Here is a 43,432-nt window from a genome sequence, read left to right as displayed (position 1 = left end):
TCCCCGCAGCGAAATAAAGGAGGAGCGAAGCGGGGGACATTCGCGGAGGGGAGTACCCGGTGTCATTCGCACAAGCCAAGAATGACCCCGCTCCCGAACCCGACCAAAAACCGCACAGCAGCGACCGCAAGCGCCGTTAACAGCTAGCAGCCCCAGAGACAAAAGAAAGCCAGAGAACATGACCGCCAACATCCGCAAGCTCGTTATCCAGGTCGATGAAACCCGCAAGGAAATGGGCCAGGACGTCACGCCCCCCACGCGTCGTGCCGTTGCCATTGCCGTCATCGAGAACCCCTACGCCGGCCGCTACAGCGAGAACCTCGACGAGCTCATCGCCATCGGCGAAGAGCTCGGCGCACTGCTCGGCCAGAAGGCCGTCAAGGCCCTCGGCATCGAGCCCGGCCAGGCCCAGAGCTACGGCAAGGCCGCCATCGTCGGCGAACGCGGCGAGCTCGAACATGCCGCCGCCATCCTGCATCCCAAGCTTGGCGCACCGCTGCGCGTCGCTGTCGAAAAGGGCGCCGCACTCGTGCCCTCCGCCAAGAAGCAGGGCACCCTCGGCACCGCCATCGACGTCCCGCTCGGCCACAAGGATGCCGCCTTCGTCCGCAGCCACTTCGACGCCATCGAGGCCCGCGTGAGCGATGCGCCCCGCGCCAACGAAATCGTCGTGGCCGTGGCCGTCACCGACAGCGGCCGTCCGCTGCCGCGCATCGGCGGCCTGCAAGCCAGCGAGATCAAGGGCGAAGACGGCCTTCGCTGAAGAAGAACCGCCTTCGCATCCCATTCCAGTACAGCATCGTGTTTTCTGTTCGAACCCAAGGAGCTTCCCGATGATTCCATTGCGCCATGTTTTCTGCGCCGCTTCCGTCGTCACGCTGGCCACAGCGGCCCTTGTCCCCGCGCATGCGCAGGGCGTGATCAAGATCGGTGAAATCAACAGCTACAAGGCGCAACCCGCCTTCCTCGAGCCCTACAAGAAGGGCATGGAACTCGCGGTCGACGAGATCAACGCCAAGGGCGGCGTCAACGGCAAGAAGATCGAGCTCATCAGCCGCGACGACAACGCCAACCCCGGCGATGCCGTGCGCGTGGCCGAAGAACTCATCTCGCGCGAAAAGATCGACGTGCTGGCCGGCGCCTTCCTGTCGAACACCGGCCTGGCGCTGACCGACTTCGCCAAGCAAAAGAAATTCTTCTACCTGGCCGCCGAGCCGCTCACCGACAAGATCGTCTGGAGCAACGGCAACAAGTACACCTACCGCCTGCGCCCCTCCACCTACATGCAGGTCGCGATGCTGGTGCCCGAGGCGGCCAAGCTCAAGAAGAAGCGCTGGGCCATCGTGTACCCCAACTACGAATACGGCCAGTCGTCGGCCGCCACCTTCAAGACGCTGCTGAAGGCCGCGCAGCCCGACGTCGAGTTCGTCGCCGAGCAGGCGCCGCCGCTGGGCAAGGTCGATACCGGCAGCGTGGTGCAGGCCTTGGCCGATGCCAAGCCCGACGCGATCTTCAACGTGCTGTTCGGCGCCGACCTCTCCAAGTTCGTGCGCGAAGGCAACACGCGCGGCCTCTTCAAGGACCGTGAAGTCGTGAGCGTGCTGACCGGCGAGCCCGAATACCTCGATCCGCTGAAGGACGAAGCACCCAACGGCTGGATCGTCACGGGCTATCCGTGGAACGGCGTCAAGACGCCCGAGCACAAGGCCTTCCTCGATGCCTACCAGGCCAAGTTCAAGGACTACCCGCGCCTGGGCTCGGTGGTCGGCTACAGCGCCATCCACTCCATCGCGGCCGGCATCAAGAAGGCCGGCGGCACCGACACCGAGAAGCTCGTCGCGGCCTTCAAGGGCCTGCAGGTCGACACGCCGTTCGGCAAGATCAGCTACCGCGCGCAGGACAACCAGTCCACCATGGGCGCGTACGTCGGCAAGACAAAGAACGACGGCGGCAAGGGCGTGATGGTCGACTACGTCTACCTCGACGGCGCCAAGTTCCAGCCGTCCGACGAAGAAGTGAAAAAGATGCGCCCTGCGGACTGACCGCACGGCTCCTGCAACGCACCGGCCACCGCTGACAACACACAGCGGTGACTGGTGCGGATGTCTCCAGTTTCCTCAGGGTCCCTCATGAGCTTTTCAGGCTTCGTTGTTCAGTTGCTCAACGGGTTGGCCGGCGCGTCCTCGCTCTTCTTCGTGGCGGCCGGCCTCTCGTTGATCTTCGGCGTGACGCGCATCGTCAACTTCGCCCATGGTTCGTTCTTCATGGTCGGCATCTACCTAGCGTACACGCTCGTCGACAAGCTGGGTTCGAGCCTGGGCTTCTGGCCCGCGCTGCTGATCGCGGCGGTGGCGGTCGGGGTGCTCGGCGCGCTGATCGAAGTGCTGCTGCTGCGCCGCATCTACAAGGCGCCCGAGCTGTTCCAGCTGCTCGCCACCTTCGCCCTGGTGCTGGTCATCAAGGACGCGGTGCTGTGGCTCTGGGGGCCCGACGAGCTGCTCGGTCCGCGTGCGCCGGGCCTCAAGGGCTCGGTCGAAATCCTTGGCCGCCAGTTTCCTTCGTACGACCTGTTCCTGATCGTCGTCGGCCCGCTGGTGCTGGGCCTCGTGTGGCTGCTGCTCACGCGCACGCGCTTCGGCACGCTGGTGCGCGCCGCCACGCAAGACCGTGAAATGGTCAGCGCGCTGGGCGTCAACCAGGCCTGGCTGTTCACCGCCGTGTTCGCGCTCGGCGCCTTGCTCGCGGGCCTGGGTGGCGCGCTGCAACTGCCGCGCGAACCCGCCACGCTCGAGATGGACCTGAACACCATCGGCGCCGCCTTCGTGGTCGTCGTGGTGGGCGGCATGGGCTCGCTGCCTGGCGCGTACGTGGCCGCGCTGCTCATCGCCGAAATCAAGGCGGTGTGCATCTGGCTCGGGGTGGTGCAGATCTTCGGCATCGACGTGTCTTTCTCGAAGCTCACGCTGATGGTCGACTTCCTGGTGATGGCGATCGTGCTGGTGTGGCGTCCCTGGGGCCTGTTCGGCCGGCCGCAGGCGCCGAGCCGCTACGTGGGCATGCAGGAAGAACCGCTGCGCCGACCGAGCAATGCGTACCTTGTCGCCGCCGCCGTGCTGGCGCTCATGCTCGCCGTGCTGCCGCTGCTGACGGTCAACTCGCCCTACACGCTGGTGCTGATGATCGACCTGCTGGTCGCCGCGCTGTTCGCCACCAGCCTGCACTTCATCATGGGTCCGGCCGGCATGCACTCGTTCGGCCATGCCGCGTACTTCGGCCTTGGCGCCTACGGTGCGGCCCTGCTGGTGCGCGCATTGCATCTGCCGATGGAAGTCGCGCTGGTCGTCGCGCCCATGGTGGCCGCGCTCGGCGCGCTGGTCTATGGCTGGTTCGCGGTGCGGCTCTCGGGCGTGTACCTCGCAATGCTCACACTGGCCTTCGCGCAGATCACCTGGGCCATCACCTACCAGTGGGACAGCTTCACCGGCGGCAGCAACGGCCTGACGGGCGTGTGGCCTTCGGAATGGCTGTCGAACAAGCAGGCCTACTACTGGCTCACGCTGGTGCTGGTCGGTGCCGGCGTGTGGTGGTTGCGGCGCGTGCTGTTCTCGCCCTTCGGCTATGCGCTGCGCGCGGGCCGCGACTCGGTACTGCGCGCCGATGCCATCGGCATCGACGTCAAGCGCATGCAGTGGGCCGCGTTCGTCATCGCGGGCACGGTGGCTGGCCTGGCTGGCGCGCTGTATGCCTTCTCCAAGGGCAGCATCTCGCCGGAAAGCCTGTCGGTCGGCAAGTCGGTCGACGGCCTCGTGATGGTGCTGCTCGGCGGCATCCAGACGCTGGCGGGGCCGGTGGTCGGCGCCATTACGTTCACCTGGCTGCACGACACCGTGGCGCGCAACACCGACTACTGGCGCGCGATGCTCGGCGCCATCATCCTGATCCTGGTGCTGCTGTTCCCGCAAGGCATCGCGGGTTCGATCAAGCAACTGGCCGACCGCTGGCGCGCGCCGAAGAACGATGAAGATGCGCAAGCCAAGGCAGCGGCCTCGGCGGACGCCAAGCTCAAGGAGGTGAAGGCATGAGCCTCCTCAAAGTAACGAACCTCGGCAAATCGTTCGGCGGCGTCAAGGCCGTGGACGGCATCAGCTTCGAGCTGCCGCCCGGCGAACTGCTCGCGCTCATCGGCCCCAACGGCGCCGGCAAGTCCACCACCTTCAACATGGTCAACGGCCAGCTCAAGGCCGACCAGGGCTCGATCACGCTCGACGGCCAGGAACTCGTGGGCCGCAAGCCGCGCGAGATCTGGCGCAAGGGCGTGGGCCGCACCTTCCAGATCGCCGAGACCTTTGCCTCGCTCACCGTGGTCGAGAACGTGCAGATGGCCTTGCTCTCGCACGACCGAAAGCTGTTCTCGATGTGGCGCCGCGCGGCCGACCACAAGCGCGACGAAGCGCTCGCCCTGCTCGACCAGGTCGGCATGAAGTCGCAGGCCGACCGGCCCTGCAGCGTGCTCGCCTATGGCGACGTGAAGCGTGTGGAGCTGGCCATCGCCATGGCCAACAGCCCCAAGCTGCTGCTCATGGACGAGCCCACCGCCGGCATGGCGCCGCAGGAGCGCAACTCGCTCATGGCACTGACCAAGGACCTGGTGATCCAGCGCGGCATGGCCGTGCTGTTCACCGAGCACAGCATGGACGTGGTGTTCGCGTATGCCGACCGCATGATCGTGCTGGCGCGCGGCCGCCTCATCGCGCAGGGCAAGCCGCTCGAGATTCGCGACCACCCCAAGGTGCAGGAGGTGTACTTCGGCACCGGCAAGACCTTCGAGAAAAAGACCGCCGAGAAAGCGGCAGCCATTGGAGAAGCGGCATGAGCACGCATGAACCCCTGCTGGAAGCCAAGGCGCTGTGCGCTTGGTACGGCGCCGCGCAGATTCTTTACGACGTCGATCTCGATGTGCGTCGCGGCGAAGTGGTCGCGCTCATGGGCCGCAACGGCGCCGGCAAGTCCACCACGCTGAAGGCGCTGATCGGCATGCTCGCGAAGCGCCGCGGCGCGGTGCGCTTTCTGGGCCACGACATTTCGAAGAGCGAGCCGCACCACGCGGCGCGGCTGGGCCTGGGCTTCGTGCCCGAAGACCGGCGCGTTTTCACCGACCTCACGGTGATGGAGAACCTAGAGGTCGGCAAGCAGCCCGCGCGCCAGTGGGCCGACGGCACCGCCGCGCCGCTGTGGACGCCCGAGCGCCTGTTCAAGCTGTTCCCCAACCTCGGCGAAATGCCCAACCGCCCCGGCGGCCGCATGAGCGGCGGCGAGCAGCAGATGCTCACCGTGGCCCGCACGCTGATGGGCAACCCGTACCTGGTGCTGCTCGACGAACCCTCCGAAGGCGTGGCCCCGGTCATCGTCGAACAGATGGCCCAGATGATCCTGGAGCTCAAGGCGCAGGGCGTGAGCATCCTGCTGTCGGAGCAGAACATGCACTTTGCCGAGCTGGTGTCCGACCGCGCCTATGTGCTGGAAAAGGGGCAGATCCGCTATCACGCCACGATGGCCGAACTGGCGGCGAACGAAGAAGTGCGCCGCGCCTACCTGAGCGTCTGATCTTTCCGCGTCCGAGTTTCTTGTTGTTCATCAACCCACCGGAGTCCACGCCATGCATCGCAGAACCCTCGTGAAATCCGCTGCCGCCCTCGGGCTGGCGGGCGGCCTCGGCAGTCTCGGCTTCAACGCTTTCGCGGCCGGCAAGATCAAGCCCGGCAGCAAGGCGGCGCTGATCGTGGTCGACGTGCAGAACTGCTTTCTCGACGGCGGCACGCTGGCGGTGAAGGGCGGCAACGAAGTCATTCCGGTCATCAACGCACTGGCGCCGGCCTTCCAGAACATCGTGGTCACGCAAGACTGGCACACGGCGGGCCACGCTTCGTTCGCGAGCACCTACTCGGGCAAGAAGCCGTTCGAAACCACCAAGCTCAACTACGGCACGCAGGTGCTGTGGCCCGACCACTGCGTGCAGGGCACCGAAGACGCGGCGCTCGGCAAGGACCTGAAGGTGCCGACCGCGCAGCTCATCATCCGCAAGGGCTTCCACAAGGAGATGGACAGCTACTCGGCCTTCGAGGAAGCCGACCACAAGACGGCCACCGGCCTGGCCGGTTACCTGAAGGCGCGCGGCATCAAGACCGTGTTCGTCACCGGCCTGGCCACCGACTTCTGCGTGGCCTGGACCGCGATGGACGCACGCAAGGCCGGCTTCGACGCCTATGTGATCGAAGACGCTACGCGCGGCATCGACCTGAACGGCTCGCTGGCCGCGGCGTGGAAGCAGATGACGGCCAAGGGCGTGAAACGCATCCAGTCCGGCGACATACAGGCCGGCTGACGAAGCCAGCGACGCCCGCGACGCACACGACAGGCGCCGCGGCAACGACAGCAACGACAACGACAACGAAGAGACAGACGACGCATGAAGCTTTCGATTTCAAGGCGCGCGATGGTGGCGGGCGGCGCGGCCCTGGTGTTCGGCCCCGGCCTCCTGCGGCCGGCGCGCGCCGACAACGGCGTGACCGACACCACCATCCGCATCGGCCAGTCGGCCGTGTTCAGCGGCCCCGCGAAAGACTTCGGCGTCGATTACCGTGCGGGCATCAAGCTGTACTTCGACCGCGTCAACAAGTCGGGCGGCGTCAACGGCCGCAAGATCGAGCTGGTCACCTACGACGATGCCTACGACCCCGCGAAGACGGCCATCAACACCGCGAAGCTGATCGACGAAGACAAGGTCTTCGCGCTCACCGGCTACGTCGCCACCGGCAACCTCGCGGCGGCCATGCCGCTGGCCGAGAAGGCCGGCGTGCCGATGTTCGCGCCGCTGGTGGGCACCACCTCGTTTCGCACCAAGACCAACCGCTACCTGTTCCACGTGCGCGCGGGCTACGACCTGGAGCTGCGCAAGATCATCAGCCACCTCTCGACGCTCGGCATCCAGTCGATCGCGGTGGTGTACCAGGACAGCGCCTTCGGCAAGTCGAACCTCGCCACCTGCGAAGAGCTGGCGGCCGACTACAAGGTCAAGGTGCTGAAGACCTTGCCGCTGGCCATCACCGCCGAAGACGCGAAGAGCGTCGTCGCCAGCCTGGCCGAGGCCAAGCCCGGCGCGGTCGTGATGATCATGGCCGGCCGCATGGTCGAGGTGTTCATTCGCGACTACCGCGCCAGTGCCGTGGCCGCGCCGCTGTACACGCTGTCGGTGGGCATCACCGATGCGGCCGGCTCCGCCAAGCGGCTCGACGGCAAGCTCGCCGGGCTGGTCACGGCCAGCATCGTGCCGCCGCCGCAGGCGCAGCGCGTGCCCATCGTGGCCGACTACCAGCGTGACCGCGCCGAGTTCGGCGAGAAGATCGACAGCTACACCGCGCTCGAGGGCTACATCGTCGCGCGCGTGATGGCCGAGGGCCTGCGCCGCGCGGGCAAGGGGCTCACGCGCGACAGCTTCATCGCCGGGCTCGAGAGCATCGGCAGCACGCGCTTCGGCGACTTCCCCATCGACTACAGCGCGAAGAACCACAACGGCTCGACCTTCGTGGACCTGGAGATGTACACCCGTGACGGCCAGTTGCGGCGCTGAGCCGCCGCACCTGCGGGTCAACGGCCAGCCGCACGCGCTCGACGGCGTGCCGCGCGCGGCGACGCTGCTGCACTTCCTGCGCAACGACCTGGGGCTGAACGGCCCCAAGTACGGCTGCGGGCTGGGGCAGTGCGGTGCCTGCACGGTGCATGTCGATGGCGTGGCGGCGCGCGCCTGCGTGATTCCGGCGCATGGCGTGGCGGGCCGCTCCGTCACCACGCTCGAAGGGCTGGGCGAGCGGGGCAACTGGCATCCCGTGCAGGCCGCATTCGAAGACGCGCAGGCCGCGCAGTGCGGCTACTGCCTGAACGGCATGGTCATGCAGGCCGCGGCGCTGCTGGCGCGCGATCCGCAGGCGAGCGAGGCGCGCATCCGCAGCGAGCTGTCGGGCAACCTGTGCCGTTGCGGCACGCACATAGAAATTCTCGACGCGGTGCAGCGCGCTGCGGTGCGCATGCGCGCGGAGACAAGCCCATGAGCCGCCCGCGTTGTCCCCTCTCGGTGTCTTGTCCCCTCTCCCTCTGGGAGAGGGCTAGGGTGAGGGCATCGGCCTTCGAACAAGCACAGCCTTTGCCATCGCCGCCGACCCTCACCCCAACCCTCTCCCCAAGGGGAGAGGGAGTAATTCCCGCGTCTCGCCCTCTCTCCCTTCGAGAGAAAAGCCGATGACGCGCCGCGCCGATCTTCCGCAAACGCGCGCCGAATTCCTGTCGGCCGACGGCGTGCTGCTCGTCGTGCGCGAGGCCCCGCCCGCGCCCCCTCCCGCCAAAGGCCAGCCCGCGCTCATCGCCGGCAACCCCATCGAAGGCGACGAGGTCCTGCTCGCCGTGTGGGACGACGGCAGCGCCTCCGCGCTCAATGGCCACGTCGACCTGGGCACCGGCATCCAGACCGCGCTCGCGCAGATCGTGGCCGAAGAGCTCGATCTCGGCATGCCCTGCGTGCGCATGATGCTCGGCGATACGGCGCGCGTGCCCAACCAGGGCGCGACGATCGCGAGCGCGTCCATCCAGATCCATTCGCAGCCGCTGCGCCTTGCCGCGGCGCAGGCGCGTGCGTGGCTGCTGGCGCGCGCGGCCGAGCGCCTTGGCGTGCCGGTCGATGCATTGCAGGTGCGCAATGGCGTGGTGCGCGTCACCGAAGCGCCCGACACGCATGTCAGCTATGCGGACCTCGTTGCCGGACAGCGCACCGTGCTGCGGCTCGATCCGCAGGCACAGCCCAAGGATCCGGCCGACTACCGCGTCGTCGGCACGCGGCAGGCGCGCGTCGACATTCCGGCCAAGCTCGCGGGCGAACTGGTGTTCGTGCACGACATGCGCGTGCCCGGCATGCTGCATGGCCGCGTGGTGCGCCCGCCGTATGCCGGAGCGGACCACGGCGAGTTCATCGGCAACACGCTCGAATCGGTCGATGAAGCGTCCATTGCGCACATCCCCGGCATCCGCGCCGTGGTCGTCATCCGCGATTTCGTCGGCATCGTGGCTGAGCGCGAAGAACACGCCGAACAGGCGTTGCGTGAACTTCGCGTCGCGTGGAAGCCCTGGCCCGGCATGCCCGACCTGTCCGACGTGGCACAGGCCCTGCGCGACAACCCCTCGACGCAGCGCCTGCTGGTCGATGAAGGCGATGTCGATACAGCCATCGCGGCGGCCGCGCAGCCGATGCAGCGCACCTACGTGTGGCCCTACCAGATGCATGCGTCCATCGGCCCGTCGTGCGCGCTGGCCGACTGGCAGCCGGCCGATGGCAGCGGCATGCAGCTGCGTTGCTGGGCCGGCTCGCAGAACCCGCACGTGCTGCGCGCCGACCTGGCGAAGCTCATGGGCGTGGAAGACGTGCAGGTCGACGTGGTCCGCATGGAGGCCGCGGGCTGCTACGGCCGCAACGGCGCCGACGACGTGGCCGCCGATGCCGCGCTGCTCGCGCGCGCCGTCGGCATGCCGGTGCGCGTGCAGCTCACGCGCGAGCAGGAACATGCGTGGGAGCCCAAGGGCGCCGCGCAGCTCATGGAGATCGACGGCGGGCTGATGGCCGACGGCAGCATTGCCGCCTACGACTTCGAGACCTCGTATCCGTCGAACGGCGCACCCACGCTCGCGCTGCTGCTCACGCGCACCATCGAGCCGGTGGCGCAGGCCTACGAGATGGGCGACCGCACGGCGCGGCCGCCCTACAGCTACGACAACCTGCGCGTGAAGGTCAACGACATGGCGCCGATCGTGCGCGCCTCGTGGCTGCGCGGCGTGTCGGCGTTGCCGAGTTCGTTCGCGCACGAGTCGTACATCGACGAGCTGGCGACGGCGGCGGGTGTCGACCCGGTGCAGTTCCGGCTGCGCCATCTCGAAGACCCGCGCGCGGTCGAGCTGGTGCAGGCCACCGCGCAGAAGGCCGGCTGGCGCATGCGCACCGGGCCGCAGGAGAACACCGACGGCGGGCTGGGCGAGGGCGGCGACATTCTGTTCGGTCAAGGCTTTGCCTATGCGCGCTACATCCACAGCAAGTGGCCCGGCTTCGGTGCCGCGTGGGCCGCGTGGGTGGCCGATGTCGAGGTGAACCGCAAGACCGGCGAGGTGCATGTGCGCCGCGTGGTCGTGGGGCACGACGCGGGGCTGATGATCAACCCCGCGGGTGTCGAGCACCAGGTGCACGGCAACGTGATCCAGACCACCAGCCGTGCGCTGATGGAAGAGGTGAAGTTCGCGCCGCGGCAAGGCGCCGCCGATGCCGGTGTGGGTGCCGGTGCAGGTGCGCAGTTGCCCGGCGTGCGGCCGGCCGGCGTGGTGGCGAGCCGCGAGTGGGGCAGCTACCCGATCATCAATTTCCGCGAAGTGCCGGTGATCGAGGTGATGCACATGCCGCGGCCTGGCGAGCCTTCGCTCGGCGCGGGAGAGTCGTCGTCGGTGCCGGGAACGGCGGCGATCGCGAATGCGATCTTCGATGCGACGGGGGTGCGGTTTCGGGCACCGCCGTTCACGCCGGAGACGGTGCTGGCTGGACTGAATCCGCTGACTGCGGACTTGCCCCCTCTCCCTCCGGGAGAGGGTTGGGGTGAGGGTCGACGGCCTGCGAGTGGTGACGCCGTCGCACCCTCATCCCAGCCTTCTCCCAAAGGGAGAAGGAGCAATACCGAAGCCGCCTGGCCCAAGAGGAAGGGCCTGTGGGCCACGGGCGCCGCGCTCTTCATCGGCGGCATCGGCGTCATCGCGGGCCTGCTCGGCTGGCGCTCCACCATTGCGCCGGTGTCCCTCACCGCGCCGGTCTACAGCCAGTCCACCATCGAACGTGGCCGTGTGCTTGCTTCCCTCGGAGATTGCGCCGTGTGCCACACCGCACCTGGCGGCGCACCCAACACCGGAGGCCGCGCAATGGACACGCCCTTCGGCACGCTCTACACCACCAACCTCACGCCCGATGCCGACACCGGCCTGGGCCGCTGGTCTTTCAGCGCATTCCAGCGCGCGATGCGCGAAGGCGTTTCACGCGACGGCCATCACCTGTACCCGGCCTTCCCATACACGGCATTCGCCAAGACCAGCGACGACGACCTGCAGGCGCTCTATGCGTACTTCATGTCGATGCCCGCGGTGCGCGCCGAAACGCCGAAGTCCGAGCTCAAGTTCCCGTTCAGCATGCGGCCGCTGATGGCCGGCTGGAACGCGCTCTTTCATGACCCCGCGCCATTGCAGCCCGTGGCCACGCAAAGCGCCGAGTGGAACCGTGGCGCCTACCTCGTCAACGGCCTGGGCCATTGCGGCGCCTGCCACACGCCGCGCAATGCGATGGGCGCGGAGCAGGGCGGCAGTGCCTTTCTTTCGGGCGCGATGGTCGACGGCTGGGAAGCGCCCGCGCTCACGCAGCTGTCGAAGTCGGCCGTGCCGTGGGACGCCGATGCGCTCTACCGCTACCTGCGCAACGGCCACTCGCCCCGCCATGGCATTGCGGGCGGTCCGATGGCCGAAGTGGTTCGCGAACTCGCGCAGGTGCCCGACGCCGACGTGCGCGCCATGGCCACGTACCTCGCTTCGTTCAACCCGGCGCCGGCCGCCGAGCCGCAGGCCCTTGCACAACAGGCCATCGCCGCCGCGGCAAGCACGCAAGGCCAGCTGCTCGGTCCCGCGCAGCGCATGTTCGACAGCGCCTGTGCTTCGTGCCACCACGACGGCAACGGCCCCACGCTGCTGGGCGTGAACACGCCGCTGGCACTGAACAGCAACCTCACCAGCGCGCGGCCCGACAACCTGCTGCGCACCATCCTCGATGGCGTGCGCGAACCCGCGAGCCGCGACATCGGCTTCATGCCCGCCTTCCGCGAAGCGCTCGACGACCGGCAGATCGCCGAGCTTGCCGGCTACATGCGCGCACGCTTCGCGCCACAGGAGCCGGCCTGGAAAGACCTGCCGGGCGACGTCGCGCGCGTGCGCGCCGCACCGGCACACGGCGCGGGGCACTGAAGAAGGAAGAACGGCAGGGCGACACCGGCAGTGCTCTCTCTGTGATGCGCCGCTACGATGCCACGTAGCGACACATCACACGGAGACACCACGCCATGCCATTGAACCTCTCGACTTCTTCCTGCCTGCCCCGCGACGCCGAGCGCGCTACGTTGGTCGGACGCCTCTGGCAACCGGGCGTGGGCCCGGTGCTGGTGGCCGTGCACGAAGGCGGCCTGCACGACCTGTCGACACTCGCGCCCACCATGAGCGACCTGCTCGAAGGCCAGGCACCGCCTGCCGAAGCCGTGCGCCACGCGCTGAAGAACAATGCACCGCGCATTGCAGCGCTCGACGCCGTGCTCGCCAACAGCGACGAAACCGCGCGCGACGAAAGCAAGCCCTGGCTGCTCGCGCCCTGCGACCTGCAGGCCATCAAGGCCAGCGGCGTGACCTTCGTCGCGAGCCTGCTGGAGCGCGTCATCGAGGAACAGGCGCGCGGCGATGCATCGCGGGCCGAAGCCACGCGCGCCGCCATCGGCGACGTGCTGGGCGACAACCTCGCCGGCATCGTGCCCGGCTCGCCGGAAGCGGCGAAGGTCAAGGAAGTGCTGATCGCGCAGGGCGTGTGGTCGCAGTACCTCGAGGTCGGCATCGGCCCCGACGCCGAGATCTTCACCAAGGCCCCGGTGCTTGCGGCAGTGGGCACGGGCGCCGATGTCGGCATTCATTCGGGCTCTGTGTGGAACAACCCCGAGCCCGAAGTCGTGCTCGCGGTCAACAGCCGCGGCGAGACGCTGGGCGCCGCGCTCGGCAACGACGTCAACCTGCGCGACTTCGAAGGCCGCAGCGCGTTGTTGCTGGGCAAGGCAAAAGACAACAACGCCTCGTGCGCCATCGGGCCCTTCATACGTTTGTTCGATGCGCACTTCGGCATTGCCGACGTGCGCCGCATCACGGTCGCGCTCGAGGTCACGGGTCCCGAGGGCTTCACGCTCGAAGGATCGAGCTCGCTGTCGAAGATCAGCCGCGACCCGCTCGACCTCGTGTCGCAGACCGTGGGCAAGCATCACGCCTACCCCGACGGTTTCATGTTGTTTCTGGGAACGATGTTTGCGCCGACACAAGACCGTCACGGTCCTGGTCAAGGATTCACCCATGTCGTGGGCGACCATGTGCGCATCGCCGCGCCCGAATTGGGAGCACTGCTCAATCGCGTGGTACACGCCGATCAGGCGCCGCGATGGACTTTTGGCATCGGCGCGTTGATGCGCAATCTGGGGGCGCGTGGACTGTTGTAGTTGCGCTGTAGACGTTCTGACTGCGTTTAAAAGAAGTTGTACTTCTTTGTGATTCATAGCCAGCGCGTTGCACTCTGTTGCTGTTGACCGCGACCTGAGTTACCCCTCAAGATAACTGTTGTTGAGAAACGGTAACAAAGGGAGAAGAGGTTGTCGCCGACCGAGATCGATCTATTGCAGCAGCCTGTTGAAGGCCCGTTCCCGTGCGGTGAAGATCTGGAGTACGACCCCGATTTCATGGCGTTGCAACAGGCAACCACGGGCAAGCGCGAGCAGCAGTTCGGCTCCACCATCATCCCCGCCGAGCCTCCCGATTGGGCGCGCGTGGAGCGCATCGCAAAGCAGCTGTGCACGCGCACTCGCGACCTTCGCGTGCTGGTGCCGCTCACGCTGGCCTGGACCGAGAACCGCGGCCTGCCCGGCTATGTCGATGGCCTGCAGGTGGTCGATGGCGTGCTGCAGAAATTCTGGACCGACGTGCATCCGCGCGTCGTGGTCGATGGCGATTTCGAAGACCCGCTGCCGCGCATGAATGCGCTGGCCGCACTGGCCGAATCCGAAGGGCTCGGACGCAGCGTGCGCGATGCGCGCCTGCTCGACGACGGTGGCTCGGCCATGAGCCTGCGGCAGGTCGAGGCGCTGCTCGATTCGAGCAAGACCGACCAGGTCGACTACCCCGGGGGCATCGGCCGGCTGCGCGAAGCGGCCCGCCGGGCGCATGAAAAAGATGCACCGCCCGTGGTGGCCCTGCGTGCGGCGCTCGACCTGTTGCAGCGCATTCGCGCAACCTCCGAGCGTGCGCTGGGCCAGAGCTGGGCACCCGATTTTTCCCGCCTCGAAAGGTCGCTTCGCACCGTGGTCCAGCTGCTGCCCGAACAGGTGCAGCCGGAGCCCGCCGAAGCTGCCGAAGCCCACTCCCAGGTGGCATCGGAAGGGTCTTTACTTCCTGATTCGGTAGTACCAAATGCCGCAGGGAATACCTCCTCAAATGTCGGTACAGGCCTACGCGTGGCCCGCATTAAAGATATTGAAATATCGAGTCGTGATGATGTGCAAGTGTTGTTGGAAAAAGCTTGCCTTTACATGGAGCGCGCGGAGCCCAGTCATCCGGCGCCCATGCTGATACGAAGAGCACAGAGACTGCTCGAGCTCAATTTCTTCCAGATCATCGAAGAGCTCGTGCCCGAGGGATTGCAAAAGATAGAGAGCCTCGCGGGGCGCCCGTCGAACGGCGCAAGCCCCGCGGAGTAACAACAGCCGTCACCCAGGCGCCGCGGGCCCCGGCGGCGGAAGGTCGATCAGGGGCGGACCCCCACGCATTTCAGATTCAAGAGGAAGCTTATGGCAGACAACCGTGTCAGAAACAGTGGTCAGAAGTTCATTGCGCGCAACCGCGCGCCGCGCGTGCAGATCGAGTACGACGTGGAGATCTACGGCAGCGAACGCAAGATCCAGCTGCCCTTCGTGATGGGCGTCATTGCCGATCTCGCGGGCAAGCAGATCGATCCGATGCCCGACCTTGCCGAGCGCGAGTTCATGGCCGTGGACATCGACAACTTCGACGACCGCATGAAGTCGATCAAGCCGCGCGTGGCCTTCCAGGTGCCCAACACGCTCACCGGCGACGGCCAGATGAATGTCGACATCACCTTCGACAGCATGGACGACTTCTCGCCCGCGCGCATCGCACGCCAGGTCGATGCGCTGCAGCAGCTGCTCGAAGCGCGCACCGAACTGTCGAACCTGCTGTCCTACATGGACGGCAAGAACGGCGCGGAGCAACTGATTGCGCAGGCGCTGCAGAACCCGGCCTTGCTCAAGTCGCTGGCGTCCGCGCCCAACCCCGCGGTTGCCAAGGCGGTGGAAGCCGCGAACGAAAAGGCAGGCGCGGCACCCGGCGCCACTTCCGAGTAAGCGCAAGCACGTGCAGCACCCGCAACGCAAGCCGACGACAGGATCTTCCTCATGAGCACCGCACCCAAACAGACAGCCGCGCGCAGCACGCAGACCACCGTCGAGGCGCTCGCGCCGAACGAGTTCTCCGACCTGTTGCAGCGCGAGTTCAAGCCCAAGACCGAGCAGGCCCGCGAGGCGGTTGAAAACGCCGTCAAGACGCTGGCCGTGCAGGCCCTTGAAAACACCGTCACCATTTCCAACGATGCCTACCGCTCGGTGCAGGCCATCATCACGGAGATCGACCGCAAGCTCTCGGAGCAGATCAACCAGATCCTGCACCACGAAGACTTCCAGCAGCTCGAAGGCGCATGGCGCGGCCTGCACTACCTGGTCAACAACACCGAGACCGACGAGCAGCTGAAGATCCGCGTGATGTGCGCGTCCAAGCGCGAAGTGGCGCGTTCGCTCAAGCGCCACAAGGGCATCGGCTGGGACCAGAGCCCGCTGTTCAAGAAGATCTACGAGGCCGAGTACGGCCAGTTCGGCGGCGAGCCCTTTGGCGCGCTGATCGGCGACTTCCATTTCGACCACAGCCCGCCCGACGTCGAGATGCTCGGCGAAATGGCCAAGATTGCCGCCGCCGCGCACTGCCCCTTCATTGCCGGCGCATCGCCCACCGTGATGCAGATGGACTCGTGGCAGGAACTGTCGAACCCGCGCGACCTGACCAAGATCTTCCAGAACACCGAGCACACCGCATGGCGCTCGCTGCGCGATTCGGAAGACGCGCGCTACATCGGCCTGGCCATGCCGCGCTTCCTGGCGCGCCTGCCCTACGGTGCCCGCACCAACCCGGTCGACGAATTCGAGTTCGAGGAAGAAACCGATTCGGCCCTGCACACGCGCTACACCTGGGCCAACTCGGCCTATGCGATGGGCGTGAACATCAACCGCTCGTTCAAGCAGTACGGCTGGTGCACCTCGATTCGCGGCGTGGAGTCGGGTGGCGCGGTCGAGAACCTGCCCACGCACACCTTCCCGACCGACGACGGCGGCGTCGACATGAAGTGCCCGACCGAGATCGCCATCAGCGACCGGCGCGAAGCCGAGCTGGCCAAGAACGGCTTCATGCCGCTGGTGCACCGCAAGAACTCCGACTTCGCGGCCTTCATCGGCGCGCAGTCGCTGCAGCAGCCGGCCGAGTACTACGACGCCGACGCCACCGCCAATGCCAACCTGGCGGCACGCCTGCCGTACCTGTTCGCATGCTGCCGTTTCGCGCACTACCTGAAGTGCATCGTGCGCGACAAGATCGGTTCGTTCCGCGAGCGCGAGGACATGGAGCGCTGGCTCAACGACTGGATCATGAATTACGTCGACGGCAGCCCCGGCACGTCGTCGCAGGACACGAAGGCAATGAAGCCGCTGGCGGCGGCGGAAGTCCAGGTGGAAGCCATCGAGGACAACCCGGGCTACTACGCCGCCAAGTTTTTTCTCCGGCCGCACTATCAGCTCGAAGGGCTGACGGTTTCCTTGCGGCTGGTTTCGAAGCTGCCATCCAACAAGAAGGACAGCAGCTAATTCAACGGCGTCCCGGAGACACGGGCGCACATAACTTTGGGGGTTAATCATGGCAGTAGACATGTTCATGCGCGTCGAGGGCGCAAACGGCGAATCCAAGGACTCGAATCACAAGGAATGGACGGATATCAAGTCGTTTGCCTGGGGAGCGACGCAGCCTGGAAACATGGTCAGCGGCGGTGGCGGTGGTGTCGGCAAGGCCAGCTTCAACGACCTGCAGGTGCTGGCACGCATCGACAAGGCGGCACCGTCCGTCATGAAGAACTGCGCAAGCGGCAAGCACCTGGCCAAGATCGAGGTGTCGGTGTGCAAGGCCGGTGGCTCCCAGATCGAATACACGCGCGTCACGCTCGAGGAAGTGCTGGTCACCTCGGTGCAGTACACGGCCGAGCAGGGCTCCGACGCGGTGCTCGTGCAGTACGCCTTCCAGGCCGCCAAGGTGAAGCAGCAGTACTGGGAACAGACCGACAAGGGCGGCAAGGGCGCCGAGACGGTGCTGGCCTGGAACATCAAGGAAAACAAGGAAGCCTGATTTCCTTGCCTCCGTGCCCGACCGGCCGCGCGCGTCGCCTGTTTTTCAACAGCGATGCGTTCGCGGGCCGGCCGGGGATGTTCTCCGACGGCCATCACCGGCCGTCCTTTGCACACCGGCCATTCGTGCCGGGTGCCAGCAATCAATGAGGAAGCTTCATGCGCGATGGGTTTGCAGTGCTGGGCGACCGCTCCGTGGCCGAGCACACCGAAGGGGTGCAGCGGCAGATTCGCGCCAAACCCCAGGACGCCGGCCTGCGGCTGGCCCTGTGCCACTTCCTTGCGCTGCGTGGCGAATGGCAACGGGCTGAAGACCAGCTCAAGCTCGCCACCAAGCTCGATCCCACGTTCACGCCGGCCAGCGTCACCTGTGCGATGGCGCTCGCTGGTGAACGCCATCGTTCCGAATTCTGGGCCGGTGCACGCGCGCCGGCCATCGTCAGCGGCAATGCCGACTGGGTCGAGCAGCTCATTGCCGCGGCGGCGCTGCCGCCCGCACGCGCCGACGAAGCCGCAGCCCTGCGCGAGAGCGCGCGCCAGGCCGCGCCTGCATTGCAGGGCACGCTCACCAGCGTCGACCGCTCCGATGCGCGTGCGGCGCAGGCGCTCGACGGCGAGCCCGTCGAACACAGCGAATTCGCGTGGCTGTGCGACGGCGACGTGCGCCTGGGCGCGGTGCTGGAACTGCTCACGCCCTCGGGCTATGCGTGGCTGCCGCTGCCGGCGGTGCGGCGCATCAAGTTCTCGCGCCCGCAGCACCTGGTCGACCTGCTGTGGGCACCGGCCGAGATCGAGCTGCACGACGGCCGCGGGCTCAATGGCCTGGTGCCCGTGCGCTACCCCGGCGCGCTCGATGCGCTCGACGACGAAACCACGCTGGGCCGCCGCACCGACTGGCTGCCGCTGGCCGGCGAAGAGCAGTACGCGGGCGTTGGCCAGCGCACGTTGATCAGCGAGGCCGGCGACCATTCGCTGCTCGACCTGCGGCTTGTCGAATTCGCACCCGTCACGGGCGCCCTGGAGCGCACCACCCCATGAGTGCCCTGATGGACGGCGACGGCGATCCGCAGGAAAGCGTTGCGCGCGACCGCCTGCAGCCCGTGCTGCTCGACCGCCTGACCGACAAGCAGCCCCAGAGCCGCCAGGAGCGCGCGGGCTCCTTCCTCATGAGCGGCAGGCTGCTGCGCGACTCGGTGCTGCGCGACCTGCAATGGCTGCTCAACACCACCAATTTCGGCGCCGACCACACCATCAACACCATGCCGCGCGCGCGCGGCTCGGTGGTGAACTACGGCGTGCGCGGCTGGGCTGGCGGGCGCATGTCGGAGGTCGACTTCGCCGACGTCGAGGCGGCCATTCGCGCATCGATCATCGACTTCGAGCCGCGCATCATGAAAGACAGCATCGACGTGCGCTGCGTGACCGATGCCACCGACCTGGAGCACCACAACCTGCTGGCGCTGGAGATTCGCGGCACGCTGTGGTCGGTGCCGTACCCGATCGAATTCATCCTTCGCTCCGAGCTCGATCTCGAAAGCGGGCACATGGTGCTGCGCCCGACGGGAGGCCTCTGAATGGACGCGCGGCTTCTCGACTACTACAACCGCGAGCTCACCTACATGCACGAGCTCGGGGCCGAGTTCGCGCAGCGCTACCCGAAGATCGCGGGCCGCCTCGGCATGCGCGGCATCGAGGTCAGCGACCCGTATGTGGAGCGCCTGCTCGAAGGCTTCAGTTTTCTCACGGCACGCATCCAGCTCAAGATGGACGCGGAGTTTCCGCGCTTCTCGCAGCGGCTGCTCGAAGTGGTGTACCCCAACTTCCTTGCGCCCCTGCCGGCCATGGCCGTGGTGCAGATCGACGGCAACCTCAACGAAGGCTCGCTGAAGGCCGGCTACGAACTGCCGCGCCACACCATCCTGCGCGGCCGCATGATCAAGGGCGAGCAGACGGCTTGCGAATTTCGCACCGGCCATGCCGTCACGCTGTGGCCCATCCGCATCGCCGAAGCCGGCATCGGCCCGGTGCCCGCCGAAATTGCGCATGCGATGCCGCAGGTCGCGCGGCAGGCCAAGAGCGCGCTCACCATCCGGCTCGAAGCCGTGGGCGGCGCGCGCTTTTCCGACATGCCGCTGGAGCGGCTCGAATTCTTTCTCTCGGGCGCCGAGTTGCATGCGCTGCGCCTGCTCGAGCTTGCGACGCACCACGCCGTGGGCACCGTGTGCCGCAGCGGGCCCGGCAGCACCGCGCGCATCGTGCCGCTGGGCGACGAGGCCATCCGCCACGAAGGCTTCGACCCCGAGCAGGCACTGCTGCCGTACGACGCGCGTTCGTTCCAGGGCTACCGGCTGCTGCACGAGTACTTTGCCTTTCCCGACCGCTACCTGTTCTTCAGCGTGAACAAGCTGCGCGCGGCGGCCTCGGCCATCGGCGGCACCACGATGGAGATCGTGATCCTGCTCGACCGCGCCGACGCCGACCTGGAACGGCTGGTCGATGCCAAGCACTTCTCGCTGTTCTGCACGCCCATCATCAATCTCGTGCCGCGCCGCAGCGACCGCATTCCGGTCGGCCCCGGCCAGCACGAGCACCATGCGGTGATCGACCGCACGCGGCCGCGCGACTTCGAGATCTTCACGGTCGAGCGCGTCACGGGCCACATGGCCAACGGCTCGGAAGAGCGCGAGTTCCGCCCTTTCCTGGGCTCGTTCGCGACCGACGACGGCGACTTCGGCGCGTATTTTTCTCTGCGCCGCGAGCCGCGCCTGGTGTCCGACCGCGCGCGGGCGCAGGGCACGCGCACCAGCTACACCGGCAGCGAGGTGTACGTGTCGCTGGTCGACCAGCACGACGCGCCGTTTCCGCACAGCCTGCGGCACATCACGCTCGATGCGCTGTGCACCAACCGCGACCTGCCGCTGCTCATGCCGAGCGGGCTGGAGTCGGACTTCACGCTGCGCGTGTCGGCGCCGGTGCGCGCCATCCGCATCCTGCGCGGCCCCTCGCGCCCGTACCCCGCGCTGGCGGAAGGCGCGCTCACCTGGCGGCTCATCAGCCACCTGGGCCTGAACTACCTGAGCCTGACCGATGTCGATTCCGCGCAAGGGGCTTCTGCATTGCGCGAGATGCTCGACCTCTACGGCAACCTGGCCGACCCGTCGGTGCGCCGGCAGATCCAGGGCGTGCGCTCGATGTCATTGGCGCCGGTGTTCCGCCGCCTGCCGGAGCCGGGCCCGATCGTGTTCGGGCGCGGCGTGGAGATTGCGCTGAAGATCGACGAGGTCGCGTTCTCGGGTGCCAGCCCCTACCTGTTCGGCGCCGTGCTGGAGCAGTTCTTCAGCCGGCACGTGTCGCTCAATTCGTTCACCGAGTTCGCGCTGACCAGCCTGCAGCGCGGCGAGATCGCGCGCTGGACGCCGCGCGTGGGACGCCGACCCGCCGTATGAGCGAAGCCGGCATCACCGAAGGCACCCTTGCCACGCCGGCCGAAGACGGCGGCGTGGTGGTGGACGCGGCCGGTATCTGCTACAACATTTCGCAGCCGCTGCAAGCCACGTTGCTGCCGCGTGGCGTGCCCGAGGCCGATCCCGCGCTCTGGGCCGGGCTGCTCGAACAGCCCTTCGAGCACGATCTCTTCATGCTGCTGCGCCGCCTCGATGCGCAGGGCGACCATCCGCTGTTGGGCCGCGCGCCGCGCCCTTCCGACGAGCCGCTGCGGCTTGGGCAGGAGCCCTCGATGGCCTTCGCGCCCGCCAACGTGTCGGGCGTGGAGAGCGACGGCGACGGTCCGCCGCGCATCTCGATCTACGGCTTCGGCCTGTTCGGCCCCAACGGCCCCCTGCCGCTGCACCTGACGGAGTACGCACGCGAGCGCAAGCGGCACCATGCCGACAACACGCTCAGCGCGTTCGCCGACCTGTTCCATCACCGGCTGATCCTGCTGTTCTACCGGGCCTGGGCCGACGCGCAGTCGGTCAACAGCCTGGACCGTGTCGACGGCCACCGCTTTGTCGACTACGTCGCGAGCCTCATGAACATGGGGCAGCCGGGCCTGAAAAAGCGCGACCGCATCGCGGACCATGCGCGCACCTTCATGGCCGGCCACCTCGTGCGCCAGACGCGCAACCCCGAAGGCCTGATCCAGATCCTGCGGCTCTACTTCGACGTGCCGGTGCGCGTCGATGAATTCGTCAGCACCTGGGTGATGATCGACGAGCGCCAGGTCAGCCGCATCGGCATCTCGGGGCGCAACCACCAGCTGGGCGGCGGTGCCACCATCGGCCTGGCGGTGCGCGATGCGCAGAGCAAGTTCCGCCTGGAGCTCGGGCCGCTCACGCAAGAGCAGTTCCGCGAGTTCCTGCCGGGCAGCAAGCGGCTGCGGCAGGTGGTCGACTGGGTGCGCCAGTACATCGGCATCGAATTCGCCTGGGAGCTGCGGCTGGTGCTCCGCAAGCAGGACGCGCAGGGCACGCAACTCAGCGGCGGCCAGCGCCTGGGCTGGGGCAGCTGGCTCGGCACGCGCCTGTCGGACACCGATGCCGGCGACATGGTGTTCCAGCCCGAAGCATTGTTTCCCTCTCACGCGCCTTCTTCTTCCTTATGACCGACATCCGCCGCGTCTCTCTGTTCTCCAAGCTCAACCCGATGCTCTACAAGGCATTGGAAACAGCCACCGCCTTCGCCAAGCTGCGCGGCAACGCCTACGTGGAGCTGGTGCACTGGCTGCACCAGATCCTGCAGCTGCAGGACAGCGACATGCTGCGCATCATCAAGCGCGCGGGCCTGAACCTCGATGCGGTCGAGCAGGACCTGGTGCGCGCGCTTGACCGGCTGCCGCACGGGGCCACCTCGATCAGCGACATCTCCGAGCACGTCGACAACGCCGTCGAACGTGCCTGGGTGTATGCAAGCCTGCGCTTCGAGGCCACCTCGATCCGCGGCGCCTACCTGCTCGCGGGCATCATCAAGACGCCGGGGCTGCGGCAGGTGCTGTCGGGCATCTCGCGCGAGTTCGACAAGATCGTGCCCGACGTGCTGGTGGCGCAGCTCGCGGCATGGACCGAAGGCTCGCCCGAAGACGACTTCGACGCCACGCCCGGCGTGGGCACGGGCGGCGTGGGCACGGGCGGCGGCGCGCCGGCTGCCGTGGCGCACCACCAGGGCGACGGCGCGCCGGCCGGCGGCTCCGCGCTGGCCAAGTACGCCAGCGACCTGACCGCCAAGGCACGCGCCGGCGAGCTCGACCCGGTCTATGGCCGCGACGACGAGATCCGCCAGATCATCGACATCCTCATGCGGCGCCGGCAGAACAACCCGCTGCTCACCGGCGAGGCCGGCGTGGGCAAGACCGCCGTGGTCGAAGGGCTGGCCTCGCGCCTGGCAGCCGGCGACGTGCCGCCTTCGCTGAAAGACGTGTCGCTGTGGGTGCTCGACCCCACGCTGCTGCAGGCCGGCGCGGGCGTGAAGGGCGAGTTCGAGCAGCGGCTGCGGCAGGTCATCGACGAGGTCGAGAAAAGCCCCAAGCCCATCGTGCTGTTCGTCGACGAGGTGCACACGCTGGTGGGCGCGGGCGGCACTGCCGGCACCGGCGACGCGGCCAACCTGCTGAAGCCCGCGCTGGCACGCGGCCGGCTGCGCACCATCGGCGCGACCACCTGGTCGGAGTACAAGAAGTACATCGAGAAAGACCCGGCGCTCACGCGGCGCTTCCAGACCATCCAGGTGCACGAGCCCACCGAGCCCAAGGCGGTGATCATGCTGCGCGGCATCTCGGCCGAACTCGAAAAGCACCACGGCGTGCTCATTCTCGATGCCGCGCTCGAAGCGGCCGTGAGCCTGTCGCACCGCTACATTCCCGCGCGCCAGTTGCCCGACAAGGCCGTGAGCCTGCTCGACACGGCGTGCGCGCGCGTGGCGCTGAGCCAGCATGCGTTGCCTGCCGCGCTGGAAGACCTGCAGCGCCGTATCGAAGTGCTGGGCATCGAGTCCGGCATTGCGGGGCGCGAGGCGGCCATCGGCGTCGGCGAGCACCAGCGCGTCGAAGACATCGCGGCCCAGGTGGCCGCGGCGCAGGCCGAGCTCGACCTGCTGGAGCAGCGCCGCGTGGAAGAAAGCGCGCTGGTCGAACGCATCGTGGCGCTGCGCAAGCTGTTGTCGCCCGCGGCCGTGCCGGTGCAAGGCAAGGCCGGGGACAAGGAAGAAGAGAGCGGCGAGGCCGAAGCCTCCGAAGCGCAAGCCGAAGCCGCGCCCGCCGAACCCGAACGCACACCCGAGGAAATTCGCGCCGAGCTGAACGAAGCGCAAGACAAGCTCGTGCAGCTGCAGGGCGAATCGCCGCTCATCCTGGCGGCCGTCGATGCGCAGGCCATCGCCACCGTGGTGGCCGACTGGACCGGCATTCCCATCGGCCGCATGGTGCGCGACGACGCGCAGTCGGTGCTGCGCCTCGGCGAAATTCTCTCGGCCCGCGTGGTGGCCCAGCCCGATGCGCTGGAGACCATTTCGCGCCGCATCCGCACCGCGCGCGCACGGCTCGACAACCCCAACAAGCCGGTCGGCGTGTTCCTGCTGTGCGGCCCTTCGGGCGTGGGCAAGACCGAGACCGCGCTGGCATTGTCCGAGGCGCTGTACGGCGGCGAGCAGAACCTCGTGACCATCAACATGAGCGAGTTCCAGGAGTCGCACACCGTCTCCACGCTCAAGGGCGCGCCGCCCGGCTACGTGGGCTACGGCGAAGGCGGCGTGCTGACGGAAGCGGTGCGCCGCCGGCCCTACAGCGTGGTGCTGCTCGACGAGATCGAGAAGGCGCACACCGACGTGCACGAGATCTTCTTCCAGGTCTTCGACAAGGGCTGGATGGAAGACGGCGAGGGTCGCCACATCGACTTCCGCAACACCGTGATCATCATGACCTCGAACGTCGGCACCGACCTGGTCATGCAGCTGTGCGAAGACCCGACCCTGCGGCCCGACCCCGAGCCGCTGGCCGCGGCGCTGCGCGAACCGCTGCTCAAGGTGTTCGCGCCCGCGCTGCTCGGCCGGCTGGTTGTAGTGCCTTATTACCCGTTGCACGCCGAGGCGTTGCATCGCATCATCCACCTGCAACTCGACCGCATCGCGGCACGGCTCGCGGCCAACCACGGCATTGCATTGCACTACGACGACAGCGCCGTCGCACTGGTGGCGCGGCGATGCACCGCCATCGAGTCGGGCGGCCGGATGATCGACGCGATCCTCACGCACACCATCCTGCCGCGGCTCAGCGAAGAGGTCATCGGCGCCACGGTCAGTGCGCGCAAGCTGGGCAGCGTGCGGCTCTCGGCCGCCGGCGACGACTTCCAGTACGAGTTCGCCGAAACGTAGAAGACGGCCACGCGGCCAGACGACCAGAAGAAAAAAGACAAGAAGAGCAAGAGACCAGAAGGCAAAAAACCAGAAGACAAGGAGACAAGGCCATGCCCAGAGTCGTACGAGCGCACACGCCGCTCAGTGAAGACCAACTGCTGTTCCGCTCGATGCAAGGGACCGAAGGGCTCTCGCAGCTGTTCGAGTTCGAGGTCGACCTGCTGAGCCCTAGCGCCTCCATCGACATGAAGTCGGTGCTGGGCAAGCCCATGGCACTGGAGATACGCACGGCCGGCGCCCCGCGTTTCCTGAATGGGCAGGTGGTTCGCTTCTCGATGGTCGGGCGCGAAGGCGGCACCTCGCGCCACACGGTGTACCGCGCCTCGGTGCGCCCCTGGCTCTGGTATCTCACGCGGTCGAGCGACAACAAGATCTTCCAGAACAAGACGGTGGTCGAGATCCTCGAGGAAGTGTTCGGCGACTACAACTTCGCCTTCGAGAAAAAGCTCGGCAATGCGTACCGCCAGTGGGAACACTGCGTCCAGTACAACGAGACCGACTTCGCCTTCGTGAGCCGGCTCATGGAGCTGGAAGGCATCTACTACTACTTCAAGCACGACAGGAACCAGCACACGCTGGTGCTGACCGACGACATCGGCTCGCACGACCCGATGCCCGGCTACGAAACCATCAACTACTTCGCGTCCGACCGCGACGTGACCGAGGACATGGAGGTCATCGACGACTGGCAGGTGACGGCGGAGATCCGCTCTGGCAGCTACACGGTGGACGACTTCAACTTCACCACGCCGGGCGCCGACCTGAGCGGCGTTCGCGCCCAGCCGCTGCCCTACGAGCATTCGAACTACGAAATGTACGAGTGGCTCGGCGAGTACACCGACCCGGGCGAAGGCGAGCATTACGCGCGCGTGCGGCTCGAAGAAGCGCAGTCCATGGCCGAACGCAGCGTGGGCCACGCGACCGTGCGCGGCATGGCGCCGGGCTACACCTTCTCGATGCGCAACTCGCCCCGCTCGGACGACAACCGCGAGTATGTGGTGCTGTCGGTGAACTACACGCTGCGCGAAGGCGGCTATGCGACCGGCGCCCCGGAGGGCGAGTACGGCTTCGGCTTCGTCGTGCAGCCCACGTCGCTGCCTTTCAGGGCGCCCCGTCTCACGGGCGTGCCGCGCACTTCCGGTCCGCAGACCGCGGTGGTGGTCGGCCCCGAAGGCGAAGAGATCTGGACCGACCAGTACGGCCGCGTGAAGGTGCAGTTCCGCTGGGACCGCAGTGGGCGCCGCAACGAGAACTGCTCGTGCTTCGTGCGCGTGTCGCACGTGATCGCGGGCGACGGGTTCGGCGCGGTCTTCACGCCGCGCATCGGCCAGGAAGTGGTGGTCGATTTCGTCGACGGCCGGGCCGACCGGCCGATCATCGTGGGGCGCGTCTACAACCCGCGCCAGATGTCGCCGTTCACCCTGCCCGGCGAGCAGACCAAGAGCGGCTTCGTCACCCGTTCGACGCCCGGCGGATCGCCGGAGAACGCCAACTCGCTCGTGTTCGAAGACAAGATGGGCGCGGAGTTCGTCGCCCTGCACGCCGAGCGCAACCTCGACGTCTCGGTGGAGGCCGACGAAACGCACAACACGGGCCGCACGCGCACGACGGTCATCGTGGGGCACGAGTCGGCCACCTACCAGGACGGCGAGGAGCGGCACATCAGCAAGGGCGCGGTGGAAACCATCGACGGCGGGGAGACCCGCACGGTGACCGGTGGTGCGACGGAAACCGTCTCGGGTGGGGAGACCCGCAAGATCTCCGAGGGTGCGACTGAAACGATCTCGGGTGGCGAGACGCGCACCGTGACCGGTGGCCTCAAGGAAACCATCTCCGACGGCGTGAAGGAAATCATCAGCGGCGGCGTCAACTCCACCATCACCGGCGGCGTGAACCAGACCATCTCCGATGGCGTGAAGCGGACCACCAACGACGGCGTGGACGAGACCGTCAATGGGGGAATGAACTTCATCGTGAACGGCGGGTTCCACACCAACATCACCGGCGGAGAAACCCGGCATGTCGATGGCAGCCGGACGATCAGGATCACCGGCCCGCTGATCAGCTTCGCGCCCACCTTCGAATTCACCGGAGACCAATACATCACCAATACGAAGAAGGAGGACTGGTGGCGCTGGAAGGACAACCACGGCACGCTCGAGCACACCGGCGTGACGGTAATGGCCTACGATTTCTTCGGCGTCAAGCTGCAGACATCCGGGATCAATGCGCAGTACAACGGTCTCTTCGTGAATCTCTCCAGGGTCAATCTGCTGGACGCCCTGTTCAAGATCGATGCCACGGGGGCGAAGATCACCAATGACAAGTTCAGCTTCGCTGGCGGCGGCCTGTCGGTCGCGCTGAAGCAGCTTTTCATCAAGGCCTGATGGGGCACGAAATCCAACGGGCCGATTCCCGATGAACGGGTGGAGCACTCTTGGCGTCGTACTCATCCTGGGTATCTGCTTCATCGCCGTCGCCTTCATGTTTTTCTGGCCGCGCTCGGCCAGGCCGGAGAGCGCGCGGTATGCGGCGGATGAAAACGCCTGGAATGCCCTGCGCACCGAGGGCGTTCGCGGCGAGGGCGTGGTGTTGCACCTGTCGAGGCCGCCGAGTCGGCTGGTCACCAACGGCCGCCACGCCATCGAGATGTCGGCGGTCGACGTGCGGCTTGCCTACGAGGATGCATCGGGTGCCATGCACGAGGCCGAGATATCGGCATTCATCGAATCCGTGCTGCTCGCCAATTTCGCGACCGGGCGAAGGGTGGCCATCCTCTATTCGAAAGAGGCCCCGGCGTCCGTTGCCATCGATCGCGAGCGCACGCTCCTGGAAATACCGCTGAGCGCCCCACGATGAAGACCGTCAAGCCCCTGCGCCTGAGCACGATGACACGGCCGTTCCTGAAGGACGGCGCGCAGCACCTCGCGATGACATGCATCGCCATGACCAACCTTCGGGGCGAACCGCTGCTGTTGCCAGAGCCGGAGTTGTGGAAGATCGTCGGCGAAGAACTGGGCAGCGACGCGGTGCTGGACCTTGCGATGCCCAAGGACGGCGCGGAGTTTCTGGTAACCGGCTCGGCCTACACGCGGCATCAGCAGGACAAGACGCAATGCGCGGTGAGCGTGCAGGTGGGGGCCTGCAAGAAATCGCTGCTGGTGTTCGGAGACCGCTACTGGATCGACGGTCGCGCGAGCGAGCCGCAGCCCTTCGACGACATCCGGCTGGACTGGCGCAGGGCCTTCGGCGGACCGGGCTTTGCAGAAAATCCCGCGGGCATCGGCCATGACGATGAAACCATCAACGGCATCCGTGTGCGCAGGCTGCCGAACATCGAGCACGCGAGCGACATGCTGCGCCGGCCCGGCCAGACCGTGAAGCCGGCCGGACTGGGGCCCGTCGATCTGGCCAGGCCGTCACGGATGGGCCGGATGGGACGGCAGTACGACGACAACTGGCGCAAGGACCTGTTCCCTGGTTTCTCCACCGACATGGACTGGCATTTCTTCAATGCGGCCCCCGAGGACCAATGGATCGCCTCCACCGGGCATGGACTGGCGGGCGCGGCCTATGAGATCTGCAACATGCATCCGGCGTCGGCGGTGCAAAAGGGCCTGCTGCCGAACTGGCGGGCACGGTGCTTCGTCGTGCGGCAGGCGGCAAGCCGGCAATTGCCGGACGGCCTGTTCGAAGAGGTGCCGCTGCGCTTGACCACGGCGTGGTTCTTTCCGCATCTCGAGCGCGTGGTCCTGATCTATCACGGCAGCATCGGCATCGAGGAAGACGATGCATCGGACATCAGCCACATGATCGCGGCGATGGAAGAGGGCACTGCGCCGCACCGGCCACCCGGGTACTACCGCGAGGTGCTGGCCCAGCGGTGCGAACCCGAAAACGGCGCGCTGTATGTGCTTCGCGACGATCAACTGCTGCCGGCCGATGCCATAGGACCGTGGCTCGATGCGGACGACGAAGGCGACGCGCCCGATCCGTTGACGCGCAACATGCAGGCGCGTGCCGATGGCGAGCGCACCAGGCTGGCGGCGGCGATGAAGGCATCGGGGGCAGACCCCGACAAGTACCGCATGCCCGCCGAGTCGGGGCTGCAGAAGACACCCTCGGTGAAGGAGCTTCCCGCGTTCGTGGCCAAGGTGAAGGCGATGGCGCAGGAGCAGCGCCAGAAACTCGAGCAGGCACGCACGAGCCTCGCGCAAGCGGCAACACGCAATGCGGATCGCTCGGCGAAGATGGGATTCGACACATCGACCCTGCTTGCCCGGGCCGACGCCGCCAAGGGCAAGGGCCCTCCGAACTTCGATCCGCGGCGGCATGTCCGTGGCATAGAGGGTGTGGCCGCCGCCGTCGGCGCGCCTGCCTTGTCCGCGCAGAAGCAGGAGGAACTGAGAAAGGTGACGCAGAGCGCGCAGGAAGACCTCGGCACCGCATACCGGCGCACGGCCCACTACCAGGAGGCCGCCGATCCGATGCTTCCAGAGCAGGCCGACCGGGTCCGCGCGCAGGTCGAACGCATCATGGCCGGGGCTCGCGATTTCTCCGGCATGAACCTCACGGGGGCGAACCTCCGTGGAATGGACTTGCGCAATACACGCTGGCATCGCGCGCTGCTCGAAGGCGCGGATCTGGGCGACGCGTGCATGGACAACGCCGACTTCGGCGAAGCCGTGCTGGCGCGTGCGCGCACGCGCGGCACTTCGTTGCGCGGCGCAATTTTCGACCGCTGCAATCTCGCGTTGGCGCAATGCGAAGGCGCCGACTTCACGGGCGCGAGCTTCAAGGGCACGACGCTCGACAACCTGAGCGCGCTGCGCTGCAACTTTTCAGCCGCGACCCTGGAAGATCTGCATCTCATCGCGGCGAGCTTCGAGGACTGCAATTTCGAGCAGGCGAAATTTTCCTTGGTGTCGTTCTTCGAAAAGTCGATCCTGCGCGGCAATCGCTTCGATGGCGCGAAGCTCCACAAGCTGTCGATCACGGATTGCCACGCGTCGGACCTGAGCTTTGCGAACGCCGAGCTCGAGTCATGCGTGTGGGTCGATGTGGAAGGCGGCCATGGCCTCGACTTCTCTGGCGCGCGGATGACCACGACGTGCTTCGCGGGCCGGGGCAGCCTGGTGAAGGCCCGCTTTGCCGATGCGCTTCTGAAGGACTGCAACCTGAGGGGCATGCCCCTGGACGAAGCGGATTTCACGCATGCCCGGCTCGAGAACAGCGATTTTTCAGGTGCTTCGATGCGCTCGGTGAACATGGCGGGCGCCGATGCGCCGGGCTCGCTGTTCGTTCGCTCCGACCTGACGGGTGCCTCGCTGCAGCATGCCGACCTGAGTGGCGCGATTCTGCAGAAGGCGCTGCTCGTATCGGCGGATCTGCGAAGCGCCAATTTGTTCAGGGCGGACGTGTCGCAGTCGCTCGTCGACGACCGCACCCGCTTCGACGGCGCGTACATCGAACAGATCAAGACGGTGCCGCAGCGCAAGAAAGAGAAGGCGGCATGAGCCCCGCCGATGTGCAGGCAATGATCCACGGCGGCGTCGAGATTGCGGGAAAGCAACTGCAGGGCCTGGATTTCCGGGGGCTCGATCTCACCGGCGGGATCTTTACCGAGACCGATCTCAGCGGTGCCGATCTGTCGGGGGCCAGGCTGAATTCGAGCATCTTCAGAAAGTGCAAGCTCACGGGCGCGAAACTGGACGATGCGGTAGTCACCCGCTGCACGCTGGAGACCTGCGACGCGACCGCGGTCGGGATGTCCCGCGCGACCATGAATGGCGCCAACTTCTTCGCATGCAATCTGTCGGATGCACGGTTCGACGGCGCGAATGCCGGCATCGTTTCCTTTGCCAATTGCGTGCTGGACCGGGCCTCTCTGGTCAATGTGGCATCGGAGGCGCTGGTGTTTTCCGAAACGTCGCTGGATGCCGTGGATTTTTCGACGACGCTGCTGCACAAGACAGTGTTCTACAAGGCGGACCTTCGCACTGCCGTGTTCCGCGACAGCCGCTTCGACAAGGCGGTGTTCGTCGAGGCAAACCTGGCGGGCCGGAACTTCAGCGCGCAGAAGTTCCTGCTTTGCCAGTTCATCGATGCGCAACTCGAGGGGTGCAACTTCGACGACGCCGTGCTGATGCAGTGCAACTTCAAGGGTGCCGCGCTCGAGGGCGCAAGCCTGAACAGGGTTCATGCGCCGCAATGCCTTTTCCCTTCCGCGCGGATGAAGGGCGTTGCATGCCGCGCGTCCAATTTCAGCCAGAGCATCTGGGTCGAAGCACAGCTTCAAGGCACGGACTTCTCGGATGCGAAGCTGGAGCAGTGCATCTTCCATCGGGCCGGTTGCGCAGGCGCGGTCTTCGCACGGGCCGACCTCACCTATGCCGACTTTTCGCATGCCGACCTGTGCAACGCCGACCTGCGCGGCGCGCACTTCCTGCGCACGAAGGTGCACCGCGCGCAGCAGGAAGGTACGCGGTACGGCGACCGCGGCGGCCTGCTGCCCAACGACCCCGACCTGTTTGCGGCCGAGGAGTTTTCGGCGCGCCGCCCCGCGCGCGCCGGCGCTCATCGCCAATGAAACCTGCGAGCTCACCATGACCCCACGCGTTCTTTCTTCCGCAGCCGTTCGTGACGATGCATGGCGGGAGGCCGCGCACGAGCCGGTGCAGGGCGGCGGCATGGTCAATGCCATGGGCACCGTCACCGGCGCATTGCCCGGCGGCGTCTACAGCGTGCTCTGCGACGGCCGGCAGCTGCTGCGCTGCACGCGGGCCGCCAGCTGCCTCTTGCGGCCCGCCATCGGCGACACCGTGCTGGTGACGGGGCCGGACGCCAACCGGCTCTACCTGACGGCGGTGGCCGAGCAGGCCGACGCCAGCGCCTCGCGCATCGACGTGGCGGGCGACCTGACGCTGGCCTCGGACCGCGGGGCCGTCCGCATCGAGAGCAAGACGCAGGTCGCGCTGCGCGCGGAACAGGGCGTGGAGATGGCGGCGCCCCGGCTACGAATCGACGCGGAAGACGCCGAGTGCCATGTGGGCCGGCTGCGCTACCAGGGCGAAGAGGCCGAGGCCACGGTGCTCTCCATGCGCGTCATCGGCCGTGTGTACGAAGCCGTGGTGGACCGCCTGGTGCACCTGAGCAAGACGGCCTTTCGCATGACCGAAGACGTGGAGCAGCTGCGGGCGGGACGCATCGACTACGAGGCGGCGCAGATCGCGCGGGTGCACGGCAAGAACACGGTCGTGACGGCGAAGGAAATCGTCAAGGTCGATGGCAGCCAGATCCACATGGGCTGATTTCTTTCTGGATTCAAGGAGACACACGACATGTTCGCCAACTGCCAGATGATGGGAATGGACCTCGCGTTTCCCGACGTGTGCAAGACACCGCCGGCCATTCCCATTCCCTACCCGGACTTCGCGCTCGGCCCGACCGCGATTCCGAACGCCTACAACATCCTCTACATGTGCACGCCGGCGCACAACATGGCCACCGTCACGCCGCTGACCAACGGCGACAACGCGGGCGTGGTGATGGGCGTGGTGTCGCAGACGGTCATGGGCCAGTCGCGCCACCTGACGGGCGCCTTCACGATTCTCCTGAAGGGAACGCCGGCCACGCGCATGACGAGCCTGACCCTGCAGAACTCCACGAACATGGTCGGCATGCGCATCGTGCCGAGCCAGTTCAAGGTGTTGATGCTCGCCGCCTGAGCGGCTTGGGGCACTGCTAGGTCGTCGTCGCCCGGGGCGACGCGGTTCCGGCCAGCGTCACCTGCTGCGGAAACCCGACCCACACGGCCAGCGCCGAGTAGTTGTCGCGCGATTCGTCGGCCTTGGCCTCGGCCGCGCGGCGCAGCAGTGCCAACCACTCTTCGGCGCTGTCGGCCAGTTGCAGCGAGCGCTCCATGACCTGCTGCGAGATCAGCTGCCACAGGCCATCGGTGCACAGCAGGAAGGCATCGCCATCGGCCAGGCGCTGCGATGCGGTGATGGTGGCCTCGGCCGTGGCGCGCGCGCCGAGCGCGCGGTACAGCAGGTTGGTTTTTACCAGCCGCTCGCCGCCGTTCTGGTGGCTCGCGGCCGCGTCGCCCGAGCGCTCGGAGAGGCTGTGGTCTTCGGTGCGCTGCATCAGCGCGCCGCGGCGGAACCAGTACAGGCGGCTGTCGCCCACGTGGGCCCAGCAGGCCTGGTTGGTGGCGCGGTCGACGAACAGCGAGACGAAGGTGGCGCTCATCTTGCTCTGGTCGGCCAGCTCTCGCTGCTTCTCCAGGATGGCGTCGTTGGCCGCCTTCACGCAGCGCTGCACGGTGCCGGCGTCGAGCGACGGCGCAATGACGAAGGTGTCGAGCGCGGTATCGACGGCAATGCGCGAGGCCAGCTCGCCGCCCGCGTTGCCGCCGACGCCGTCGCTCACCACGAAGCAGCCGTTGCGTTCATCGAGGTGGTAGCCGATGGCGTCCTGGTTGCCGCTGCGCTCGCCCACGCAGGAGAACTGCGAGGTCGAGATGGGCACGGCGAAAGCACGGGCGGCTTCAAGCACGGCGCGCCTCCTTCAGCCGTTCCATTTCCTTGTCGTAGGCCTGCTGGAAGGCCCGGCCGAAGACGGCCTGGAAATCGTCTTCAACCGCCGCGGTGGTGTCCGCATGCAGCGCCTGCAGCTGTCGCCACAACCGCGCCTCGCGCCCGCCCGGCAGCACCTTCTCGCCGAAGCTGCCGTCGTGCGGCGTGTCGCGGGCCAGCGCGGTGGGGTCGAAGCGCTGCAGCAGCGTGAGCAGGGCGGCACGCATGCCGGCCACCATGCCGAGCTGGTGCGATTGCAGGTCGCCGAGCGCATCGTGCACGGCGGCCTCGGGCGTGAGGAAGCCGGGCATGCGCGCGCCGAACATCTGCATCAGCACGGCGCGGCCGTTGGGCAGGATCTTGAAGGGGTTGTTCTCTTCGTCCACGATCATCGTGATCTCGGCGCGCACCTCGCGCTTGAGCATCGCGCGCGACGACAGCAGCTCGATGGTGCCGTCGGTGAATGCGCGCATCAGGCGGCCCAGGCGTTGCATGGCCTCGATGTCGAACGGCTGCTGGCCCGCGACGTCGGGCACGCCGGCGCCTTCGAGGAAGGCCTTGAAGAGGGCTTCGGATGAGGCGTGGGACAACGCGGATGGCGCGGCCGCGGCAGACGCCGCAGCCACCGCCGTGGGAGATGCGATGGGCGCGGCAACGGGAGCGGGCTGGGCTGCGGGTTCAGGGGCAACAGGCGTGGCTGTCGCGGCTGTCGGTGCTTCGACAACCACCGGCGTTTCGGCCACCACGGGCGGGGCGACAACGGGCGGTGGCGCCGGAGGGGCTTCCTGCACGACGGGTTGCGGTGCTGGAGGAGGTGGTGGTGGCGGCGGCGGTGCGTCCACTTTCACCGGCTCCGCAACAGGCGCGGGCGCGCGCACAGGCGCTGGCGCGGCGACCGGATTCGGCGGCCGGAACTGCGCCGCCACTTCGCGCGTGTGGTTCGCGTGGCTGTACCCCGTCGGCACCTGCGGCGCAGGCCGGGCCAGCAGGTCGAACGCGGGATGCGCTTCGCCGAGCAGCGGCTGGTCGTGCGTGAGCGCGGTGGGGCGCGGATCGGACAGCGGTGAAGGCGCGCTGTCGTCGTTCGCAAAGAAAGACAGCGGATCGACGCCGCGCTTGAGCGCCACGTCCGACATGTCGTTGGCCGCATGCGGGTTCAGTTCCGCGAGCGGATCGACCGGGTTCCTGCGCGCCTGCGACGGCAGCTCGAAGGGCTCGTGCGCCATGGGGTCGGGCATGGGCGCGGGCGCGCTGTCGACGCGCCGTGGCGCGTTGGCAAGAATGGCGTCCCAGTCTTCCGCGGAAGGAATCTGCGATGACGACGAATGCGTCGGCGGCGGCGCGCTTGTCCTCGGTGTTGCGTGGGGCGCCGGCGCTTGCATGGGGGCCGCGACAGGCGCGGCGAAGGGCTCTCGGGGCGCAAGCACCGGTGTGAACTCCGGCGCGAATGCGGGGGGCGGCGCGGGTGCCTGCACGGGTGGCGGCGGCATGGCGACTGTCGGTTGCGTATCGCCGATGGGCAACGTCCCTGCGCCGAACAGATCGGAGAACACATCGGAAGCGGGCGACGCCGGCAGCAAGGCGCCGAGCGGATCCGCCGGCATCGCATGCGCATGGCTCGAAACCGGCGACGGCATGGGCATTGGCATCGGTACTGCAGGCGCTGGTGGCGGCGGCTGCAATGGCGCAGGCGCAGGCGGTGGCACCGCAGCAATCACAGGCGCCGCATGCAGCGCACTCGCGGCCTCCAGCAGATAGCTCCCGATGGCCACGTGGTCGCCATCGGCCACGCGCGATTCCTGTTCGTGCGCCAGCGTGCGTCCGTTGACGCTGATGGGCAGCACCGCGCTCATGTTGCGCAGCACGGCCACGCCGTCTTCGTCGAAGCGCACGGTGGCCTGCAGGCGCGAGATCTGCCGCTGCTCGTCGGGCAGCACGAGGTGGTTGTCGGGGCTGCGCCCGATGGTTCCGCCCGGTGCGGCGAGCAGTGCCGACGGCCCCGCTGTCACCGGCCTGCCGGCATGTTCGATCACCGTCCAACGCATGGCGCCTCCGTGTTCATTCCGAGTTGCGGCGTGTGGTTGCCGCCCGCGATGTTCTTCTTCTTGTTCTTTGCTTCTTCTTCAACGCTTCAGTCGCTTGGCGGCCTCGAAGGCGGGGCCCCACACCGGGTGCTTGCGCTCCGCCACGCTGAGGTCGAAGTTGGGGAAGGTGTCGAGGATCTTGCGGAACTGCGTGCGGCACTCGGGCACCTGGTTGGCCACGCAGTAGCTGAAGGCTTCGAGCTTCATCGCGTCGAGTCGCGTGTTGGCATCGGCCCCTTCGAACACCGACACGCCACCGCTCTTGAGCGTGTTGATGGCCTTGGCGTAGTCGCCTTCGTCATAAGCTTGTTGCGCGCGCTCGAGCGTGGTGCGGGCCACTTGCTGGCTCAGTCGTTCGGGCGGCGGCGGCGTGGGCTCGGGCGGTGGCGTGGTGCAACCGGTCACCACGAACAAAGTGAACGCCAGAGCTGGCAGACATGACTTCAATCTTCTCTCCTACCTCGCGAAAGGCAATGCTTGAGATAGTGTGCCGCTGTGTTGCGGCATGCATGTGATGCGCACATCAGAAGTGCGCATGACTTCGATAATATAGGCCGCGAACCTCTCGGGGAGATATCAATGCAGCGACGAACCTTGCTACAAGGCGCACTTGCAACAACACCGTTGTTTGCGGGCCTCAGTGGATGCGCATCGACAGCCAAGTCCTTGCCCACGCCTTACGCCGTTTCCATACACATCGACGATGGCGTCAACCCCGACGGACGCGGCCAGGCCGCACCGATCCTGGTGAAAGTCTTCGAGCTGAAATCTTCCGGTAACTTCGAGACGGCAGACTACTTTGCACTACAGGACCGCGACCGCGAGACGCTGATGGCAGAGCTCGTGAACGCAGACCAGGCCATCATGCGCAGCGGCGAAGAACGCGTCTTCAAGCGCGAGGCCGCGCTCGATTCGCGCGCCATCGGAATCATTGCCGGCTATCGCAAGCTGGAGTCCGCGCGCTGGCGCATCGTGCTGCCCTTGAAGGAGCCCAAGCAAACCAACCTGTACAAGGTGTGGCAGTTCTCGCCGAGCGAACAGGCCGTGCGCGTCGCGATCCGAAAGACGGGCATCGAGTTACTACCAAGTCGCTAATCCTTGGGCTCCAGTAGCCCGAAAGTGCGAGAAATGAGTGCGAAAAATGCGGTGCAAAACGTAAGACGCGCCGTGTAGCATCAGGAGCAAAACCATTCGATCGGGAGGTCGTTCATCAAGGCACGCCTCCCGCTTCCGTGTGAGCACTCCCAGGAGGTTCTTTGGTGACAGTTCGCAATTCGGGCGCCGGAAAAAACGGCGCTCCCGTGCAGGCTTTGGCGAATCGCGTCGTGTGGTCGGAAGGCATGTACCTGAGGCCACAGCACTTCCAGCAAATGGAGCGCTATGTCGAGCAGTACGTGACCCGCCGCACCGCGGGACTGCAAGGCGCCTACTGGGGCTGGCTTCATCTTGAGATCGATCGCGATGCCTACGCGCTGGGCCGCGTGTCGCTGCTCGGTGGCGCGGGCGTGCTGCCCGATGGCACGCCGTTTTCGTTCAGTGCCGAAGATGCGCCGCTGCCGTACGAAGTGCCCAGCGACCTGACCGACGAACTCATCGTGCTCGCGCTGCCGCTGCGCAGGCCCGGCAGCGAAGAAGTCATCTTCTCGGAAGACGAAGGCTCGGCCGCGCGCTTCGGCGTGATCGAGCGCGAGGTCAACGACGGCAATGCAGTGGCGCTCGGGCCGGCGGTGCTGCAGCTCGCGGCGCCGCGCCTGCGGCTGGCGCGCGCGTCGTCGCTCACCGCGGAGTGGCAGTCCATCGGCGCGGTGCGCGTGATCGAGCGGCGCACCGACCACAAGCTGGTGATCGATGCCAACTACATTCCGCCGGTGCTCGATGCGTCGGCGCACACCATGCTGCGCAGCATGGTCGCGGAACTGCATGGCCTGCTCACGCAGCGTTCCGAGGCACTGGCTTCGCGGTTGTCGCAGCCGGGCCGCGGCGGCGTGAGCGAGGTCTCCGACTTTCTGTTGCTCGAGCTGGTCAACCGCTACCTTGCCACCACCTGGCATGCGCAGCAGGCCGTGCAGGTGCACCCCGAGCAGCTGTTCACCGACTGGCTCAAGCTGGCCTGCCACCTGGCCACGCACACCTCGCCCACGCGCCGGCCGGTGCTGTGGCCGGTATACGACCACGACAACCTCAACGAAAGCATTCGTCCGCTGATGGAAGAACTGCGGCGTTCGCTGTCGGCGGTGCTCGAGCAGAGCGCCATCGCCATCGAGCTCGAAGAGCGCAGCCACGGCGTGCGCGTGGGCCGCATGCCCGACCCGGTGCTGGTGCGCAACGCGGGCTTCGTGCTCGCGGTGCATGCCGACCTGCCGGCCGAGGCCATACAGCAGCGCTTCCCGACGCAGGTGAAGATCGGTTCGGTCGAGCGCATTCGCGACCTGGTGCAACTGCAGTTGCCCGGCGTGGTGGTGCGGCCGTTGCCGGTGGCGCCACGGCAGATTCCGTACAACGCGGGCTACCACTACTTCGAGCTCGACAAGAGCGGTGACATGTGGCGCCAGCTCGAAAAATCGGGCGGTGTCGCCATGCACCTGGCCGGTGACTTTCCGGGGCTCGCCATGGAGTTCTGGGCCATCCGTCCGTGAGGGACTCTATGAACGGTGTCAACGACATGGCTGTCGGTGCTGGAGGCTTTGTCCCGCCGAACCCGGGGGGCGGCGCGAACGGTGCGCATGGCGGCGATGCGTCGCGTGGCTTCGGGGCGCAACCCGAGTCCTTCACCGCATGGCACGACGCGAAGCGTCCGCATGCGGGCGACACGGCGCTGGCCGGCAACAACCCGCTGGTGGCCGCCGCCAATCCGCTGCTCGACCTGATTCCGCAGATTCGCGCGACCGGCCACCACCCCGCGCCGGCGCAACTGCGCGAGCACCTGGTCGACGAAGTGCGCCGTTTCGAAACGCGTGCGCAGCAGGCCGGCATCGCGCCCGAAGTGATCATCGGCGCGCGCTACTGCCTGTGCACCGCGGTCGACGAAGCCGCCGCGCTCACGCCCTGGGGCGGCAGCATCTGGTCGTCGCAGAGCCTGCTCGTGATGTTCCACAACGAGACCTGGGGCGGCGAGAAATTCTTCCAGCTGCTGTCGCGGCTGGTGCAGAACCCGCAGCAGCACCTGCACCTGATCGAGCTCATCTACTTCTGCCTGGCCATGGGTTTCGAAGGGCGCTTTCGCGTCATCGACAACGGCCGCTCGCAGCTTGAAACGCTCAAGCAGCGGCTGCTGCAGATCATTCGCCAGACGCGCGGCGAAATCGCGGTGCCGCTGTCGCCGCACTGGCAGGACGCCAGCGCGCCGGTGCGCCGCCAGCGCAACTGGTTGCCGGTGTGGGCCGTGGGCGCGGTGGCGGCGGTGCTGCTGGTCATTGCGTTCACGGTGCTCAACTTCAACTTGGCCGGCAGTTCCGATGGCGCGTTCGCGGCCGTCAACGCGGTGCGCCTGCCGCAATCGGCGCGCGCCGTGGTCATGCCGGCGGCGCAGCCGCGGCTGCAGCGCTTTCTTGAACCCGAGATTCGCGACGGCCTCTTGACCGTGCGCGACGAGGCCGACCGCAGCGTGGTGGTGCTGCGCGGCGACGGCCTGTTCGCCTCGGGCTCCGACCGCGTGCTCGATCGCTATGCGCCGGTGCTGGCGCGCGTGGCCGATGCGCTCAATGCCGTCGAAGGCAACGTGCTGGTGAGCGGCTTCAGCGACGACCAGCCGATTCGCAGCGTGCGCTTTCCTTCCAACTGGCAGCTCTCGCAGGCCCGCGCCGATGCGGTGAAGAAGATGCTGGGAAACCGCCTGGCGCGGCCCGAACGCCTGCGCGCCGAAGGCCGGGGCGACGCCGATCCGCTGGTGCCGAACGACTCGGCCGCGAACCGCGCGCGCAACCGGCGCGTCGAGGTCACGCTGCTGGTGGCGCCGGTGGCCGGCGTGCCGGTGCAGCAACAACAACAACTCGCCGCGCCCGTGTCACCCGCACAGCCCGCTCCATTGCAGGGAGGTGCCCGCTGATGCTGCGCGCCATCTTCCGTTTTCTCATCAGCCGCGATCTCTGGGTCTTCCTGGGCCTTGTCGCCGTCGCCTTCCTGATCTGGATCATCGGACCAGCCATTGCCGTGGGCCGCTACCGCCCGCTCGAAGACGAGCTGGTGCGCATCGCGGTCATCGTGCTGATGTTCGCGATCTGGCTGGTCCGGCTGGTCTACCGCAAGTGGCGCGAGCACAGGCTCAACGCCCAGTTGCTCAACCAGCTGCGCACGCCTTCCAAGAAGGAGAAGGAGGCCAAGCCCGAGGACGCGCCCGAGATCAAGGAGCTGCAGAACGGCTTCACCGATGCCACCGCGATCCTGAAGAACATGCGCTTCGGGCAGGGCGCCGACGGCAAGCCCGCGAGCCGCTTCGCGGTGTTCGACCGGCAGTACCTGTACCAGCTGCCCTGGTACATCTTCATCGGCGCGCCGGGCTCGGGCAAGACCACGGCACTGGTCAATTCCGACCTCGACTTTCCGCTGGCCGACCAGCTCGGCAAGGCCGCGGTGCGTGGCATCGGCGGCACGCGCAATTGCGACTGGTGGTTCACCAACGAGGCGGTGCTGATCGACACCGCCGGGCGCTACACCACGCACGAGAGCAACCGCGAGACCGATGAGGGCGAGTGGAAAGGCTTCATCGAGCTGTTGAAGAAGTTCAGGCCGCGCCAGCCCATCAACGGCGCCATTCTCACCATCAGCATTGCCGACCTGCCGCTGGCCGACGACGCCCAGCGCGCGCGCCATGCAATGGCGCTGCGCAAGCGGCTGCTCGAATTGCGCAACGACCTGGGCATCGACTTCCCGGTGTATGTGCTGGTCACCAAGACCGACCTGCTGGCGGGCTTCAACGAGTACTTCGGCTCGCTGGGCCGCGCGGAGCGGCAACAGGTGTGGGGCTTCACCTTCCCGATCGAAGGCAACCCCGCCAGCAAGTCGAAGGCCAAGGCGGGCGCGGCGGCGCTCGCGGGCACCGACCTGCGCGAGCGCTTCCACCAGGAATACAGGTTGCTGCACCAGCGGCTGGACGAACGCCTGCCCGAGCTGCTGGCGGCCGAGCCCGACCCGATGCGGCGCGCGCAGGCCTACCTGCTGCCGCAACAGTTCGCGAGCTTCGAGGACATCCTGGGCACCTTCCTGGCGGACGTGTTCAACCCCTCGAAGTTCGAGGCCGCGTCGATGCTGCGCGGCGTTTACTTCACCAGCGGCACGCAAGAGGGCACGGCCTTCGACCGCGTGATGGGCGCCATCAAGCGCTACCTGCAGGTCAATGCGCCGCCGGCGCCGCCACCGGGCCCGGGCAAGAGCTACTTCCTGAAAGAGCTGCTGCAGCAGGTGATCTTCCGCGACGCGGGCGTGGCCGGCACCAACCTGCGCTGGTACAGGCGCAAGCGGGCCATCGACATCGCGGGCTACAGCATCATCGGCGTGCTGCTGGTGCTGTTCCTTGGTGCCTGCGTCAACAGCTGGCGCAACAACAAGGCGTATGTGGCCGAGGTCGATGGCAATGCCAAGGCCTTCAACAAGGCGGCCGCGCGCGGCGAGCTGCCCACGGTGGTCGATTCCAGCGGCGACATCGCAAGCTCGCTGCTGGTGCTCGACCGGCTGCGCGACCTGCCCAGGTCGAGCCAGTTCGACATTGGCGATCCGCCCGTGTCGTACCGCTTCGGCCTGTACCAGGGCGAGAAGCTGCAGGCGGCCACCGACGGCGTGTACCAGCGCGCACTTGAAACGGTGCTGCTGCCGCAGGCCGCGCAACGCGTGGAGCAGTCGCTGCGCGAGGCCTCGAAGGCCGATGCCGAATACAGCTACGAGGCGCTCAAGGCCTACCTGATGCTGTACGACGCCGAGCGCTACGACGCCGACTTTCTGCAGGCCTGGCTGCTGTCCGACGTGGACCGCAAGATCGGCGCGTCGCTCACGCGCGAGCAGCGCACGCACCTCGAACAGCACCTGAAGACGCTGTTCGCGGGACGCGTGCTGACCTCGCCCTTCGCGAAGGACGACCGCCTTGTCGCGCAGACCCGCGACCGGCTGGCCGGCGTGCCGCTGGCGCAGCGTGCCTATGCGCGGCTGCGGCGCATCCTGCTGCAGACCAGCCCGCCCAATGCCTTCAGCATTGCCGAGGCGGGCGGTGCCGAATCGGGCCTGGTGATCCGGCGCGTGAGCGGCAAGCCGCTGACCGATGGCATCTCCACGCTGTTTACCTACCGGGGCTACTGGGACATCTTCGACAAGCGCATGGCCGAGACCACGCTGTCGCTGGAGCAGGAAGACCGCTGGGTGCTGCAGATCCGCGCCCCCGGCATTGCCGACATCACCTCGCGCGAACTGCTGCTGCGCGAAGTGCGAAGGCTCTACCTCACCGACTACATCAAGGTGTGGGACGAGTACCTTGTCGACATTCGCCTGGCCGACAGCCGCTCCTTGCTGCAGAGCATCCAGATGACGCGCGTGCTCTCGACCGGCGAGTCGCCGATGTCGCGCATCATCCGCGGCGCCGCGCGCGAGACCGACCTGCTGCGCAACCACGACGAAGCCGCGCGCAGCCTGCTCGACCAGGCGCAGAACCGCGTGGCCACCACGCGCGAACGCATCGAGCAGCTCATCGGCCAGCCCGACGGCAGCCAGCGCCGCAACGCGCGCATCGACCGCCCCGAGTCGCTGGTCGACAACCACTTCGAGCCGCTGCGCCGCATGGTGACCGCGCCCAAGGCCGGCGGGCTGGCGCCCATCGATGCCACGGCCGCGCTCATCAACGAGCTGTACAACTTCCTTACCGCCACCGACACCGCATTGCGCAGCGGCAACATCCCGCCATCGAGCGATGCCGTGACCAAGGTGCAGGCCGAAGCAGGACGCCTGCCGGTGCCGTTCCAGGGCATGCTGAACGACCTGTCGGCCACCGCGTCGTCGAAGGCAGCGGCGGTGACGCGGCAGAACATCGGCCAGAGCGCGGCGGCGAGCATCGGCTCGTTCTGCAACCAGGCGATTGCGGGGCGCTACCCGTTCACGCGCGGCTCGAACCGCGACGTGGCCTCGGGCGATTTCGCGCAGCTGTTCGCGCCGGGCGGAATGATGGACGACTTCTTCCAGAAGAACCTCGTGACGCAGGTCGACACCTCGGTCAACCCGTGGGCCTTCAAGCGCGGGGTGAACGGCAGCGCGGCGGGGCGCTCGGCGTACCTCGATTCGTTCCAGAAGGCGCAGGCGATCCGCGACGTGTTCTTCTCGGGCATGGCGGGCGGCCGCACCCCGTCGTTCACGCTCGACATCCGCCCCGAGGACATGGACGCCGGCTTGACGCAGTTCACGCTCGACGTCGATGGCCAGACGGTGCGCTACGCGCACGGCCCGCAAGCACCGAGCACGGTGAAGTGGCCCGGCCCGCGCAACAGCAACCAGGTGCGCCTGCAGGTGACCACGGCCAACGGCACGCCGGCCGGTGGCCTCGTGACGGAAGGGCCGTGGGCGTTGCATCGCCTGTTCGACAAGGCCTCGATTTCAGCGGGCAGTTCGCCCGAGTCGTTCAACGCGACCTTCGACCTGCAGGGCAAGAAGGTGGTGCTGGCCGTGACGGCCAACAGCGTCTACAACCCGCTGCGGTTGCCGCAGATGAACAGCTTCTCTTGTCCGGGGAAGTCTTAGATGAAGCCGTGCTTTCCTGTTCGCCGTGTTGTGCGGTTCATGCCTGGAGCCGGGTTCGTGTCGGGCGGTGCTTCAGGGCGCGCCCACGCCGACGGTGTGCTCTGCTCCGCGAATGTCCCCCGCTTCGCTCCTCCTTTATTTCGCTGCGCAGAGCACACCATCGGCGTGAGCGAGTTCAGAGCACAGGCCGAACAGCTGATCACCAGCAGCGTGCCCACCGTACGAATGGCACCGGGTGCTCCCCGCAGCGAAATAAAGGAGGAGCGAAGCGGGGGACATTCGCGGAGGG

General features: G+C 67.1%; 32 protein-coding genes. 29 read left to right on the top strand and 3 right to left on the bottom strand.

The window, feature by feature from the left end; translation table 11 throughout:
- Positions 1-178: 178 nt before the first annotated feature.
- The 25 genes from DBV14_RS17580 to DBV14_RS17460 all read left to right on the top strand — a co-directional run bounded on the left by DBV14_RS17580 (position 179) and on the right by DBV14_RS17460 (position 32,500).
- On the top strand, positions 179-763 hold the full coding sequence (locus DBV14_RS17580; RefSeq protein WP_124460448.1) for an amino acid synthesis family protein: 585 nt from the start codon (positions 179-181) through the stop codon (positions 761-763).
- Between the two features lie 70 nt (positions 764-833).
- On the top strand, positions 834-2,042 hold the full coding sequence (locus DBV14_RS17575) for an ABC transporter substrate-binding protein (RefSeq protein ID WP_124460447.1): 1,209 nt from the start codon (positions 834-836) through the stop codon (positions 2,040-2,042).
- An 87-nt stretch (positions 2,043-2,129) separates the two neighbouring features.
- On the top strand, positions 2,130-4,082 hold the full coding sequence (locus DBV14_RS17570) for an ABC transporter permease (protein WP_124460446.1): 1,953 nt from the start codon (positions 2,130-2,132) through the stop codon (positions 4,080-4,082).
- A complete protein-coding gene (locus DBV14_RS17565; protein WP_124460445.1) occupies positions 4,079-4,873 on the top strand; it encodes an ABC transporter ATP-binding protein in 795 nt (264 codons plus the stop codon). The genes DBV14_RS17570 and DBV14_RS17565 overlap by 4 nt, the downstream gene beginning before the upstream one ends.
- Positions 4,870-5,604, top strand: coding sequence for an ABC transporter ATP-binding protein (locus tag DBV14_RS17560; RefSeq protein ID WP_124460444.1), 735 nt, complete (start codon positions 4,870-4,872; stop codon positions 5,602-5,604). The genes DBV14_RS17565 and DBV14_RS17560 overlap by 4 nt, the downstream gene beginning before the upstream one ends.
- 52 nt (positions 5,605-5,656) lie before the next feature.
- On the top strand, positions 5,657-6,382 hold the full coding sequence (gene pncA / locus DBV14_RS17555; RefSeq protein WP_124460443.1) for a bifunctional nicotinamidase/pyrazinamidase: 726 nt from the start codon (positions 5,657-5,659) through the stop codon (positions 6,380-6,382).
- Between the two features lie 111 nt (positions 6,383-6,493).
- Complete coding sequence (locus DBV14_RS17550) at positions 6,494-7,627, top strand: ABC transporter substrate-binding protein (protein ID WP_124460452.1); 1,134 nt, start codon at positions 6,494-6,496, stop codon at positions 7,625-7,627.
- Positions 7,605-8,105 carry a (2Fe-2S)-binding protein gene (locus DBV14_RS17545; RefSeq protein ID WP_124460442.1) on the top strand — a complete coding sequence of 167 codons (501 nt, stop codon included), beginning with the start codon at positions 7,605-7,607 and terminating at the stop codon, positions 8,103-8,105. Before DBV14_RS17550 ends, DBV14_RS17545 begins: the two co-directional genes overlap by 23 nt.
- A 187-nt stretch (positions 8,106-8,292) precedes the next feature.
- On the top strand, positions 8,293-12,081 hold the full coding sequence (locus DBV14_RS17540; RefSeq protein WP_124460441.1) for a molybdopterin cofactor-binding domain-containing protein: 3,789 nt from the start codon (positions 8,293-8,295) through the stop codon (positions 12,079-12,081).
- A gap of 95 nt (positions 12,082-12,176) precedes the next feature.
- The gene (locus DBV14_RS17535) at positions 12,177-13,361 is read left to right on the top strand and encodes a fumarylacetoacetate hydrolase family protein (protein ID WP_124460440.1); all 1,185 of its coding nucleotides are present in this window, start codon (positions 12,177-12,179) and stop codon (positions 13,359-13,361) included.
- A gap of 150 nt (positions 13,362-13,511) precedes the next feature.
- Entirely contained in the window at positions 13,512-14,612 is a 1,101-nt protein-coding gene (gene tssA / locus DBV14_RS17530) for a type VI secretion system protein TssA (RefSeq protein WP_124460439.1), read from the top strand.
- Positions 14,613-14,702: 90 nt separating this feature from the next.
- Positions 14,703-15,275, top strand: a complete 573-nt coding sequence (gene tssB / locus DBV14_RS17525) for a type VI secretion system contractile sheath small subunit (RefSeq protein ID WP_124460438.1) — start codon at positions 14,703-14,705, stop codon at positions 15,273-15,275.
- 51 nt (positions 15,276-15,326) lie between these two features.
- Positions 15,327-16,838, top strand: coding sequence for a type VI secretion system contractile sheath large subunit (gene tssC / locus DBV14_RS17520; RefSeq protein WP_124460437.1), 1,512 nt, complete (start codon positions 15,327-15,329; stop codon positions 16,836-16,838).
- 49 nt (positions 16,839-16,887) lie between these two features.
- Positions 16,888-17,370 (top strand): type VI secretion system tube protein Hcp, encoded by a 483-nt coding sequence (locus tag DBV14_RS17515; protein ID WP_124460436.1) that lies wholly within the window; start codon positions 16,888-16,890, stop codon positions 17,368-17,370.
- Positions 17,371-17,528: 158 nt separating this feature from the next.
- On the top strand, positions 17,529-18,407 hold the full coding sequence (locus tag DBV14_RS17510; protein WP_124460435.1) for a type VI secretion system accessory protein TagJ: 879 nt from the start codon (positions 17,529-17,531) through the stop codon (positions 18,405-18,407).
- An 8-nt stretch (positions 18,408-18,415) separates the two neighbouring features.
- Positions 18,416-18,943, top strand: coding sequence for a type VI secretion system baseplate subunit TssE (tssE, locus tag DBV14_RS17505; RefSeq protein WP_124460451.1), 528 nt, complete (start codon positions 18,416-18,418; stop codon positions 18,941-18,943).
- On the top strand, positions 18,944-20,815 hold the full coding sequence (tssF, locus tag DBV14_RS17500) for a type VI secretion system baseplate subunit TssF (protein ID WP_124460434.1): 1,872 nt from the start codon (positions 18,944-18,946) through the stop codon (positions 20,813-20,815). It begins immediately after the preceding gene.
- Entirely contained in the window at positions 20,812-21,972 is a 1,161-nt protein-coding gene (tssG, locus tag DBV14_RS17495; protein WP_124460433.1) for a type VI secretion system baseplate subunit TssG, read from the top strand. Before tssF ends, tssG begins: the two co-directional genes overlap by 4 nt.
- Complete coding sequence (tssH, locus tag DBV14_RS17490; RefSeq protein ID WP_124460432.1) at positions 21,969-24,731, top strand: type VI secretion system ATPase TssH; 2,763 nt, start codon at positions 21,969-21,971, stop codon at positions 24,729-24,731. The genes tssG and tssH overlap by 4 nt, the downstream gene beginning before the upstream one ends.
- 92 nt (positions 24,732-24,823) lie before the next feature.
- Entirely contained in the window at positions 24,824-27,160 is a 2,337-nt protein-coding gene (locus tag DBV14_RS17485) for a type VI secretion system Vgr family protein (protein ID WP_124460431.1), read from the top strand.
- Between the two features lie 31 nt (positions 27,161-27,191).
- Complete coding sequence (locus DBV14_RS17480) at positions 27,192-27,632, top strand: hypothetical protein (protein ID WP_260397098.1); 441 nt, start codon at positions 27,192-27,194, stop codon at positions 27,630-27,632.
- Complete coding sequence (locus DBV14_RS17475) at positions 27,629-30,289, top strand: DUF2169 domain-containing protein (RefSeq protein ID WP_124460430.1); 2,661 nt, start codon at positions 27,629-27,631, stop codon at positions 30,287-30,289. Before DBV14_RS17480 ends, DBV14_RS17475 begins: the two co-directional genes overlap by 4 nt.
- Entirely contained in the window at positions 30,286-31,362 is a 1,077-nt protein-coding gene (locus DBV14_RS17470; protein ID WP_124460429.1) for a pentapeptide repeat-containing protein, read from the top strand. Before DBV14_RS17475 ends, DBV14_RS17470 begins: the two co-directional genes overlap by 4 nt.
- Before the next feature lie 16 nt (positions 31,363-31,378).
- A complete protein-coding gene (locus DBV14_RS17465) occupies positions 31,379-32,083 on the top strand; it encodes a DUF3540 domain-containing protein (RefSeq protein ID WP_260397097.1) in 705 nt (234 codons plus the stop codon).
- A gap of 30 nt (positions 32,084-32,113) precedes the next feature.
- Complete coding sequence (locus tag DBV14_RS17460) at positions 32,114-32,500, top strand: DUF4150 domain-containing protein (RefSeq protein WP_124460428.1); 387 nt, start codon at positions 32,114-32,116, stop codon at positions 32,498-32,500.
- Positions 32,501-32,516: 16 nt separating this feature from the next.
- Here DBV14_RS17460 and DBV14_RS17455 read toward each other — a convergent pair whose 3' ends face one another.
- The 3 genes from DBV14_RS17455 to DBV14_RS17445 form a co-directional block, all read right to left on the bottom strand.
- Positions 32,517-33,329: a PP2C family serine/threonine-protein phosphatase gene (locus DBV14_RS17455; RefSeq protein ID WP_124460427.1), complete on the bottom strand. Its 813-nt coding sequence runs from the start codon at positions 33,327-33,329 to the stop codon at positions 32,517-32,519.
- On the bottom strand, positions 33,322-35,394 hold the full coding sequence (gene tagH / locus DBV14_RS17450) for a type VI secretion system-associated FHA domain protein TagH (RefSeq protein ID WP_124460426.1): 2,073 nt from the start codon (positions 35,392-35,394) through the stop codon (positions 33,322-33,324). Before tagH ends, DBV14_RS17455 begins: the two co-directional genes overlap by 8 nt.
- A gap of 78 nt (positions 35,395-35,472) precedes the next feature.
- The gene (locus DBV14_RS17445; protein ID WP_124460425.1) at positions 35,473-35,880 is read right to left on the bottom strand and encodes a TssQ family T6SS-associated lipoprotein; all 408 of its coding nucleotides are present in this window, start codon (positions 35,878-35,880) and stop codon (positions 35,473-35,475) included.
- A 132-nt stretch (positions 35,881-36,012) separates the two neighbouring features.
- Here DBV14_RS17445 and tssJ point away from each other — a divergent pair, with 132 nt between their 5' ends.
- From tssJ to tssM, 4 genes are all read left to right on the top strand, one after another.
- Positions 36,013-36,528 carry a type VI secretion system lipoprotein TssJ gene (gene tssJ, locus DBV14_RS17440; RefSeq protein WP_124460424.1) on the top strand — a complete coding sequence of 172 codons (516 nt, stop codon included), beginning with the start codon at positions 36,013-36,015 and terminating at the stop codon, positions 36,526-36,528.
- Positions 36,529-36,689: 161 nt separating this feature from the next.
- Positions 36,690-38,069, top strand: coding sequence for a type VI secretion system baseplate subunit TssK (tssK, locus tag DBV14_RS17435; protein ID WP_124460423.1), 1,380 nt, complete (start codon positions 36,690-36,692; stop codon positions 38,067-38,069).
- A gap of 8 nt (positions 38,070-38,077) precedes the next feature.
- Entirely contained in the window at positions 38,078-39,478 is a 1,401-nt protein-coding gene (locus DBV14_RS17430; RefSeq protein ID WP_124460422.1) for a DotU family type VI secretion system protein, read from the top strand.
- On the top strand, positions 39,478-43,143 hold the full coding sequence (tssM, locus tag DBV14_RS17425) for a type VI secretion system membrane subunit TssM (protein WP_124460421.1): 3,666 nt from the start codon (positions 39,478-39,480) through the stop codon (positions 43,141-43,143). Before DBV14_RS17430 ends, tssM begins: the two co-directional genes overlap by 1 nt.
- Positions 43,144-43,432 lie beyond the last annotated feature (289 nt).

Origin of the sequence: Variovorax sp. KBW07 (assembly GCF_003852515.1) — a bacterium.
Taxonomy (GTDB): Bacteria; Pseudomonadota; Gammaproteobacteria; order Burkholderiales; family Burkholderiaceae_C; genus Variovorax.
The sequence above is the reverse complement of the archived record's forward strand: the minus strand, read 5'-3'. Positions and strand labels throughout refer to the sequence as shown.

Excerpts from the sequence above, each read along its gene's own strand:
- DBV14_RS17560 (WP_124460444.1), top strand. The coding sequence starts at position 4,870 with ATGAGCACGCATGAACCCCTGCTGGAAGCCAAGGCGCTGTGCGCTTGG.
- tssG (WP_124460433.1), top strand. The coding sequence starts at position 20,812 with ATGAGCGAAGCCGGCATCACCGAAGGCACCCTTGCCACGCCGGCCGAA.
- tssJ (WP_124460424.1), top strand. The coding sequence starts at position 36,013 with ATGCAGCGACGAACCTTGCTACAAGGCGCACTTGCAACAACACCGTTG.
- DBV14_RS17575 (WP_124460447.1), top strand. The coding sequence starts at position 834 with ATGATTCCATTGCGCCATGTTTTCTGCGCCGCTTCCGTCGTCACGCTG.
- tssE (WP_124460451.1), top strand. The coding sequence starts at position 18,416 with ATGGACGGCGACGGCGATCCGCAGGAAAGCGTTGCGCGCGACCGCCTG.
- DBV14_RS17465 (WP_260397097.1), top strand. The coding sequence starts at position 31,379 with ATGACCCCACGCGTTCTTTCTTCCGCAGCCGTTCGTGACGATGCATGG.
- tssF (WP_124460434.1), top strand. The coding sequence starts at position 18,944 with ATGGACGCGCGGCTTCTCGACTACTACAACCGCGAGCTCACCTACATG.
- DBV14_RS17515 (WP_124460436.1), top strand. The coding sequence starts at position 16,888 with ATGGCAGTAGACATGTTCATGCGCGTCGAGGGCGCAAACGGCGAATCC.
- tssH (WP_124460432.1), top strand. The coding sequence starts at position 21,969 with ATGACCGACATCCGCCGCGTCTCTCTGTTCTCCAAGCTCAACCCGATG.
- DBV14_RS17550 (WP_124460452.1), top strand. The coding sequence starts at position 6,494 with ATGGTGGCGGGCGGCGCGGCCCTGGTGTTCGGCCCCGGCCTCCTGCGG.
- DBV14_RS17460 (WP_124460428.1), top strand. The coding sequence starts at position 32,114 with ATGTTCGCCAACTGCCAGATGATGGGAATGGACCTCGCGTTTCCCGAC.
- DBV14_RS17430 (WP_124460422.1), top strand. The coding sequence starts at position 38,078 with ATGAACGGTGTCAACGACATGGCTGTCGGTGCTGGAGGCTTTGTCCCG.
- tssC (WP_124460437.1), top strand. The coding sequence starts at position 15,327 with ATGAGCACCGCACCCAAACAGACAGCCGCGCGCAGCACGCAGACCACC.
- tssB (WP_124460438.1), top strand. The coding sequence starts at position 14,703 with ATGGCAGACAACCGTGTCAGAAACAGTGGTCAGAAGTTCATTGCGCGC.
- DBV14_RS17480 (WP_260397098.1), top strand. The coding sequence starts at position 27,192 with ATGAACGGGTGGAGCACTCTTGGCGTCGTACTCATCCTGGGTATCTGC.
- pncA (WP_124460443.1), top strand. The coding sequence starts at position 5,657 with ATGCATCGCAGAACCCTCGTGAAATCCGCTGCCGCCCTCGGGCTGGCG.
- tssM (WP_124460421.1), top strand. The coding sequence starts at position 39,478 with ATGCTGCGCGCCATCTTCCGTTTTCTCATCAGCCGCGATCTCTGGGTC.
- DBV14_RS17510 (WP_124460435.1), top strand. The coding sequence starts at position 17,529 with ATGCGCGATGGGTTTGCAGTGCTGGGCGACCGCTCCGTGGCCGAGCAC.
- DBV14_RS17540 (WP_124460441.1), top strand. The coding sequence starts at position 8,293 with ATGACGCGCCGCGCCGATCTTCCGCAAACGCGCGCCGAATTCCTGTCG.
- DBV14_RS17570 (WP_124460446.1), top strand. The coding sequence starts at position 2,130 with ATGAGCTTTTCAGGCTTCGTTGTTCAGTTGCTCAACGGGTTGGCCGGC.
- DBV14_RS17470 (WP_124460429.1), top strand. The coding sequence starts at position 30,286 with ATGAGCCCCGCCGATGTGCAGGCAATGATCCACGGCGGCGTCGAGATT.
- DBV14_RS17485 (WP_124460431.1), top strand. The coding sequence starts at position 24,824 with ATGCCCAGAGTCGTACGAGCGCACACGCCGCTCAGTGAAGACCAACTG.
- tagH (WP_124460426.1), bottom strand. The coding sequence starts at position 35,394 with ATGCGTTGGACGGTGATCGAACATGCCGGCAGGCCGGTGACAGCGGGG.
- DBV14_RS17475 (WP_124460430.1), top strand. The coding sequence starts at position 27,629 with ATGAAGACCGTCAAGCCCCTGCGCCTGAGCACGATGACACGGCCGTTC.
- DBV14_RS17535 (WP_124460440.1), top strand. The coding sequence starts at position 12,177 with ATGCCATTGAACCTCTCGACTTCTTCCTGCCTGCCCCGCGACGCCGAG.
- DBV14_RS17580 (WP_124460448.1), top strand. The coding sequence starts at position 179 with ATGACCGCCAACATCCGCAAGCTCGTTATCCAGGTCGATGAAACCCGC.
- DBV14_RS17565 (WP_124460445.1), top strand. The coding sequence starts at position 4,079 with ATGAGCCTCCTCAAAGTAACGAACCTCGGCAAATCGTTCGGCGGCGTC.